Origin of the sequence: Pseudomonas serbica, from assembly GCF_028823535.1 — a bacterium.
Lineage (GTDB): Bacteria > Pseudomonadota > Gammaproteobacteria > Pseudomonadales > Pseudomonadaceae > Aquipseudomonas > Aquipseudomonas serbica.
In genome coordinates, this window is record NZ_JAQIYM010000009.1 from 288,358 (window position 1) to 343,025 (window position 54,668).

Here is a 54,668-nt window from a genome sequence, read left to right on the forward strand (position 1 = left end):
GCGAGTCTGCAACATAAGAATCCCTTTTCTGACTACTCGGTCGTGGCTGTTGAGTAAGCACTGTAGTGCCCCTGATCGCCAGCCAAATCAGCCAAAGGGATGATTTGCAGTGCCGCACGAATATCGGCATTGCGCCAGCATTCGTGGGTCATTATGGCCTGTTACAGTCAATGCATTTCGGTAAACGCGAGTTTCACGCCAATGGCGATCAACACTGCGCCCATGGTTCGGTCGAACCAATGCCCCATGCGGGCGAAACCGGCGCGCACACGTTGCTGGCTGAACAGCATGGCCACCAGGCAGAACCAGATCGCCGTTGCCACTGCCAGGTAAACGCCGTAACCGGCCTGCACCGCCAGCGGTGTATGCGGATTGATCACCACAGTGAATAGCGAAAGGAAAAACAGCGTGGCCTTCGGATTCAGCCCGTTGGTCACGAACCCCGACGTGAAGGCGCCGCGCGCGGTGCGCTCGCCGGCTTCCTTGTGCAGATCGTCCGTCACGGCCTTGGCCGGTTGCGCCCGTAGCGCCTTGAAGCCGATGTACAGCAGATAAGCGGCGGCAGCCCACTTCAAGGCGTTGAACAGCACGATCGACTGGGACACGATCAGGCCGATGCCCAGCAACGAGTAGCCAACGTGGAGGAAAATCGCCGTACCGACGCCAAGGGCTGTCCAGGTGCCGGCGCGACGACCATGGGTCACGCTTTCCCGCACCACCACGGCAAAGTCCGGGCCGGGGCTGGCCACGGCCAGCAGGTGAATCAGCGCAACGGTCAAGAACTCGGTCCAGTACATTGGGGCTCCTTAAGGTCAAGCGTAACTATTTATTTCATCTGGTAGGCTCGGCAGATTACGCCTTCAGTTCAATGCACAAAAGGTACAGTTGATGACGAACATTCACCGCGCCGTTTTCCTCGACCACCCCTCCCTGGACCTGGGCGATCTCGACCTCAGCCCGCTGCGCGATTGTTTCAGCGAACTGCAGCTGTTCGCCCAGACCCTGCCCGGCCAGGTGATCGAACACCTCAAGGGCGCCACCGTCGCCATCACCAATAAAATCCAGATCGACGCGGCCGCCATCGCTGCCAGTCCCGAGCTGAAACTGATCCTGATCACCGCCACCGGTACCAACAATGTCGATATCGCGGCCGCCCGCGCCCATGGAATTACCGTGTGCAACTGCCAGGGTTACGGCACGCCATCGGTAGCGCAGCACACGATCATGCTGCTGCTCAACCTGGCAACGCGCCTGGCCGATTATCAGAAAGCTGTCGGTCAAGGCCGCTGGCAACAGGCCAAGCAGTTCTGCCTGCTGGATTACCCAATCGTCGAACTGCAGGGCAAAACCCTGGGCCTGCTCGGCCACGGCGAATTGGGCAGCGCGGTCGCGCGCCTGGCCGAAGCGTTTGGCATGCGCGTGCTGCTGGGCCAGATTCCGGGGCGCCCGGCCCGGCCAGACCGCTTGCCGCTGGAACAACTGCTGCCGCAAATCGACGCACTGACCCTGCACTGCCCGCTCAACGAACACACGCGCCACTTCATCGGCGCTCGTGAACTGGCCTCGATGAAACCCGGCGCCTTCGTGGTCAATACCGCCCGTGGCGGCCTGATCGACGAGCAGGCCTTGGCCGATGCCCTGCGCAATGGTCACCTGGGCGGTGCCGCCACCGACGTGCTGAGCGTGGAGCCTCCAGTCAACGGCAATCCGCTGCTGGCCCAGGACATCCCACGCCTGATCGTCACCCCGCACAACGCCTGGGGCAGTCGCGAAGCGCGGCAACGAATTGTTGGCCAAGTGACCGAAAACGCCCAGGGATACTTCAGCGGTAAGGCGCTGCGGGTCGTCAGTTGATAAACTGCGGCACTTTTTTTCACAGGAGCAGTTATGGATCCGCGCAGTGAAGTACTGCTTCGTCAGGCTGAGTTATTCCAGGGCTCGGTATTGTTGGCCGGATTGCCCGCCGATGACCTGTTGGGTCGCCTGCCCCACGCCCATGGCTGGAGCTGGCACGCCGGCGATCAGGCGGCGCTGGATGCACGCTTCGCCGAGCGCAGCCATTTTGGCGTGGACGCGCCTGAGCGCGCGTTCGATAGCGCCGTGGTGTTTCTGCCCAAATCCAAGGACCTGACCGATTACATCCTCAACGCCCTCGCCTCTCGGCTGGCCGGCCGCGAGTTGTACCTGGTCGGTGAGAAAAAAAGCGGCATCGAAGGCGCCGCCAAGCAGCTGAACCCATTCGGCAAACCGCGCAAGCTCGACAGTGCGCGGCATTGCCAGTTGTGGCTGGTCACCGTGGCCAACGCGCCCGCGGCAAAACCTCTGGAAACCCTGGCCCAGACGTATGAATTGCCGCTGGCCGAAGGCCCGTTGAAGGTCATCAGCCTGCCCGGCGTATTCAGCCACGGTCGACTGGATCGCGGCAGTGCGCTGTTGCTGGAACACCTGGACAAATTGCCAAGCGGCCACTTGCTGGACTTTGGTTGCGGTGCAGGTGTATTGGGCGCGGCGGTGAAACGTCGTTATCCGCACAACCAGGTCACCTTGCTGGATGTCGACGCCTTCGCCGCTGCCAGCAGTCGCCTGACCCTGGCGGCCAATGGCCTGGAAGCCGATGTCATTACCGGTGACGGAATCGACGCAGCTCCGATGGGATTGAGCGCCATCCTGAGCAACCCGCCCTTCCATGTCGGCGTGCATACCGATTACTACGCCACGGAAAACCTGCTGCGAAAAGCAGCCAAACATCTGAAAAACGGCGGCGAACTTCGGCTGGTAGCCAATAGCTTCCTGAAGTACCAACCGCTGATCGAAGAGCATCTCGGGGTGTGCACCATCAAGGCCGAAGGACAGGGTTTCCGCATCTACCGCGCCAAACGCGGATAGAAATTTGTACTTGCCGAATGGATTTTGCCTAGGCAGAATCCGCTCCGTCCTAGGGGAGTAGTCTCCCACGAGCGCCATGCTCGTCCGGCATGCGTCAACATACTTGGTCAACAGGCCATGGCGCATGCGACCCCAGCCTCCGCATCAGACGGAACGCAGGGTTTGACAAGACCTATGACACGAACACCTTACCCGGGGCGGGAAGGCTGTACGTGTCATAGCCGTGTCGACCCGCCCCTTAGGAAAACCCCTGATGCTGGATTCACTACTGGTACCCACCGCAATCGTTGCCTTGGCCGAAATCGGCGACAAGACGCAACTGCTCGCGCTAATTCTCGCCGCCCGCTTTCGCAAACCCTGGCCAATCATCGCCGGCATCATCGCCGCAACCCTGGCCAACCACGCGGCAGCCGGTGCGGTAGGCGCCTGGGTGGGCAGTTTCTTCTCGGATACGATGCTGCACTGGATCCTCGCGGCGAGCTTTGCCGCCACTGCACTGTGGACCCTGGTGCCGGACAAGATGGATGACGACGAGGCCAGTACTGCCCGCAAGTTCGGCCCCTTCCTGACCACATTGATCGCGTTCTTCCTTGCGGAAATCGGCGACAAGACCCAGATCGCGACCGTGATGCTCGCCGCGCAATACCCCGAGCTGTGGCTGGTGATCATCGGCACCACCCTCGGCATGCTGATTGCCAACGTGCCCGTGGTTCTGGCAGGTAACTTTGCGGCGGACAAACTGCCATTGACGCTGATCCGTCGACTGGCGGCGTCGGCGTTCTTCATCCTGGCGATTGTCGCGGTGTACAAGGCGATGCAGAGCAGCGGGTGGGTTTGACGGCGTAGGTCGAGAGACCGCGTTATCGTTCTTCGCGAGCAGGGCTCGCTCCCACATTGGATCGAGTTCAAATGTGGGAGCGAGCCTGCTCGCGAAGGGGCCGTCAGCAGCGCCGCAGGGACATCAGTGCTTCCTGGTCTGCTCGTAAAGCGGCATGACTTTCGGAATCGCCGCCTGCAACGAAGCGATCCGGCTCGATGACGCCGGGTGAGTACTCATGAACTCCGGCGGCGAACCTTCCGACGCCTTGGCCATCTTGTTCCACAAGGTGATCGCGGCGTTCGGGTTGTAGCCGGCACGTGCGGCCAGCTCAAGCCCAATCAGGTCGGCCTCGTTTTCATTGGACCGGCTGTTTGGCAAGGTCATGCCGTAGTTGGCCACGGTATCCGCCAGCGCCAGGGTGTCCGAGCCAAGGCCGAACAAGGCACCGGCCCCCTGCTTGGCCATCTCGATGCCATAGGCCTTGGACATTGCCTCACGACCGTGCTCGCGCAGGGCGTGGGCGATTTCATGGCCGAGGATGGCGGCGATCTCGTCGTCGGTCAGCTTCAAGCTGTCCATCAGGCCGGTATAGAAAATGATCTTGCCGCCAGGCCCGCAGTTGGCGTTGAGCTCATCGCTCTTGATCAGATTGACTTCCCACTTCCACTGGGCCGAATCGGGACGAAAAACCGGCGCCTGGGCAATCAGCCGATCGGAAATCACCTGGATGCGCTTGGCATCGTTACTGGTCTTGTCCAGCACACCCTGGCCGCTCGCCTCGCCGACGGTCTTTTGATAGGACTGGGCGTACATCTGATTGACCTGATCAGTGGACAGCATGCTGAACATGTATTGTTTGCGCTCGACACCTATGGCGCCACCGCTGGTGGTGTTGACCGACTGACAGCCGGCGAGCAGCAGCGCTGCGCCCAGTGCACCTACAACCCAAATCTTGCTCATCGAACAACTCCGTGAAAACTGCCGCCTATCCTAGGCGTGGAAATGTATCGACACCAGATACACAGGAAATAAGACGCTTTTTTCAGGCAAAGCTCTCACCGACACAGGAAAAATTAAACGATCGCAGGCTGTGATTTTTTCAACCTGGAGTAAGGCACTCCGGCCCATTGAGCTTCGGGTCATTGACCATGTTGGCCAGCACCCGCTCGCGCAACGCCGCCGGTTCGCTGGCGAGCAGGGCTTGCAGGGCATGCAGCGGCGTCTCGGGGTCAAGCCACGCGGCCTGCCCCGCCTCGTCAAGAATCAACGGTCGGCGCTGACTGGCGGCCGGTTGCGTGATCACCGCCGTGCTCAGCCACACCTGCTCCTGCACCGGATACGCCTCCCAGATGGCGGCGAAAAACAGCGATGAGCCTTCACCCGGCGTCAGCCAGTACGGCCGCTTGCGTGTGGTGCCGCGCCATTCGTAGAAACCGTTGGCCGGCAGCAGGCAGCGGCGCTGACGCAGGGCCTCGCGAAACATCGGCTGTTCGGCAACGGTTTCGGCCCGGGCATGGGCCGGGGTGCGGGACAGATCGGTCAGCCACGGCGGTGTCAGCCCCCAGCGGGCACGGGCCAGTTCACGCTGGCCGTCCTGGCCTGCGCGCAGCATCAGCACCGAATCGTTGGGGGAAATGTTCCACTGGGCCTGTTGATCGGCCGGAAAACCTGGCAGGGTCGCGAAGTCGCGATTCCAGCGAAACAGGGCATAACGTCCACACATGGGGCAGCACGACTCTTGATCAAACGAACGCCAGCCTAACAGACCAGCGTGCCGGGAAAGCTTTCCGGTTCATCGCCGGACAGCGGCAGCGCAGCATTGTACGCGGTGATCAGCTCCCGGGCGTATTCGGCCTGGTCATTGTCCACCGCCAGGCCCAGCAGGCCGTAGATCGGCAATTCTCCCGTGGCGCCCACCAAGTCGCGGCCCACCAGATGCGCCTCGACGCCTTCGCTGGCGAGCATGCCTTGCAGCAACTCGCCTTCCATCAGGTTTTCCGGTTCGTAGATGCGCTGCATGGGTGCCCCTCACTCATTTTCGCTGAAGACTTCCAGAAACCAGTCCTCTCCATGAACCTGCAACACGAATGTGATCGGCCGACAACACACCTGACAGTCTTCGATATAGGTCTGATCGCCGCCGGACAAGTCCACCGTCGTTTCGACTGTTTCACCACAATACGGGCATTCATAAAGCGCAGTTTCCAGCATCGCGGTCTCCCAGGTGACTTGTGCGTATAATCGCCGGTCTATTTGCAGGGCTATTTTTGCCTGACTACTTTTTCAGACCGTGCCCTGCTGGTTTTCGATCAAAACCTTTACTTACCCTAGCCGTTTCTAACAAGAGAGCATGATGGGCGAATTCGATGCCATCCGACCTTACGACGATAGCGAAGTCCCAGCGGTGCTGGCGCGACTGCTCGGCGACAAGGCGTTTCTAGATATCCTCACCCACTTCCGCTTCCCGCGTTTTGCCGGCGCCTTGGGCTGGGCGCTCAAACCCCTTATAGCTCATCGACTGCGCCGCGAGTTCGCCGGCATCACATCGGTGGCCACCTTGCAGGACAAAGTCGAGTACTACGTCGACCACACCATCGAACGCGCCACGGACGGAGTGACATACACCGGTGTGGAGCAGTTCAAGACCGGCAGCGCCTATCTGTTCATCGCCAACCACCGTGACATCGTGATGGACCCGGCCTTCGTCAATTACGCCGTGTACCACGCCGGCCTGCCGACCCCGCGCATCGCCATCGGTGACAATCTGCTGCAGAAGCCTTTTGTCAGTGACCTCATGCGCCTGAACAAGAGCTTCATCGTGCACCGTTCGATCACCGGTCGGCGCGAGAAGATGGCGGCGTACCAATTGCTGTCGGCGTACATCAACCATTCGATCCGCAACGATTGCGCCTCGATCTGGATCGCCCAGGCCGAAGGCCGGGCCAAGGACGGCGACGACCGTACCGAGTCGGCGATCCTCAAGATGTTCCACATGAGCCGCAAGGACGAGCCGTTCGGTGAAGTCATCCGTTCGCTCAACCTGACCCCCGTGTCGATCAGCTACGAGTACGATCCGTGCGACCAGGCCAAGGCCCGCGAACTCTACATCCGCGCCACCACCGGCAGCTACACCAAGGCCCCCGGCGAGGATGACGTGAGCATCGCCAAGGGCATCACCGGCTACAAGGGTCGGGTGCACGTGAACTTTGCGGCGCCCATCACCGAGCTGTTCGAAGACACCAAGCAATTGGCGATCGAGATGGACAAGCAGATCCTCGGCGGTTATCGCCTGTTCCCGGTGCACTACCTGGCCTACGCCCAATGGCAGAATGCCGACCCGCAACTGCAGGTACCGCGCGCCAGCGAGATTTTCCCGGCCGACGAACTGGCCAAGGCCCAGGACCAATGGCAGCAACGCCTGGATGCCTGCCCCGAGGAACATCGTCCGTTCCTGGTGCTGCAATACGCCACCCCGGTGCGCAATCAGTACCGGGTCAAGGCTGGATTGCCGCTTTAACCGCGGATACGACAACGGCGCCCTCGGGCGCCGTTTTTATTGGTTTGACCTGTAGGCGCTGCCGCAGGCTGCGATCTTTTGCTTCTAGACCTGGGTGCTGATCCACGACACCAGCAACGCCAGCGCCATGCAGGCAAAGCCAAAGCGGTAGAAAAACCGATTCATGCGCAGGGTTGCCCAATCCAGCGTCGGCTCCTGGCTTGGGCTGCTCTGGCGTTGCGATTGCAGACTGGCCATTGCGCGCTGTTCGCGGCGACGGGTGGCGTGCAGCAACCAACCGCCCGGGAAGGCCAGCAGCAGGGCCAGCAGATTGATCAATTTGGCGGGATGGGCGGTAAACAGCGTCATCAAATGCAGCGACATCACAAACCTCAAACGAAACCGGGGGCGGCAGGCACCTCACCGGTGACCGCGGGCGAATTCTACCGAAAGCCTGCGTCCCTGCCCTGCCTTTCCGACAATTAACGATTCAAATGACCAGTGGCCATGAAAAAAGCCCGGGGCCATTGCTGGCGCCGGGCTTGGGGGCATCTGGCGAATGTTTTACTCGCCGAGAACCTGACCCACGGTCGGGTCCTTGAACAAGCGGGTCAACGCATCGCTCAACACGTCGCTGACCAGCTTGGTGTTGGTTTCCTGATTCGGCGCCATGCCGAAACGCTGGTCCAGGGACGCGCCATAACGACCGCTGTAGCGACGGTTGGCATTCTGCACATCGGAGCGGAAGGTCGCGCCAATGGTTGCCTCGGTCACGTACATGCCCTCTTTGGGCGACTGGTACTTCAATTCGGCCAGCGTCACGGTGATCTGCGGCGCGTTCGCCGCATTGGCCGTCGGGGTGAAGCCCAGCAACCGCACGGCCGCTTCGGCCTGCGCCTGCAGTTTCGGCAAGATCTGCGCGCCCTGCACGGTAATCGCGCTGGTCTCCGGGTACAGGCCGCCACGGGTGCCCAGGGTTGGCGACGGACGACCGTCGACCACGCGCACCACCACCGGCTGGCCGCGGCCGACCGGCGCCAGTTGGGCCGTCAGCTTGGGTTCCGGGTTCAGTTGTTGCGGGCTGTGGGCGCAGCCGACCAACGTCAAGCTGGTCACAGTGATCAAACCGAACAACAGGCGTTGCAACATACTCTTCTCTCCAGAATCAGGCACTAACAGGCTCGCAGTATAGCGGTGCGCCGCTGCAGCGAACCAGCGCAACAATTGAGGAAAGTTCTGACAAATCTTTCAGAATCCGCTGCCTGTCACGCACCTGTCATCACCCATACACTTGTGCGTCACGGCTCGCTGGCACTCTTCTCAGCAGTCCCCCACAAGGTACTTCGCCATGCGCTTTCTCGTCTCGCTGTTCGCCCCACGCCCACGGCACCGCAGCTTTGCCCTGCTCGACAGCAACGGCCTTTGCCAGGCATTCAAGCAGTGCAGCCTCCAGCCCATGGGCGATGGTTGGGTCGAAATCGAAGAAATTCGCCTCAACTGGCTGCAGCAACCCCTGCCCGCCAGTGCCCGCGTGGGCCAGCATCCACCTCGTTCACAGGCTCGGCAGCTGATGGCGACCTGACCAGACGCCTAATAAAAGTCATTAAACACGACCAATTCCCTGCGTTTCTTCGCTACAATCTCCCCCCGATTATAAGGACGTCTCCTGATCGGGCCTCGCAGCATCGTCATTGCTTCGGTTTTGGCACCCCGCACCGCCCACAGAGAGCCGCCCACACAGATCGAGTGAAGCTGGCGCGCTTGCTGTTCCTCAAGCACAACACCACTTTGCGCGAATCTGCAGAGCTGTCATTACGCTCGGTCACTGAGCTGTTTGCCCGTATCGCCTGCCTGGAATTTCCTGGCGGCGGACCATTCGGGCACGGTGCCAGGCTGGGACAGCCCTTTTTTGAGGTTCACGTCTTCAAAAGAGCGTGAAAAAAACGGGTTTTCACAACTTCACAAGAGTGTGGCGAGCAAATGAATAGTTTTGCGTCTGAATATGCACCATTAGCGTCCAGTACAGCCCAACGACACAGGACCGAGTACACCTCGAATACCGGAGCCTGAAGCCTGTCCGCTACGGATTTGGTTGCACAAGCGGGTGTATCGACCATAAGTCGAATTGCCAGTCGCACGTTGAAATGAGTTCATAGGGCTCTTAGTAAACCCGGCCGGTAGCATCCGTCGAAGTTGCGAAAAATTGCGAAGATTCGGACATGGCGATACTGCCATGAGTTCGAGGGGCATCACTGACTCGCCCCGGAACGCCTGGCAGCCATGCCGACAATTTGGTGCTGCAGATTTTGGAGACGCGTTAAATGGCGCATAACGAAGCAGTCGACGTAGTACTGGTTGGGGCCGGCATCATGAGTGCCACCCTCGCAGTACTGCTCAAAGAGCTCGACCCCGCGATCAAGCTGGAAGTCGTCGAGCTGATGGATTCCGGTGCCGCGGAGAGTTCCAACCCGTGGAACAACGCCGGTACCGGTCACGCCGGCCTGTGCGAGCTGAACTACACGCCGCAGGCTGCCGATGGCACCGTCGACATCAAGAAAGCCGTGCATATCAACACCCAGTTCGAGGTGTCGAAGCAGTTCTGGTCGTACCTGACCAAGAAAGGCACGTTCGGCTCGTGCAAATCGTTTATCAGCCCGGTGCCACACCTGAGTTTCGTGCAGGGCGAAAGCGGCGTGTCCTTCCTCAAGGAACGCTTCAACGTGCTGAGCAAGCACCACGCCTTCGCCGACATGGAATACACCGAAGACAAGGCCAAGATGGCCGAGTGGATGCCGCTGATGATGCCGGGGCGCGATCCTGGCGAAACCCTGGCGGCCACTCGCGTGATCAACGGTACCGATGTCAACTTTGGCGCCCTGACCAACCAACTGCTCAAGCACCTGACCAGCGCTCCCGATGCCCAGGTCAAGTACTGCAAGCGCGTGACCGGTCTCAAGCGCAACAACGGTGGCTGGACCGTCAGCATCAAGGACGTCAACAGCGGCAACACCCGTGAAGTCGACGCCAAGTTCGTCTTCCTCGGCGCGGGCGGCGCGGCGTTGCCGCTGCTGCAGGCTTCGGGCATCGAAGAGAGCAAAGGCTTCGGCGGCTTCCCGATCAGCGGCCAATGGCTGCGTTGCGACAACCCGGAAGTGGTCAAGCACCATCAGGCCAAGGTCTACAGCCAGGCTGCCGTGGGCTCGCCACCGATGTCCGTGCCGCACCTCGATACCCGTGTCGTCGACGGCAAGAAATCCCTGCTGTTCGGACCTTACGCCGGCTTCACCACCAAGTTCCTCAAGCACGGCTCCTTCATGGACCTGCCGATGTCGGTTCGCGCCGGCAACATTGGCCCGATGCTGGCGGTGGCGAAAAACAACATGGACCTGACCAAGTACCTGGTCAGCGAAGTGATGCAGTCGATGGAGCAGCGCCTGGAATCCCTGCGTCGCTTCTACCCTGAAGCGAAAGCCGAAGACTGGCGCCTGGAAGTCGCCGGCCAACGGGTGCAGATCATCAAGAAAGACCCGAAAAAAGGCGGCGTCCTGCAATTCGGTACCGAACTGGTCGCGGCCAAGGACGGCTCCCTTGCCGCCCTGCTCGGCGCCTCGCCAGGTGCCTCGGTGACGGTTTCGATCATGCTGGAACTGATCGAAAAATGCTTCCCGGGCAAAGCCAAGGGCCAATGGGCTGCCAAACTGGCAGAGATCTTCCCGGCCCGGGAGAAAGTCCTGGAAACCGACGCTGCGCTGTATCGCAAGATCAATGTGCAGAACAACGTTGCCCTGGAACTGGTTGAAGAAAGCAGCGAGACCCCAAGCTTCGCTTGATTCGGCCGCATAAAAAACGCCCCGTCCATCAATGATGGCGGGGCGTTTTTTTATGCCGCCTGAATGATCTTAGCCGCGAGCCTTCTCGATCAACTCGATGTAATCCGGGGCATTGCGTTGATCCTTGATCAGGGCAACGAAGTCATTGCCGTGCTCGTCCTTGCCGTTCACGTCATAACCTGCCTCGACGAAGAACGTCAGGAAACGCTCGAAATCGTCGATCCGCAGGCCACGATAGGCCTTGACCAGCTTGTGCAGGGACGGGGAAGTCGCGTCGACCGGCTCGAAATCGAGGAACAACTTGATCTGCTCATCGCCGATCTCGTCACCAATCACTTGTTTCTTATCTTTACGCATTGCCGACTCCAGCTCGCAGACATTTCACGGGGCGGGCAGTTTACCCCTGCGCGGGCGCCGGGCTCAACGCGGACGAACAGCCCCGGTGTGCAGATCGGCCCAGATGTGGCCGTTGGCGTAGCTGAGGAACTGGCAATACACCGTATCGTTGCGCAACAAGTCGATAATCACCCGATATTGAGCCAGCGGGTAATAAAGCGTCAGGGTTTTGCTCTTGTCGTCGTAGAGCGGCTTTTTCAGGCTTTTGCTTTCGCCATCGAAATTGACCAGCACCTGACTGATGGTGGCGCCCTTGTTCAAGGATTTGCCCTTGAGGCGAATCATCAGCGGCGAAGTAATGGGGATCGGCTGCTGGCTGGACTGGCGCTGATTGCCGACCACCACCGAATATTCGGTGACTTGCAGCAGCTGTTGTTGCTCGGGTTCGGCATCACGCAGGGTCAGGTCGTCCGGCGGCAGGAACTGTGCGTGCATGGGGGCCGGGGCGGCGGCCAGGGGCAGGCTGAGGGTCAGCAACAGGGCGGCACAGCTGCGGATCAGAAAGCTCATGACAGGCTCCGGAATCGGGGCTGAGCACTCTAGCATGGGATCTGTGAACACGATCCATTGTGGAAGCGAGCCTGCTCGCGAAAGCATCGGCACATTCAGCATGAATGTGTCAGTGAAACCGCTATCGCGAGCAGGCTCGCTCCCACAGGAAGAACATCACTCGAACTGCGCGCGCATCCAGGCTTGATACTCGGCAACACCAGGTTCGCCTTCACGCGGCGCCCAGTGCGCCAGCTCGCCTTCGCCCACCGGACGATACGGACCCGCCTTGCACTCGAACATCAGGCTGTCGGCTTCGAGCACAACCAGGCCATGGAACACACCGGTCGGCAAGTCCACGCCGACACAATCGCCGCCAGCCTGCAGCACCTGCTTTTTCACCACCGCGCCGGTCTCGTCGAAAATCAACAGCCCGAGCCGGCCCTTAAGGACCAGCAAGGTCTCGGCCTTGTTGTCACCCAGGTGGCGGTGCGGCGGTATATAGGTGTTCGGTTGCAGCCCTACCGCCATCCGGTGGCAGGCATCTTCCATCTGGTGGAAGTTATGATGCTGGCGTCCACGGGGATTGGTCACGGCTTTCTCGGCCAATTCAGTGAACAGCGTTTGATCAAGAAAGCTCGGTGTGGCCATTGCTTACATTCCTTTAACGGCAAAAATCCCGTTGGCGTTACGCCAGTAGCCTTTGTAGTCCATGCCGTAGCCAAAGATGTAACGATCGATGCACGGCAAACCGACGAAATCGGCCTTCAGGTCCGGGCGAGCCTTGCGGTCGTGGTCCTTGTCGATCAGCACGGCGGTGTGCACTTTACGCGCGCCGGCGTGCTTGCAGAAGTCGATGATAGCGCCGAGGGTATGACCTTCGTCGAGGATGTCGTCGATGATCAGCACGTCACGGTCGATGAACGACACTTCCGGCTTGGCTTTCCAGAACAGCTCGCCGCCGCTGGTTTCGTTGCGATAACGGGTGGCGTGCAGGTAGGACGCTTCCAGCGGAAATTGCAAGTGGGTGAGCAGTTTGCCGGCGAAAATCAGGCCGCCGTTCATCACGCAGAAAACTACCGGGTTGCTGTCCGCCAGTTGATCGTTGATGTGCGCACCGACGCGGGCGATGGCCGCCTCGACTTCAGCTTCGGTGTACAGGCAGTCAGCCTCTCGCATGATTTGACGGATATGCTCGAGATCAGCGGACATGGCGCTCTCCTGGGAGGGGTGGCAGTTTCGGAAAAGCGGGCAAAGGTACGCATCAAGTGAGGCCAGATCAAGCGTTTGTGGACTAACGTACTCTATGTCTATAGGACATCACCCTCGGATAGATTAATCTAGGCCGTTTTTTTTGCCCGCCGCCGGAGCCTTTCCCATGCCCATCCTCGAGATCCGCCACCCGCTGATCCGTCATAAACTTGGCCTGATGCGCCGCGCAGACATCAGCACCAAGAATTTCCGTGAACTCGCTCAGGAAGTCGGCGCACTGCTGACCTATGAAGCCACCAAAGACCTGCCGCTGGAAACCTACGATATCGAAGGTTGGTGCGGCACCGTGTCGGTGGAGAAAATCGCCGGCAAGAAAATTACCGTAGTACCGATCCTGCGCGCCGGTATCGGCATGCTCGAAGGCGTACTCAGCCTGATCCCGGGTGCCAAGGTCAGCGCCGTGGGCGTGGCCCGCAACGAGGAAACCCTCGAAGCCCACACCTACCTCGAGAAACTGGTACCGGAAATCGACGAACGCCTGGCCATGATCATCGACCCGATGCTCGCCACCGGCGGCTCGATGGTTGCCACCATCGACCTGCTGAAAAAAGCCGGCTGCAAGGACATCCGCGCCATGGTGCTGGTCGCTGCACCCGAAGGTATCGCCGTGGTCGAGAAAGCTCACCCGGACGTGATCATCTACACCGCTTCCATCGACCAGAAACTCAACGAACACGGTTACATCATCCCGGGCCTGGGCGATGCTGGCGACAAGATCTTCGGCACCAAGCAGAAGGACGCGTGAGCATGCAGCAAGAGTTCAACGATCCGCTCTGGCGCACGGTGCTGTCTGGCGCCCAGATGCTGTTCGTGGCCTTCGGTGCCCTGGTGTTGATGCCGCTGATCACGGGTCTGGACCCGAACGTGGCACTGTTCACCGCAGGCCTGGGGACAATTCTGTTCCAGGTCGTTACCGGGCGTCAGGTGCCGGTGTTCCTGGCGTCGAGCTTCGCCTTCATCACCCCGATCATTCTCGCCAAGGGCCAGTTCGGCCTTGCCGCGACCATGGGCGGGGTGATGGCGGCCGGTTTTGTCTACACCTTCCTCGGCCTGGCGGTGAAAATCAAAGGCACCGGCTTCATTGATCGCCTGCTGCCGCCGGTGGTGATCGGCCCTGTGATCATCTCCATTGGCCTGGCCATGGCGCCGATCGCCGCCAACATGGCGATGGGCAAGGCCGGTGACGGCAGTGAGCTGATTCATTACCAGACGGCGATGCTGATCTCGATGCCAGCACTGCTGACCACCCTGATCGTCGCGGTGTTCGGCAAAGGCATTTTCCGCCTGGTGCCGATCATTTCCGGCGTGCTGGTGGGGTTTGCCATGGCGTTCTACTTTGGCGTAGTCGATACCGCGAAGATTGCCGCCGCCCCCTGGTTCGCCATTCCGCACTTCACTGCGCCGGAATTCAACTGGCAGGCGATTCTGTTCATCGTTCCGGTGGCCCTGGCCCCGGCCATCGAGCACATCGGCGGCGTGATTGCCGTAGGTAGCGTGACCGGTCGCGATTACCTGAAGAAGCCTGGGTTGCATCGCACCCTGCTCGGCGATGGCATTGCCACCACCGCCGCCGGCCTGTTCGGCGGTCCACCCAACACCACGTACGCCGAAGTCACCGGCGCGGTGATGCTGACCAAGAACTACAACCCGAAAATCATGACCTGGGCAGCGATCTTCGCCATCAGCCTGGCGTTCATCGGCAAGTTCGGTGCGCTGCTGCAAAGCATTCCGGTGCCAGTGATGGGCGGGATTCTCTGCCTGTTGTTCGGCTCGATTGCGGCCGTGGGGATGAACACGCTGATTCGCCACAAGATCGACCTGGGCGAAGCACGCAACCTGGTGATCGTCTCGGTGACCCTGGTGTTCGGCATTGGTGGCGTGCTGGTCGGTACCGGCACAGGCCCGGACGACTTCGGCCTCAAAGGCATCGCGCTGTGCGCGGTGGTGGCGATTGCGCTGAACCTGATCCTGCCGGGCAATGACAGCTGGAAGCACAAGAAGACTGAAGAGCCGCTGATCTAAGCCAGCCTTGAGGACGCCTTCGCGGGCAAGCCCGCTCCCACAGGGTCAGTGCAAAACCTGTGGGAGCGGGCTTGCTCGCGAAGGCGTTCCGACGATGCTTTTAGAGCACCAACGGTGCCCTTTCGCACAACGCACTCAACGCCTTCGCCCACTGCGGGTCATCGTTGAGGCACGGCACCAGCACCAACTCCTCCCCCCCCGCTTCGCGGAACTGCTCCAGCCCGCGATCGCCTATTTCTTCCAGCGTCTCGATGCAATCGGCGACGAAGGCCGGGCACATCACCAGCAATCTCTTGACCCCACTCTTGCCGAGTTCATCAAGGCGCGCCTCGGTGTAGGGCTCGATCCATTTTGCGCGACCCAAACGCGACTGGAACGACACCGACCACTTGTCCTCCGGCAGCCCCAGGCGCTTGGCAAACTCGGATGCCGTGCGCAGGCATTGGGCGCGGTAGCAGGTCGCCAATACTTCTGGCGAGGCGTTCAGACAGCAATTATCGCTTTTGAAGCAATGGTGGCCGGTAGGGTCGATCTTGGTCAGGTGCCGCTCCGGCAAACCGTGGAAGCTCAACAACAGGTGATCGTAATCCTGCTGCAGATACGACTTGGCGCTGGCAACCAGCGCGTCGAGATACTCCGGTTGATCGTAGAATGGCTGGAGAATCGAAAACTGCACATCCAGCCGTTTTTCGCGCACCACCCGTTTGGCTTCCTCGATCACCGTGGTCACGGTGCTGTCGGCGAACTGCGGATAGAGCGGTGCGAGAGTGACCTTCTTGTGCCCCTGGGCCGCCAGTCGTACCAGCATCGACTCAATCGATGGCTCGCCATAACGCATCGCCAGCTCCACCGGACCGTGGGTCCACCGGGCAGCCATGGCGTGTTGCAGCCGGCGACTGAGCACCACCAACGGCGAGCCCTCCTCCCACCAGATCGACGCGTAGGCGTGAGCTGACTGTTCCGGGCGCTTGAACAGAATCAGAGACACCAGCATGCGTCGCACCGGCCACGGCAAATCGATCACATACGGGTCCATCAAAAATTGATTGAGGTAACTGCGCACATCCGCCACCGAAGTGGAGGCAGGTGAGCCCAGGTTGACCAGAAGCAACGCGTGATCGGTCATGCAACGTCCTATTTCAAAGGCGGCTGGACAAGTCGTCCAGGGCCGCGCGCAAATCAGTGAACTGGAAAGTGAAACCCGCTTCCAGCAAGCGAGCCGGCACGGCCTTCTGGCCGCCCAGCAACAGCAAAGACAACTCACCCAGGCACACCTTCAAGACCAGGGTCGGCACGGGCATGAACGACGGGCGATTCAGTACGCTGCCCAGCGTCTTGGCAAACTCTCGGTTGCGCACCGGGCTGGGCGCGCACGCATTATAAGGACCACTGGCACTTTCCCGATGCAGAAGAAAATCAATCAGGGCGATTTGATCCTTGATATGAATCCACGGCATCCACTGCCGGCCACTGCCGATAGGCCCGCCCAGCCCCAGTTTGAAGGGCAGCAACAGGCGCGACAAAAAGCCGCCCTCTGCCGACAACACCAGGCCGGTGCGAATGAAGATCACACGAATGCCCAAGGCTTCGGCACGCTGGGCGGTTTCCTCCCAGGCGATGCATAACTGGCTGGCGAAATCATCGATGACCGGTGGCGAATCCTCGGTCAGTTCACGCTCACCACCATCGCCGTACCAGCCGACCGCGGACCCCGAAATCATTACCTGCGGTTTCTGTTCTCGGCTTTCAAGCCAGGCCAGCAGGGTTTCGGTCAGGGTGATACGGCTGCTCCACAACAGCGCCTTGCGCTTGTGGGTCCACGGGCGATCGGCAATCGGCGCGCCGGCCAGATTGACGATGGCGTCCACCTGGTCTTGCCCGAGCTCGTCAAGTCGCGCGATACCACGCACCTGGGCACCGCAGATTTTCGCGACTTTTGCAGGCGTCCGGCTCCAGACTGTAAGGCGATGCCCCTGGCTCAACCAGTGCCGGCAGAGCTGACGTCCTATCAAACCAGTACCGCCGGTCAGCAATATGTGCATGACTTCTTCCTCGCGTGGCGTTTTACCCTGATCACTAGTCTATTTTTATAAGCAAGGGATCTTTTGGTATCGGGCAGGCTCTGTGTTTAACAATAGGCCAAGCTGTCAGAACGAGAACGCTGAAAGTTATACCAAAAAACAATATTGTACAGGTTTCAACCCCGGCGTAGTCTGTACAGACAGGTAAACGAGGCCCTTATGACTGTACCTATCGCAATCATCGGCACCGGCATTGCCGGACTCTCAGCCGCACAAGCCCTGACCGAGTTGGGGCATGTCGTGCATCTTTTCGATAAAAGCCGCGGCAGCGGCGGACGCATGTCGAGCAAGCGCAGCGATGCGGGTGCCCTGGACATGGGCGCGCAATATTTCACTGCCCGCGACCGGCGCTTTGTCACCGAAGTCCAGCGTTGGCAAACCAATGGCTGGGTCGCGGAGTGGACGCCACAGCTGTATACCTACCATGGCGGCCGGCTCGATCTGTCGCCGGACGAACAGACGCGCTGGGTCGGCACCCCGCGAATGAGCGCGATCACCCGTGCCCTGCTTGGCGACCTGGAAGTGCACTTCGCCTGCCGGATCACCGAGGTGTATCGCGGCGAAGAACACTGGCATCTGCAGGATGCCGAAGGCTTCACCCACGGTCCGTTCAGTCATGTGGTCATCGCCACCCCGGCCCCCCAGGCGACCGCGCTGCTGGCCTCCGCGCCGAAGCTCGCTGGCGCTGCCGCCGGCGTCAAGATGGACCCCACCTGGGCCGTTGCGCTGGCCTTCGATACCCCCCTGGAAACGCCCATCGAGGGCTGCTTCGTGCAGGACAGTCCGCTGGACTGGCTGGCTCGCAACCGCAGCAAACCGGGGCGCGACAATACTCTCGACACGTGGGTATTGCACGCCACCAGCGCCTGGAGCCGCCAGCATATCGACCTGCCGAAAGAAGCGGTGATCGAACAGTTGCACGGCGCGTTTGCCGAGCTGTTGCACGATGCCATGCCTGCGCCCAGCTTCAGCCTGGCCCACCGCTGGCTCTACGCGCGCCCCGCCAGCAGCCATGAATGGGGGACTTTGGCCGATGCAGACCTGGGCCTGTATGCGTGTGGCGACTGGTGCCTGTCCGGACGCGTCGAAGGTGCCTGGCTCAGCGGCCAGGAAGCCGCCCGCCGTCTGCATGCACACTTGCAGTAAACGCAATATCGCGACACTGGCTTGCCAGCGATGAACGATACGGGGTGGAAACACCACGGTGTCTGGATCGCTGGCAACATCGCCCAGGCGAATCGTCCTCCACTAAAAAACTTATACAAGAAATTTGACTTGTACACCTTTGAATCTATGATGAAGCTATGTTGTACAGACTTACGGGGCTGTACAGGTTTTGATTCCGAGGTGCTCGATGCCCATATCCCCTGCCAAGCCAAAAATCGCCATCAGCGCCTGTCTATTGGGATTTGATGTGCGCTTCAACGGCGGCCACAAAGCTTCGCAGCTGTGCCGCCAAGTCCTCAGCGATTACTTCGAGTTTGTCCCGGTCTGCCCGGAAGTCGCCATCGGCCTCGGCGTTCCGCGCCAACCTATCCGGCTGGTGGGGGACGCGGACACTCCCCAGGCCCTCGGCACGGTCGACCGCGACCTCAATGTCACCCAGCCGCTGGCGGACTATGGCCGCCACATGGCGGCGGAGCTTGGCGATATCTGCGGTTACATTTTCATGCAGCAATCCCCTTCCTGCGGCCTGGAGCGGGTCAAGGTCTACCACGCCAACGGCGCACCGGTGATGGGCGGTGGCCGGGGCATCTACGCCGGTGCGTTCTGTGCCCAGCAAACGGACTTGCCGGTAGAAGAAGACGGCCGGCTCAACGACCCGGTGCTGCGGGAAAACTTTCTTGTCCGTGTATTTGCCTACAGCGCCTGGCAACAGTTGCTGCAGGAAGGCCTGAGCCGTCGCGGCCTGACAGCGTTCCACTCGCGCTACAAGTACCTGCTGATGGCTCACAACCCGATGCAATATAAAATCCTCGGCAACTTGCTTGGCAACATGGGCCAGACAGACCCGCAAGAACTCGGACCGCGCTACTTCACCCAGTTGATGGCCGCCCTGAAGAAATGTGCAACCCGCCGCACCCACAGCAATGTATTGCAGCACCTGAGCGGTTACCTGAAAAAGACCATCAGCGCCGAGGACAAGCAGGAAATGCAACGCCTCATCGGCCAATACCGCCAAGGCATTGTGCCGCTGGTGGTGCCGCTGACGTTGCTCAAGCACCACTTTCGGCAACATCCGGACCCCTACATCGATCAGCAGGTGTACCTGCAACCCCATCCGGAAAATCTCAGCCTGCGAAACGCAATCTGATGAAAGCCCTAGCCGACAGCAGCGCCAGCGAAGACCTCGGTGCCGACTTCAAGAAGGCGCTGGACGAAGGCTGGCTGCCGATCCGCGAAGTCGCCCGGCAAACCGGGGTGAATGCCGTGACGCTGAGGGCCTGGGAACGCCGTTATGGCCTGATCGTGCCGCAACGCACCCCCAAGGGTCACCGGCTGTTCTCGGCTGAACACGTACAACGTATCTTATCGATCCTCACCTGGATCAACCGCGGCGTGGCCGTCAGCCAGGTCAAGCAACTGCTCGACACCCCGCAAGCCTTCAGCGAGCTCGTTGAAAACGACTGGCAGGTGTTGCGCCACAAGTCACTGCAAGCCGTCACGCAGTTGTCCGAACGCGCCCTCGACGACACCGTCAACCAGGCCATGGCGCTCTACCCGCCGCGCACCTTGTGCGAGCAGCTACTCCTGCCCCTGCTGGCGGAGCTTGAACAACGCTGGCAAGGCCAGTTCGGCACGCAGATGGAACGGGTATTTTTTTATTCCTGGCTACGCAGCAAGTTTGGCGCGCGCATCTACCATGACAATCGTCAGTTGCACAGCGCGCCACTGCTATTGATCAACCACTCGGACCTGCCCCTTGAACCTCACCTGTGGCTCACCGCGTGGTTGATCAGCAGCGTCGATTGCCCGGTGCAAGTGTTTGACTGGCCACTCCCGGCCAGCGAACTGGCATTGGCGGTCGAACTACTGAAACCACGGGGCGTCTTGCTGTATTCCAGCAAAGCCCTAAACCTTTCACAGCTGACGAAACTTTTGAACGGCGTCAGTTGCCCAAAAATGATCGTCGGGCCAACGGTGTGCATTCACCACACCGAGTTGTCCGCAATAACGTCAGAGATCGCTGATCTGTACCTGGCCGATAACCCGTTGGCGGCGCATCAGGTACTGGTTCAACGCGGGCTCATTTAATGGCACTTCAATGAATGATGCGAACGTCCACATGCAATTGATCTGGCTGCGCAGCGACCTGCGCCTGCTCGACAATACCGCCCTTTCGGCCGCGGCAGCGCGGGGCCCGACCGTGGCGGTGTTTCTACTAAGCCCGCAGCAATGGCGCGAACATGACGACGCCCCCTGCAAAGTGGACTTCTGGCTGCGCAACCTGGAGGTTTTAAGTCGGGCGCTGAGCCAATTGAACATTCCCCTGCTGATCCGCAACGCCCCCCACTGGGATGACGCACCGGCCGTGCTGCTCGAGCTGTGCCGGCAATTGCAGGTCGACACGGTGCATCTCAACGAGGAATACGGCATCCATGAAACCCGCCGCGATGCAGCGGTGGCCCGGACCCTCAAGGCCGAAGGCATCGAAGTACGTCGCTATCTCGATCAATTGCTGTTCAAGCCCGGCAGTGTGCTGACCAAGACCGGTACGTACTTTCAGGTCTTCAGCCAGTTCCGCAAGGTCTGTTATGAACGACTGCATCATTCGCTGCCCGGTCTGGTACGCACACCGGCGCCGCAAGCGCCGTTGAACATCGCCAGCGACGCCATCGCGACGCAGGTCGAAGGCTTCGAGGTGCCTCCTCAAAGCCTGCGCGACCTGTGGCCGGCTGGTGAAGAGGAAGCCCGGCGCCGTCTCGACAGCTTCACCGACGTGCAGATCGACTACTACCAGAGCGAGCGCGACTTCCCGGCAAAACCCGGCACCAGCCAACTCTCGGCCTATCTGGCCGCCGGGGTGATTTCTCCTCGCCAGTGCCTGCACGCCGCCCTGCAATGTAACCAGGGTGAGTTCGAAAGCGGCAAGATTGGCGCCGTGACCTGGATCAATGAATTGCTGTGGCGAGAGTTCTATAAACACATTCTGGTGGGCTACCCGCGGGTTTCCCGTCACCGTGCCTTTCGTCCGGAAACCGAAGCCCTGGCGTGGCGCAACGCACCCGAAGAACTCGCCGCCTGGCAGCAAGGCCGTACCGGCTTGCCGATCATCGACGCGGCCATGCGCCAATTGCTCGAAACCGGCTGGATGCACAACCGGCTGCGCATGGTAGTGGCGATGTTCCTGACCAAGAACCTGTTGATCGACTGGCGCGAGGGCGAACGTTTTTTCATGCGCCACTTGATCGATGGCGACCTGGCCGCGAACAACGGCGGCTGGCAGTGGAGTTCGTCCACCGGCACCGACTCGGCGCCTTACTTCAGGATTTTCAACCCGCTGAGCCAGTCGGTAAAATTCGACGCCGATGGCCTGTTCATCAAGCACTGGCTGCCACAACTGTCTGGACTTGATAAAAAGGCTGTGCACGACCCGGCACATCTTGGCGGTCTGTTCGGCGTGGCAGATTATCCGGCACCGATTGTCGACCTGAACACGTCCCGCGCCCGCGCCTTGGCCGCATTCAAGAATCTGCCGCCGCGGCAAACTGCCGGGAGCCACCATGAATAGCAAAATGCTGCGTCTACATGAATATCTAACGGCATTGGGCCAGGCATGTGCCTGGCAGCGAAGGAGAACGCAATGGGCCTGATACCTCCACGACGGTATTGGTTAACCGGTGCAAGCAGCGGCATTGGCGCCGCACTGGCCGAAGAAATACTCAAGACTGGCGCCCAGCTGGCCGTCAGCTCCCGTTCGCTGGCGCCACTGAGAGTCCTGTCCCTGCGCTATCCCGGGCAGGTACTGGTGTTGGCAGGGGACTTGACCAACAGCCAGACAGTACGTGAAATCGGCGAACAGATTGCCCGGGAATGGGGTTCCCTGGACACTGTGATCCTCAATGCCGGCACCTGCGAATTTGTGGATGCCAAGCAGTTCGATGCCTCGATCATCGAGCATGTGGTGCGCACCAATCTGCTCGCCAGCAGCTACTGCATCGAAGCCGCATTGCCACTGCTGCGCTCTGGCACGGCGCCACACCTGGTGGGCCTGGCCAGTTCGGCAACCTACCTGCCACTGCCCCGCGCCGAAGCCTATGGTGCCTCGAAAGCCGGGATGCGCTACCTGTTCGAATCCCTGCGCAATGACGTGGCACCGGAAGGGATCGCCGTCACGGTGGTCAGCCCTGGGTTCGTCGAGACGCCAGTGACCGCGAAAAACGATGCCCCAATACCACGCGCCTCGCCGGCAGGAAAAGCCGCGCAGCACATTTTCCACCAATTGAGTAACCAGCCAGTGGATATCGCTTTGCCGGGGATGTTGATGGCAACCCTGTGGCCACTGTCGAAACTGCCTGACCGGACCCGGCTGGCGATTGGCAAGCGCATGGTTCGCAGCAGCCCGCCGATCCTGGATCAGTTGTGATGAACAGACGTGCCAGCGACTGAGCGTCCGTCCGAGCTTTCACACTGTAACGGCTGACTGCCTTACACTGCGCGCCATGAAAACCATCCCTCACACGCAAATCGCCACACCGGCGGTGACCTGCTCGACCTGTGCAGCCTGCTGCTGTCAGCTCGAAGTCATGCTGATCACCGATACCGGCGTGCCCGAGCGATTCATCGATACTGACGACTGGGGTGGGGAGGTCATGCTGCGCCTGGATGACGGCTGGTGCGCCGCGCTGGATCGCAACACGATGATGTGCACCATCTACGAGAAACGCCCGCTGATCTGCCGGGAGTTCGAGATGGGTGCGCCAGAGTGCATTGAAGAACGCCAGGGAATTTCGACGGCGTATCGCTGAAACTCAATGCGAGAGCCAGCAGGCTGACTCCCACAGGGTATGTTGCTAAAGCAGTAATCCTTACAACAGCATCGTGTAATGCAACGCGTAACTTTCTACACCGTCGTTGGGAGTGGTGATCCCGGCATTGGAATAGTGCGTCGCGCGAATTCCCACTTCATGCCCGCCGTTAAAGCGCAGGCCGGCACCAAAGCGGTCCTCGAACTGGAACGCGCTGCCCAGGTCGTTGTTTTCAACTTCGGTACTGGCGAACACCGCCACGCCAAACCCGAGTTCGACGTAGGGTTTGATGTTCTGGCCGGAAAACTCATAAACAAACACGGGCGAGAATGAAAGGCTGTGGTTGCTGGATTTCTCGTCACCCTCCCAGTAGGTGTAGGCGCCGCTCCAGTAACCGGTCAAGCGACCCACATCGCTCTGCCACCAACTCTTGTCCCAATCGAATTGCATGCCCAATCGATAAGTCATGGTCGATTCGCCGGTCTGGCCGACCCCGAACTCCACGCCCGCCGCCTGTGCAGTGAAACTATGCCCCATCAATGCAGCCGCAATCGCGGCCAAGCAAAATAGTCGCTTCATAGAAACATCCTTTTCCGAACGATTACGTCTGGTTTTTTTTGCTCTAACTACACAGCTATAGAAGTCGACGGTTATTCAGAAGTTCACCCAAATTGTGCCCCTGTGCCACAACTTGTTTACCCTTCAAAGCTTCGCACAACCCCGGCGTTATTCCACAGTATCGGCAATATATTTGTGAAATGAACCGGATCGGCACTCGTCCAGAACTGCGCGGCACGCGCAGGCCCGGCGGCGAGTAATTCGCGCTCGGCCAGCAGTCGCTGAAGCTGGCGCGCGACCGCCGCACCGGTGTCGATCAGACTGATGTCATCGGGGATCATTTGCTTGAGCAGCGGCTTGAGAAACGGGTAATGGGTGCAGCCCAGGATGATGGTGTCGGCGCCTGCGGCAAGCAGCGGCGCGACGTACCCCTGCAGCAACTGACGCAGGGCAGGACTGTGCAGATCGCCTTGTTCGATCAAATCGACCAACCCGGGGCAGGGTTGGGTGATCACTCGAACATCGGTGGCGAATCGGTCGAGCAGCGCGGCGAACTTGGCGCTTTGCAGAGTGCCCGTGGTGGCCAGCACGCCAACCACACCACTGCGGGTAGCGGCGGCGGCCGGCTTGACCGCGGGCTCCATGCCGACGATGGGCCATTGCGGATAATCGCGACGCAGGTCGGCAACCCCCGCGACCGTAGCGGTGTTGCAGGCCAATACCAGAGCCTTGGCGCCTTGGCCTTGAAAAAACTCGGCCATGACGCTGCAACGCTGGCGGATGAATTCCGGGGTTTTCTCGCCGTAGGGAATGTTCCCGCAATCGCCGAAATACAAGAGAGATTCGTCTGGCAACAAACGCTGGATCTCGGCCAGGACCGAAAGCCCACCGACGCCGGAGTCGAACACGCCGATCGGCGCTTCACGCATGCTTGGGCCCACAGACGCTGCAACCCGGATCACGCTTGACCCGCAACTCACGGAAGCGCGTGCCCAAGGCGTCGATCAGCAACAGGCGCCCCACCAACGGCTCGCCAAAACCGGCCAGCAACTTCAGCGCTTCGAGGGCTTGCAGGCTGCCGACCAGCCCCACCAGCGGACCGACCACCCCGGCTTCGCTGCAGGTCAATTCGGCTTCACTGCCGTGCCCATACAAACAGTGGTAGCACGGGCTTTCCGGGCGACGCGGGTCGAACACCGACAATTGCCCTTCCAGGCGAATTGCCGCACCGCTGACCAGCGGCTTGCCGGCGTTCACGCACGCTGCGTTGACCGCTTCACGAGTGGAGAAATTATCAGAGCAGTCGAGGACCAGATCCACCCCGGCCACGACAGCAGCCAGCGAGTCTTCATCCAGCGCCGCGCGATGGGCGACCAGCCGGATTTGCGGGTTGATTGCCGTCAGGCGCTTGATCGCCGAGTCGACCTTGCTCATGCCGACGCTGTCGGTGTCGTGAATGATCTGGCGTTGCAGGTTGGTCAAGTCGACCGTATCGAAGTCCGCCAGGTGCAACTCACCCACGCCCGCCGCTGCCAGGTACAGCGCCACCGGCGCGCCAAGCCCGCCGAGGCCAACGATCAGCACACGGCTGTCCTTGAGTCGCAACTGACCGTCGATATCAATGTGCTGCAACAGAATCTGCCGGCTGTAACGCAGCAATTCCTGATCATTCAGCATGGCAGGCACCCCAGGCTGATGCGTTGATGACCGCCCAGGTCGGTACGGCTGTGAATCTGTTCAAAACCACGGGTCAGCAGCAAATCGCGCACCGCCTTGGCCTGATCGTAACCGTGCTCGAGCATCAGCCAGCCGCCCGCGTCGAGATGGTCCGGCGCCTGGTCAATGATCAAGCGCAAATCGTCAAGGCCATCGACCCCGGCGACCAAGGCGCTGGCTGGTTCGAAACGCACGTCGCCTTCCACCAGGTGGGGATCGGCGGACGCGATATAGGGCGGATTGCTGATGATCAACTGAAAACGCTGACCTTCCAGGGCGCTGAACCAATGACTGCTCAGCACCGTGGCATTGTTCAGGTGCAAGCGCTGGCGATTGCGTTCGGCCAGGGCCACGGCTTCCCGCACGCGATCCACGGCAGTGACTTGCCATGCCGGCCGCTCGCTGGCCAGGGCCAGGGCAATCGCGCCGCTGCCAGTGCCCAGGTCGAGGACCTTGGCGGGAGTGGCTGGCAACAGCTCCAGCGCAGCTTCCACCAGCAACTCGGTGTCCGGGCGCGGGATCAGCGTGTGCGGTGCGACTTCCAGGTCGAGCTTCCAGAAACCTTGCTGGCCAAGGATGTAAGCCACTGGCTCACCACTTCGGCGGCGCTGCAAATATTCGGTGAAGGTCAACACCGCTTCGCTCGGCACAATACGTTCCGGCCAGGTGTGCAGGAAGCTGCGGGACTTGCCCAACGCGGCCGCCAGCAACAACTCGGCATCCAGGCGCGCCGTGGGCGAGTCGGGCAGCTCGGCGGCGCGCAACAAACTGGCAATGATCGTCATTTATTCACCTATCGCTGCCAGTTGATCGGCCTGGTACTCGGCCAGCAACGGCTCGATCACCGCATCGACACCCCCGGCGAGGATTTCGTCGAGCGAGTACAGCGTCAGGTTGACCCGGTGGTCGGTGACCCGGCCCTGGGCAAAGTTGTAGGTACGGATACGTTCGGAGCGATCCCCCGAGCCCACCAGCAATTTACGCTCACTGGCGATGGCATTGGCCGCGGCACTGGTTTGCTGGTCGTTGAGCTTGGCCGACAGCCAGGACATGGCCCGGGCGCGGTTCTTGTGCTGCGAACGCTCTTCCTGGCACTCGACCACGATGCCAGACGGCAAGTGCGTGATGCGGATCGCCGAATCGGTCTTGTTCACGTGCTGACCACCCGCACCGGAAGAACGATAGGTATCGATGCGCAAGTCTGCCGGATTGATCTCGATCGCTTCCTGTTCGTCCGGCTCGGGCAGTACTGCCACGGTGCAGGCCGACGTGTGGATGCGGCCCTGGGACTCGGTCGCGGGCACACGTTGCACGCGGTGAGCACCGGACTCGAACTTCAGCTTGCCGTAGACGTTGTCGCCCTCGACTCGCGCGATGACTTCCTTGTAGCCGCCGTGCTCACCCTCGTTTTCCGAAAGGATCTCCACCCGCCAGCCGCGCCGCTCGGCATAACGCGAATACATGCGGAACAGGTCGCCGGAGAAAATCGCCGCTTCGTCGCCGCCGGTGCCCGCGCGGATTTCGAGGAACACGTTGCGCCCGTCGTTCGGGTCCTTGGGCAGCAACATGCGTTGCAGACTGGCTTCCAGTTCGACCAGGCGTTCCTTGGCTTCGCGGACTTCTTCCACGGCCATTTCGCGCATGTCCGGGTCGCTGTCCTTGAGCAAGGCCTGGGCGCCTTCGAGGTCTCCCTGCACTTTAAGCAGCTGTTTATAGGTTTCGACGATCGGCTCGACTTCCGCGTACTCCTTGGAATAGGCGCGGAATTTGTTCTGATCGGAAATGACCTCGCCATCGCCAAGCAAGGCGGTCAATTCCTCGAAACGGTCCTGGAGGATGTCCAGCTTATTGAGCAGTGACGCTTTCATTGCGGTTTCTTATCCGAAAAGCTATCCGATGAGCCCTCACCGAGGGCAAAGAGTTCCTGGGCCATCGCCAGCGCATCGAGGCGACCTTCGGCAGAGAGCTTTTTCAACTGCACGCTCGGTGCGTGCAAGAGTTTATTGGTCAGGCCACGCGCCAATTGCACCAGCACCTCTTCGGCGCTGCTACCGTTGGCCAACATGCGCTGGGCTTTTTGCAATTCTTCGTCGCGCAAGCGTTCGCTCTGTTGACGATAGGCCTTGAGCACATCCACCGCCGCCAGTTCGCGAAGGCGCACCATGAAATCTTCAGCGCCGATCGAGACCATCTCTTCCGCCGCCTGGGCTGCCCCCTGGCGACTCTTGAGGTTCTCGGCGACCACTTCGTGGAGATCGTCGACGCTGTACAGGTAGACGTCGTCCAACTCGCCGACTTCTGGCTCGATATCACGCGGGACGGCGATATCGACCATGAAGATCGGTTTGTGCTTGCGCAGTTTCAGAGCGCTTTCAACAGCACCCTTGCCAAGGATCGGCAACTGGCTGGCGGTGGAGCTGATGACGATGTCGCTGCGCACCAGCTCCGCCGGAATGTCCGACAGCAGCACGGCATGGGCGCCGAACTGCTCGGCCAGGATGCTCGCGCGCTCCAGCGTGCGGTTGGCGACCACGATACGCTTCACGCCCAGGTCATGCAGGTGGCGGGCGACCAGGGTAATGGTTTCGCCAGCGCCGATCAGCAACGCCTGACTGCGTTGCAGGTCACTGAAAATCTGTTTGGCCAGGCTCACTGCGGCAAAGGCCACCGACACCGGGTTCTCGCCAATGGCGGTGTCGGTGCGCACTTGCTTGGCAGAATTGAATGTCGCCTGGAACAGCCTGCCGAGCAGCGGACCGATGGTGCCGGCTTCGCGAGCCACGGCATAGGCCGATTTCATCTGGCCGAGGATCTGCGGTTCGCCCAACACCAGCGAATCGAGCCCGGAGGCGACTCGCATCATGTGACGAACTGCCGCATCGTCTTCGTGCACATAAGCACTCGCGCGCAGCTCATCGAAGCTCAAATGATGATATTCGGCCAGCCAGCGCAGCACGGTATCCGCCGACAGGTGATCCTGTTCTATATAGAGTTCACTGCGATTGCAGGTGGAGAGGATCGCAGCTTCGCGGCTGTCGGTGAGTCGGCAGAGCTGCTGCAAGGCCTCAACCAGCTGCTCAGGGGTAAAGGCCACGCGCTCGCGGACGTCTACTGAAGCAGTCTTGTGGTTAATACCGAGTGCAAGGAAGGCCATTCAAGGTCGCTGGTGGTGACGTGAAGCCGGCAATTGTCCTACTTCGACACATCGAGGACAACTACTCGATATCTATTGACCTGGTAGGTGATGTCGCGGATTGCGAGCGATTCTCGTTTAGTGCAGGAACTGGCTTGCCAGCGAAGGCGTCCTGACGCCTTGCGTTGGCCTTCAGGGCGTCTTCGCTGGCAAGCCAGCGCCTACAACGACCTGCGTCCACGGGAAAATGCCTGCCCGGTTATGTTTGGCCGAACGCTTGTGTCATGATGATCCGACCGCAGGTTAGTCGTCCTTTTCCTATATGAATAGATCTTCCGCGTTGCTCCTCGCCCTTGTCTTTCTCAGCGGCTGCCAGGCCCTGGGCCCCGCTTCGACGGACGACCCGTCGCCGGTCGAAGACACCACTGCGGCCCCTGAAAAGCCCAAGGTCTACAGCTCATTCAGCGAAGACACCGTCTTCAGCCTGCTGAGTGCGGAACTGGCTGGCCAGCGCAATCGTTTCGATATCGCCCTGGACAACTACGTGACCCAGGCCATCAACACCCAGGATCCGGGCATTTCCGAGCGGGCATTCCGCATTGCCGAGTACCTGGGCGCCGACCAGGCCGCCCTGGATACGGCACTGATCTGGGCCAGGAACGCTCCGGACGACCTTGAGGCCCAGCGGGCCGCCGCCGTGCAACTGGCGCGCGCCGGGCGCTATGACGACTCCATGGTCTATATGGAAAAAGTGCTGCAAGGCAAGGGCGATACCCATTTCGACTTCCTCGCACTGTCTGCGGCCGATACCGACCAGGACACGCGCAACGGCCTGATGAAAAGTTTCGACCGCCTGTTGCAGCGCCACCCGAACAACGGCCAGCTGATTTTTGGCAAGGCCTTGCTGCTGCAGCAAGATGGCGACACCAAAGGTGCGCTGACCCTGTTGGAAGACAATCCGCCGGACGACGGCGAAATCGCCCCGATCCTGCTGCGCGCGCGCCTGCTGCAATCGCTGGATCGCGGTGACGAAGCCTTGCCGCTGCTGCAAAAAAGCATCCGCAAATACCCGGAAGACAAGCGCCTGCGCCTGACCTATGCGCGCATGCTGGTCGAACAGGACCGCATGGACGACGCCAAGGCCGAGTTCTCAAGCCTGGTGCAGCAATACCCGGAAGACGACGACCTGCGATATTCACTGGCGCTCGTCTGCCTGGAGGCCAAGGCCTGGGACGAGGCCAAGGGTTACCTCGAAGACCTGATCGCCCGTGACAGCCACGTCGACTCGGCCCACCTGAACCTGGGGCGCATCGCCGAAGAACGCAACGATCCACAAGGCGCGCTGATCGAGTACGCCAAGGTCGGGCCGGGCAACGATTACCTGCCGGCGCAACTGCGCCAGGCCGATATCCTGATGAGCAACGGCAGGACCGCCGAAGCGCAAAAACGACTCGCGGCCCAACGCGACGAGCAGCCGGACTACGTGATCCAGTTGTACCTGATCGAAGCCGAAACCCTGTCTGCCAACAAACAGGGGGACAAGGCCTGGAAAGTCCTGGAGCAAGCACTGCAACAATACCCGGACGATCTGAACCTGCTGTACACCCGCGCCATGCAGGCAGAAAAACGCAACGACCTTGCCCAGATGGAAAAAGACCTGCGCTTGATCATCAAGCGCGACCCGGACAATGCCATGGCACTGAACGCCCTCGGCTATACCCTGTCTGACAGGACGACGCGTTACGCCGAAGCCAAGGCCCTGATCGAGCAAGCGCACCAAATCAGTCCGGAAGACCCGGCGGTTCTCGACAGCCTCGGCTGGGTGAATTACCGCATGGGCAATCTCGACGAAGCCGAGCGCCTGCTGCGCCAGGCCCTGGAGCGCTTCCCCGACCAGGAAGTCGCCGCTCATCTAGGCGAAGTCCTGTGGGCCAATGGCAAGCAAAGCGAAGCTCGGCAAATCTGGGGCAAATTCCTCAAGGAACAACCCGACAGCCCAACCCTGCGCGGCACCATCAAGCGCCTGACCGGATCAGAGACTCTTTAAGATTATGTTTTTGCGCCACCTTATCATTTTCAGTTTCATCACCCTGCTCGCCGGCTGCGCGGGCTTCGGTGCCCGCGAATCGGTCGAGGGCCACGGAGATCCGACCCAATGGCGCGAGCACAAACAGCAGCTCGCGAGCCTTGATGGCTGGCAGATCGACGGCAAGATCGGTATCCGTGCGCCAAAAGATTCCGGCAGCGGCACGCTGTTCTGGCTGCAACGTCAGGATTACTACGACATTCGCCTTTCCGGTCCCTTGGGTCGCGGCGCGGCTCGCCTGACCGGGCGCCCGGGCAAGGTTTCCCTGGAGGTCGCCAACCAGGGTCGCTACGAAGCGACCTCCCCGGATGCCCTGCTCGAAGAGCAGCTTGGCTGGAAGCTGCCGGTTTCTAACCTGGCCTGGTGGGTCCGCGGACTCCCGGCTCCAGACAGCAAAAGCCGTTTGACCCTCGATGGCGACAGTCGCCTGGCCAGCCTCGAACAGGACGGCTGGCAGGTCCAATACACGGCCTACACCGAGCAAAACGGCTACTGGCTACCAGAGCGGATCAAACTGCACGGCACCGACCTGGATGTCACGCTGGTCATCAAGGCCTGGCAACCGCGAAAGTTGGGACAGTGACATGCCAGCCAATCGCCTGACCCTGCCTTCGCCGGCCAAACTCAATTTGATGCTGCACATTCTGGGTCGCCGTGAAGACGGCTACCACGAGTTGCAGACGCTGTTTCAGTTTCTCGACTACGGAGACGAAATCACCTTCGCCGTGCGCGACGACGGCGTCATTTGCCTGCACACCGAGTTCGACGGCGTCCCCCACGACAGCAACCTGATCGTCAAGGCCGCGAAAAAACTTCAGGAGCAATCCGGCTGTTCGCTCGGTATTGATATCTGGATCGACAAAGTCCTGCCCATGGGCGGCGGCATTGGCGGCGGCAGTTCGAATGCCGCCACCACCCTGCTCGGCCTCAACCACCTCTGGCAACTGGGTTGGGATGAGGATCGGCTGGCCGCGCTGGGCCTGTCACTGGGAGCCGACGTTCCGGTTTTCGTGCGCGGGCATGCGGCTTTCGCCGAGGGCGTGGGGGAAAAACTGACCCCTGTCGACCCTGAAGAACCCTGGTATCTGGTGCTGGTGCCGCAAGTCTCTGTAAGTACGGCAGAAATTTTTTCTGATCCGTTGTTGACACGTAACACGCCGCCCATTAAAGTGCGCCCCGTTCCCAAGGGAAACAGTCGAAATGACTGCTTGCCGGTGGTAGCAAGGCGTTATCCAGAGGTACGTAACGCATTGAATTTGTTAGGTAAATTTACCGAAGCAAAACTCACCGGAACTGGAAGTTGTGTGTTTGGGGGCTTCCCAAGCAAAGCTGAAGCTGATAAAGTCTCGGCCCTTCTTACAGAGACCCTTACAGGGTTTGTAGCAAAAGGAAGCAACATTTCGATGTTGCATCGCAAGCTGCAAAGTCTGCTCTAAAGGAACCGATTACTGGGTAATCGTTGCAACAGATACAGGGGCGTCGCCAAGCGGTAAGGCAGCAGGTTTTGATCCTGCCATGCGTTGGTTCGAATCCAGCCGCCCCTGCCATTTTCTATACTCATCCAGGTTACCCTCAGCCTCTAGGTACTGCGCGTGTCCAAGATGATGGTCTTTACGGGGAATGCTAACCCCGATCTGGCTCGGCGTGTCGTACGTCAGCTGCATATCCCTCTCGGTGACATCTCTGTCGGTAAATTCTCCGACGGCGAAATTACAGCCGAGATCAATGAAAACGTCCGCGGTAAAGATGTCTTCATTATTCAGCCGACTTGCGCCCCGACCAACGATAACCTGATGGAACTGGTAGTGATGGCTGATGCCTTCCGCCGCTCCTCGGCTACTCGTATCACTGCTGTTATTCCTTACTTTGGTTATGCCCGTCAGGATCGCCGTCCGCGTTCCGCACGTGTGGCTATCAGCGCGAAAGTCGTCGCTGACATGCTTACCGTAGTCGGCATCGACCGTGTTCTCACGGTTGATCTGCATGCTGACCAAATCCAGGGTTTCTTCGATATTCCGGTAGATAACATCTACGGCTCCCCGGTTCTGGTGGATGACATTGAAGATCAGCGCTTCGAAAACCTGATGATCGTGTCCCCGGACATTGGTGGCGTCGTGCGTGCACGTGCCGTTGCCAAATCCCTGGGCGTGGACCTCGGGATCATCGACAAACGCCGTGAGAAAGCCAATCACTCTGAAGTGATGCATATCATCGGTGATGTCGAAGGGCGTACCTGTATTCTGGTCGATGACATGGTCGATACCGCCGGCACCCTGTGCCACGCGGCCAAGGCCTTGAAAGAGCATGGCGCTGCCAAGGTTTTCGCCTACTGCACGCACCCTGTGCTGTCGGGTCGGGCGATCGAAAACATTGAAAATTCCGTGCTGGACGAGCTGGTGGTGACCAACACCATCCCGCTGTCCGCTGCAGCACAAGCCTGTGCGCGTATCCGTCAACTGGATATCGCACCGGTTGTTGCCGAGGCGGTCCGCCGCATCAGCAATGAAGAATCGATCAGCGCGATGTTCCGCTAAGGGCCCTGCCCTTCTCGAAATGTCTCGTTGACGAAAAGCGCCCCGCCCCGGCATTCCTGTCGGGGCGGGGCTTTTTTGCCCATATCGCCTTTAGCGCTGGTCGCAAACGCTGGGGCGAGTGTGGTTATTTTGGAGATACAACATGAACGATTTTACTCTGAATGCTGAAGTGCGTTCCGACCTGGGGAAAGGTGCGAGCCGCCGCCTGCGTCGTCTCGCAAGCCTGGTTCCAGCTGTAGTTTACGGTGGTGACAAAGCCCCTGAATCCATCAGCATGCTGGCCAAAGAAGTTGCCAAACTGCTCGAAAACGAAGCGGCTTACAGCCACATCATCGAGCTGAACGTTGGTGGCACCAAGCAGAACGTCGTGATCAAAGCCCTGCAGCGTCACCCGGCCAAAGGCCACGTGATGCACGCTGACTTCGTACGCGTAGTAGCTGGCCAGAAACTGACCGCTATCGTTCCAGTGCACTTCATCAACGAAGAAGCACCGACCAAGAAAGGCGGCGAAATCTCGCACGTTGTTGCCGAGATCGAAGTTTCCTGCCTGCCAAAAGATCTGCCTGAGTTCATCGAAGTCGACCTGGCTAACGCTGAAATCGGCACCATCGTTCACCTGTCGGACCTCAAAGCTCCTAAAGGTGTCGAGTTCGTAGCCCTGGCACACGGCGATGACAAGGCTGTTGCCAACGTCCACGCTCCACGTGTTGCTCCAGAAGCTACCGAAGAAGGCGCAGCAGAGTAATCACTCTGTGAAGCCGGAGTGATCAAGTAACATCGCGGACTGGAACGTAGCGAGAAAGCGGGCGAGAACGCGGAGTTTACATCATGGTAAATGAGCAATTTTCGTCCACTTTCGCCGCTTTCCCTGATTGCGGCGATGTTATCCACCACTCCAAGGAAGGGCCCCTATCGTGACTGCCATTAAACTGATCGTTGGCCTGGGTAATCCAGGCGCTGAATACGAACAGACCCGGCATAACGCAGGGGCCCTTTTTGTTGAGCGCATCGCGAACGCACAAGGTGTGAACCTTGTGGCGGACCGCAAATATTTCGGCCTGACCGGGCGCTTCTCGCACCAGGGTCAGGATGTTCGTCTGCTGATTCCCACCACGTACATGAACCGCAGCGGCCAGGCCGTAGCGGCCCTTGCCGGTTTCTTCCGTATCAAGCCTGAAGAAATCCTCGTGGCGCATGACGAACTCGACCTGCCACCCGGCGTTGCCAAGCTCAAGCAGGGCGGCGGCCATGGCGGTCACAACGGGTTGCGCGACATCATTGCGCAACTGGGTAATCAGAATACTTTCTACCGCCTGCGGCTTGGCATCGGCCACCCGGGCGTCGCCAGTATGGTTTCAAATTTCGTCCTGGGTCGTGCGCCACGCGCCGAACAGGAAAAACTCGATGCCAGCATCGACTTTGCCCTCGGCGTGCTGCCGGATATCCTCGCCGGTGAATGGAACCGCGCGATGAAAAACCTGCACAGCCAGAAGGCCTGACTTTTACCCGAGGGGAAACACCATGGGATTCAATTGCGGCATCGTCGGCCTGCCTAACGTCGGCAAGTCCACCCTGTTCAACGCCCTGACCAAATCCGGTATCGCGGCCGAGAACTTCCCCTTCTGCACCATCGAACCCAACAGCGGTATCGTGCCGATGCCGGATCCGCGCCTGCAAGCCCTGGCGGAAATCGTCAACCCAAAGCGCATCCTGCCGACCACCATGGAATTCGTCGACATCGCGGGCCTCGTGGCCGGTGCTTCGAAAGGTGAAGGCCTGGGCAACAAGTTTTTGGCCAACATCCGTGAAACCGATGCCATCGCCCACGTGGTCCGCTGCTTCGAAGACGAGAACGTGATCCACGTCTCCAACAGCGTCGACCCGAAACGCGACATCGAGATCATCGACCTGGAACTGATCTTCGCCGACCTCGACAGCTGCGAGAAACAACTGCAGAAAGTCGCGCGTAACGCCAAGGGTGGAGACAAGGACGCCGTCGTCCAGAAAGGCCTGCTGGAGCAACTGATCGCCCACTTCACCGAAGGCAAGCCAGCGCGCAGCCTGATGAAGAACATGGGTACCGACGAAAAAGCGGTGATCAAGGGCTTCCACCTGCTGACCACCAAGCCGGTGATGTACATCGCCAACGTCGCTGAAGACGGTTTCGAGAACAACCCGCACCTGGACGTGGTCAGGGCCATCGCCGAAGAAGAAGGTGCCATGGTTGTTCCGGTCTGCAACAAGATCGAAGCGGAAATCGCCGAGCTCGATGACGGCGAAGAGAAAGACATGTTCCTCGAAGCCTTAGGACTCGAAGAGCCTGGCCTGAACCGCGTGATCCGCGCCGGCTACGAAATGCTGCACCTGCAGACCTACTTCACCGCCGGTGTCGAAGAAGTCCGCGCCTGGACCGTGCGCGTCGGTGCCACCGCACCACAAGCCGCTGGCGTGATCCACACCGACTTCGAAAAAGGCTTCATCCGCGCCGAAGTAATCGCCTACAACGACTTCATCCAGTACAAGGGCGAAGCCGGTACCAAGGAAGCCGGTAAATGGCGCCTGGAAGGCAAGGACTACATCGTCAAGGACGGCGACGTGATGCACTTCCGTTTCAACGTCTGACGCTCAAGGCCTTCAACAAAAAAAGCACCCTCGCGGGTGCTTTTTTTGTGGCCGCTATATAACCGCTTACCTGGCCACTTTCGCGCGGGCCGAGTGCAGTTTCTTGTAGCTGTCGATCAGGCGCAGGTGCCGGTCGAGCCCTTCCAGCTTCATGCTGGTTGGCGTCAAGCCGAAGAAGCGCACGCTGCCGTTCACGGAGCCGATCGCGGCGTCCATGCGCTCGCTGCCAAACATCCGGCGGAAGTTGGCCTCGTAATCGACCAGTTCCAGGTCCTCGTCCAGCTGCATTTCCAGCACCACGTTCACGGCCTGGTAGAACAAGCCGCGCTCGACGGTGTTGTCGTTGTACTGCAGGAACATTTCCACCAGCTCTTTCGCCTCTTCAAACTTCTGCAAGGCGAGATTGATCAGCAACTTCAACTCCAGGATCGTCAACTGACCCCAGGCGGTGTTGTCGTCGAATTCGATGCCGATCAAGGTGGTGATGTCGGTGTAGTCGTCCAGTTCGCTGTCTTCCAGACGCTTGACCAGCGACTTCAGGCCGGCCTTGTCGAGGCTGTGCAGGTTGAGGATGTCCTCGCGGAAAAACAGCGCCTTGTTGGTGTTGTCCCAGATCAGGTCGTCCACCGGATAAATTTCCGAGTAGTCCGGTACCAGGATGCGGCAGGCCGTTGCACCGATGTGCTCGTACACCGCCATATACACTTCCTTGCCCATGCCTTCGAGAATGCCGAACAAGGTCGCGGCTTCCTCGGCATTGGAGTCTTCACCCTGGCCGGAGAAGTCCCACTCGACGAATTCGTAGTCCGACTGGGCACTGAAGAAGCGCCACGACACCACGCCGCTCGAATCGATAAAGTGCTCGACGAAGTTATTCGGCTCGGTCACCGCATGACCTTCAAAGGTCGGCAGCGGCAGGTCATTGAGGCCTTCGAAGCTGCGGCCCTGCAACAATTCCGTCAGGCTGCGCTCCAGCGCCACCTCCAGGCTCGGGTGCGCGCCGAACGAGGCGAAAACACCACCGGTACGCGGGTTCATCAAGGTGACGCACATCACCGGGAATTCGCCGCCCAGGGATGCATCCTTGACCAGCACAGGGAAGCCCTGCTCTTCCAGCGCCTGGATACCCGCGAGAATTCCGGGGTACTTCGCCAGCACCTCGGCCGGTACATCCGGCAGGGCAAATTCGCCCTCGATGATTTCGCGCTTGACCGCGCGCTCGAAGATTTCCGACAGGCACTGCACCTGCGCTTCGGCCAGGGTATTGCCGGCACTCATGCCGTTGCTCAGGTACAGGTTTTCGATCAGGTTGGATGGGAAATACACCACCTCGCCGTCCGACTGGCGCACGTACGGCAGCGAGCAGATGCCGCGTTCTTCATTGCCCGAGTTGGTGTCGAACAGATGCGAGCCACGCAGTTCGCCATCGCGATTGAAGACTCGCAGGCAATACTCGTCGAGAATCTCCGCCGGCAGTTCATCCTTGGGACCAGGCTGGAACCAGCGCTCGTTCGGGTAATGCACAAACGCCGCATTGGCGATGTCTTCTCCCCAGAACTGATCGTTGTAGAAAAAGTTACAGTTCAGCCGCTCGATAAACTCGCCCAGCGCCGATGCCAGCGCGCCTTCCTTGGTGGCGCCCTTGCCATTGGTGAAACACATCGGCGAGTGCGCATCGCGGATATGCAGCGACCACACGTTGGGCACGATATTGCGCCACGAGGCGATTTCAATCTTCATACCCAGGCCGGCCAGGATGCCCGACATGTTGGCGATGGTCTGTTCCAGCGGCAGGTCCTTGCCGACGATGTAGGTGCCCGCTTCTGAACCTGACGTGGAAGCTGGCATCAGCAATGCCTGGGCATCGGCATCGAGGTTTTCCACCTCCTCAATCACAAACTCAGGCCCGGCCTGCACCACTTTTTTCACGGTGCAGCGGTCGATGGAACGCAAGATGCCCTGGCGGTCCTTGTCGGAGATATCGGCCGGCAACTCAACCTGAATCTTGAAAATCTGGTTGTAGCGATTTTCCGGGTCGACAATGTTGTTCTGCGACAGGCGGATGTTATCGGTGGGAATGTTGCGGGTGTCGCAGTACAACTTCACGAAATACGCCGCACACAACGCCGACGAAGCCAGGAAGTAGTCGAACGGACCGGGGGCCGAACCATCGCCCTTGTAGCGGATAGGTTGATCGGCCACCACGGTGAAGTCATCGAACTTGGCTTCAAGTCGAAGGTTGTCGAGAAAATTGACCTTGATTTCCATGCGGGGTACCAGAATAACGAGCAAACGAATGGCCGCCATTATCCGGCTTTTCAGCCGGAAGTCTTGTCCAAGCTCACCCTTGCGGCTACGCGGGATGTAATCAGGCCTTTTTGGTACGCGGCAGGAAAATCGCCAATACGCCCAGCAACGGCAGGAACGAACAGAGGAAGTACACGTATTCGATGCCGTGGATGTCCGCCAGGTGCCCCAGCAGGGCCGCGCCAATCCCGCCGAAACCGAACATCAGGCCGAAGAACACCCCGGCAATCATCCCGACGTTACCCGGCACCAGCTCCTGGGCGTACACCACGATGGCCGAGAAGGCCGAGGCGAGGATGAAGCCGATGACCACGCTGAGGACAGTGGTCCAGAACAGGTCCACATGGGGCAGTAGCAAGGTGAAGGGTGCAACCCCGAGGATCGAGAACCAGATCACCGCCTTACGCCCGATCTTGTCGCCGATGGGCCCGCCAAAGAATGTCCCTGCGGCCACCGCACCGAGAAACAGGAACAGGTGCAGTTGCGAGCTGGCCACCGACAGGTCGAACTTCTCGATCAGGTAGAACGTGAAGTAACTGGTGAGGCTGGACATGTAGAAGTACTTGGAGAACACCAGCAGCCCGAGCACCACCAGTGCGCTGGTCACCCGCCCCTTGGACAGGCCGTGGGTCGCAGCCTGGCCCTGCTTGAGCTTGAACAGGTTCAAGTGGTTGGCGTACCAGCGGCTGATCCGGTACAACACGAACAGTGCAAACACCGCGAACAAACCGAACCAGGCGACGTTACCCTGGCCGTAGGGGATGATGATCGCTGCCGCCAGTAACGGACCAAAAGCCGAGCCCGCGTTACCGCCGACCTGAAAGGTCGATTGCGCCAGGCCAAATCGCCCACCCGAGGCCAGTCGGGCCACACGGGAAGCTTCCGGATGGAAGGTCGAGGAGCCAATGCCGATCAAGCCCGCCGCCAGCAGGATCAGCGGGAAGCTGCCGACCACCGACATCATCACGATGCCGATCAAGGTGCAGACCGTACCAGCCGGCAACAGCCAGGGCTTGGGATGGCGGTCGGTGTGGTAGCCGACCCAGGGTTGCAGCAGCGAAGCGGTGAGCTGGAAGGTCAGGGTGATCAGGCCGACCTGTGTGAACGTCAGGCCATAGTTGGCCTTGAGCATCGGGTAGATCGACGGCAGCACCGATTGGATCAAGTCGTTGATCAGGTGCGCCAGTGCCACTGCGCCAATGATGCGCATGACCAGAGGGCTTCCTTGCGAGGTCGCGGGCGCCGCCGCAGTGGCGGACTGAACGTTGCTGATTGCCATGAAAATTCCGAAAAACAAAGAGGTGCACAGGGGCAGATGCACCAATGTGCCATTTTTCGCTGCGGCAGCGCCATCCCCTTAGCCTGCTAACGACCTCGGTATTCGGAAGATTTCAGGTCGATCAATGCCCTCCTCCGCCCCGACTTTTCGGCTCGGGAAGATAAGCGGTTGAAAGTGTAGAGAAATATTTTAAATTTACGCTTGACGCATCTCCGATACCGGTGAATAATGCGCGCCATCTTGGCTACATAGCTCAGTTGGTTAGAGCATAGCATTCATAATGCTGGGGTCCGGGGTTCAAGTCCCTGTGTAGCCACCAAGTGCTAAAAACGGCTTACCGAAAGGTAGGCCGTTTTTTTTATGCCTCAAGAAAATGCACTGCGGTCGAGCCCTTCCCTCAACCGCATCGCCTCAGGCCGCCAGCGTCGGCAAGGCGTTCAACGCCCGCTCCCAGATTTGCCAGGTGCGCAACCAGACCATGGCCTGCCAATCGCTGTCGGCGGGATAGAACTGTTCAAGCAGGTTCAACTTGATCTCTCGCCCTACGCCATCGTGGACATCACCGTGCAGATGCAGCCAATGGTCATCGCGCAAATGCCGATGCACGTCCGGTCCCGGATAAGTCCCGCACTCGATGACAAAGGGCATCAACCGTACCTGCGGCAGCGCATCGATCAAGGCTTGCGAGGTGTAGCCGGTGGCCGTCGCCGCCACGCCGGTTTCGCTCAGGGTATCGGCACCGGTGTGCAGGGTGTAGAGCCACGGGCCATAGATCGCCTGGGCATCGGCCAACGCCGGGTACGGCGCCCGGGTGATCGTCAGCAACATCGGATGACCGTACTCCCCGGCACCGGTGTGCAAGTCGAAACACAGCGCGACGTCCGCATGGGCCACGTGTCTTTGCACAATCTGCTGCAAGGTGCGGTTCGACCAGCTGGGGCCCACTCCGCCGTAGAACAATCCATCCGCATGCGCATGCTGGCCACCTTCGACAACCGACATGACCGCGGGCCAGCCATGCAGGCGGATCTGCTCGTCGAGCAAGGCATCGACGCGGTCACGCTCGGGCCCGCGCAACTGGCTGCAGGCATAGATCTCATGCAGCGCGTCATAAGCCTGGTTGTCCGGTAATGCACCGGCGAAATCCAGGTGATTGCGATTGAGGTCGATGTTGTCTTCGTTGACCCGGCGCAGCCACGCCATGCCCCAGGGATTGATCGCATGAATCATCACCACCGCGACATCGGCCGGCAACGAGCGCTTGCCGAGTTCCTGCAGCCACTTTATCTGGCAACCCGAGCCATAGAAGCCCTCTACCCCGTGAGTGCCACTCAGCGCGATCAGCAGGCGTTTGGCGCCGGGCTCACCAAGCACCGCCACATCGGTGGCCAGGGCTTCGCCTGAGGGTCCCTTGAGTGGATGGAGGTACTCGCTCAGCGTCGCGCCGGCCGCGGTTGCCGCCGCCAGGAATTGTTCGCGCTGGGAACGGTAGCTCGGCTGGGTTGGAAACTCGCTCTGCATGTCTGCCTCTTGTAGGTCTTCTGGCCTGATCGCTGGCAACGACCCTACCGAAATTCCGTCGATTGATGAAGGGCAACCGCGCCTTCTTGTTTGCGTCACTACAAGGTCGCCGATACAGTCGCCGGTACATTTATCCAACGGACGGAGTGCCCCATGTTCTCAGCCTCCCACACGAGTCGCATTCGCCTGCCAGCCCTCGCGCTGATCTTTACCGCGCTGACCCTTGGCGCCTGCCACAACGCGTCGGCACCGACGCTGCCGGCCGCACCGGAAAGCGCCTCCGGATATCGCACCGACCTGCAGACCCGACACGCCTCCAGGCACATGGCGGCCGCCGCCAACCCCTTGGCGGCCGAAGCCGGTCGGGAGATGCTGCGACGGGGCGGTTCGGCCATCGATGCCGCAATTGCGATGCAAGCGGTACTGACGCTCGTCGAGCCGCAGTCTTCAGGCATTGGTGGCGGCGCGTTGATCGTGCTCTGGGATGGCCAGTCGGTGCGCACTTACGACGGGCGTGAAACCGCCCCGGCCGGCGCCACCGAGAGGCTATTCCTGCAGGCCGATGGCCAACCGATGACGTTTACCCAGGCAGTGATTGGCGGTCGCTCAGTGGGGACCCCGGGGGTATTGCGAGCCCTGGAACTGGCCCATCAAAAACACGGTCGCCTGCCGTGGGCGCAGCTCTTCGAACCCGCCATCGAGCTCGCGGAAAAAGGCTTTGTCATCTCGCCCCGCCTGCATCGGCTGATCGCCGCGGATTCGTCACTGAGGCGCTCTGCTGAGATGTCAGCATATTTCCTCAATGCCGATGGCAGCCCGAAAGCCAGCGGCACGCTGTTGAAAAATCCGCCCCTGGCCGCGGTGTTGCGACGCATTGCCAGGGAAGGACCGGATGCCTTGTACAAAGGGCCCGTTGCGCAAGAGATCGTGGCCAAGGTCCAGGGCCACGCCAACCCTGGCAGCCTGTCGCTGAGCGACCTGGCCAACTACAGCGCCAAGGAACGCGCGCCCTTGTGTACCGACTACAAGCGCTGGCAAGTCTGTGGCATGCCGCCACCGTCGTCGGGCGGGATCGCCATGGCGCAGATCCTCGGCACCCTGCAAGCGCTGGAGACGCGCGATCAGCGCTGGGCCCTGGCGCCGATGCAACCGGTGAAAACCGGCACCACTGCCGGCTTCGAACCGACCGCCGAGGCCGTGCACCTGATCAGCGAGGCCGAGCGCCTGGCCTATGCCGATCGTGCGCAGTACGTGGCCGACTCGGACTTCGTCCCGGTGCCCGTCAAGGGCCTGGTTGACCCGGCCTACCTGGCCAGCCGGGCTGCGCTGGTCGGCGAGCGCAGCATGGGCACGGCGAAACCCGGCACGCCACCGGGCATCCAGGTCGCCTACGCGCCAGACCGCTCGCCCCTGCGAATTTCCACCTCACAAGTGGTGGCGGTCGATGACGAAGGCGGTGCGGTGTCCATGACCACCACCATCGAATCAGCGTTCGGCTCGCACCTGATGGTCCAGGGTTTCCTGCTCAACAACGAGATGACCGACTTCTCGTTCATTCCCGAAGAGAACGGACGGAAAGTCGCCAACCGCGTCGAACCCGGCAAGCGTCCGCGCTCCTCCATGGCCCCCACGCTGATCTTCGATCGCCACAGCGGTGAATTCCTCGCCAGCATCGGATCGCCCGGTGGTTCGCAGATCATCGAGTACGTAGCCAAATCCACCATCGGCCTGCTCGACTGGCAACTCGATCCGCAGGCGGCGATCAACCTGCCCAACTTCGGCAGTCGAAATGGCCCGACCGAACTGGAAACCGGGCAGTTCAGCGCGACGCTGATCCAGGCACTCAAGGACAAGGGCCACACCGTCAATGAAATCGACATGACCAGCGGCACCCAGGCGATCGTCCGGGTCAAGGATGCACAGGGGAAGGCGTCGCTGGCCGGTGGCGCCGATCCTCGGCGTGAAGGGGAAGCCTTGGGGGATTGAGTCGCCTGCTGCGGGAAAGGGCCTGCCTGGGTGCAGGCAGGCCCTGCCCACTCAACGACTGATTTTCAACGCCTGCCGAGCCTGGTGTTTCGCCAGGGCCAGGTCTATCAGGCGCGTGACCAGTTCGCTGTAGCTCATGCCGGCGGCCTGCCACAGCTTCGGGTACATGCTGATCCGGGTGAACCCCGGCAGCGAATTGATCTCGTTGATCAGCACTTCGCCGCTCTCGGTCAAGAACACATCGACCCGCGCCAGTCCGGAGCAGCCCAGCACCTGGAACGCCTCAACGGCCATGGCGCGAATGCGCTCGCTGGCTTCGACGCTGATCTGGGCCGGAACCACCACCTGCGCGGCCTTTTCGTCGATGTACTTGCTGTCGTAAGAGTAAAATCCGCTGTGCACCACGATCTCGCCACAACCGCTGGCGATGGCCTCTTCGTTGCCCAGTACCGCGCATTCGATCTCACGTCCCTTGACCGCCGACTCGATCAGCACCTTTTCATCGAAGCCCAATGCCAGCTCGACCGCCGCCACGTATTCGGCTTCGTCGGTCACCTTGCTCACACCGACGGATGAACCCTGGTTGGCTGGCTTGACGAACAGCGGCAGGCCGAGCTTGCCGCTGACCTCGGCGAAACCCGTGCGCGCGGCGCTGGCGCGGGTCAGGGTGACGAACGGCGTGACGGCCAGGCCGGCATCGCGCAACAGGCGCTTGCTGATGTCCTTGTCCATGCAGACCGCCGAACCGAGCACATCGGAACCGACAAACGGCAAGTCGGCCATGCGCAGCAGGCCCTGCAGGCAACCGTCTTCGCCCAGGGTGCCGTGCACGATCGGGAAAATCACATCGACATGGCCCAGCAGCTCGGGCCCGGTGGTTTCCACCAGTTGCTGGCGGGCCTTGCCCGGAACCACGGCCAATTCGCGATTGGATTGATTAAGCGCGATCAGGGCCGGGTTCTCCTGGTTCAGCAGGAAATTCGAGGGATCGTTGAGGTGCCAGTGGCCTTGCTTGTCGATGCCGATCAGTACTGGCTCGAAGCGTGAGCGATCCAGTGCATCGACAATGTTCTTTGCCGACTGCAGCGACACCTCGTGCTCGGCCGAACGACCGCCAAAAATAACGCCCACACGCAGTTTACTCATTGCCTGACCTCATGATGGATGTGCATGCAACCCGGATAGCCGCCACGTTACGGCTGCAAGGTCTTGCCGTCCAGCGGCTCGCCAATGGTCAGGAAATGCCCACCAGCGACGTGGTGCAAGGTGCGCAACGCGTCCTGGCCCTCGAAATGCCAGCGACCGTCGCTGAACACGCGCTCGTCGGCCTGGGCGGCAATCACTTCGGCCAGGAACAGATCGTATTGCTGATGATTGTCGGGTTCCGGCAACAGCCGGCATTCCAGCCAGGCGACACAGCCGTCGAGCATCGGTGCATCGATCAACTCAGCGTCGAAGGTTGGCAGGCCATAGACCTGGAACTTGTCGCGCCCCTGATCCCGGGTCAGTTCCAGGCCGGAGGTCGAGCCGACGGTCTGCACGATATCGGCCTGGGCTGCACAGGGAACGTTCAGCACGAAGGTGGCCGAGGCTTCCAGCAGCTGACGGGTCCAGGTGGACTTGTCCAGGACCACGGCGATTTTTGGCGGCTCGAAATCCAGCGGCATCGCCCAGGCTGCCGCCATGATATTGCGCTGTCCGCCATGGGCCGCGCTGACCAGTACGGTCGGGCCGTGATTGAGCAGGCGATAGGCCTTGGGCAACGGGACCGGACGGCGATGGGAAGCACTCATGGGTGTCTGCTCCTGGGGAAAAGAGCCGATTGTAGCCGGATAGAAATCCCTACAGTCAGGTTGCCAACTGATTGGCAAACTGCCCCACTGCATTGACCACTTTCTGCGCCCCGTCCTGGATCTCGACGATCACCGAGCCCGCTTCCGCCGCCAGCGCCAGGCCTTGTTCCGCCTGGAGCTTGCCGTCGGCCATCAGGGCCACGGCGTTACGGGCCATGTCCTGGTTTTGCCGCACCACCAGGACAATTTCGTCGGTGGCCTGGCTGGTGCGCGAAGCCAGTTGCCGAACCTCGTCCGCCACCACCGCGAACCCCCTGCCCTGCTCACCGGCACGGGCCGCTTCGATCGCCGCGTTGAGCGCCAGCAGGTTGGTTTGTTCGGCAATCCCGCTGATCGTCTTGACGATGCTGCCGATCACCAGCGATTGCTCATTCAAGGCCTCGATGCCATCGCCAGCGGTTTGCATGTGTCTGGCCAGGTCGCGCATCACATCCACCGCCTGAGTCACCACGGCGTTGCCGCGCTGGGCGCTTTGATCGGTTTGCTGCGAGGTGCTGTAGGCAATGTTGGCCGCTTCCGACACCGCCTGCTCCTGATTGACCTGATCGGTGATCACCGTGGCGAATTTCACCACTTTGTAGAGTTTGTTGTTGGCATCGGTCACGGGGTTGTAGGACGCCTCCAGCCAGACTGTACGACCATGGCTGTCGACGCGCTTGAAACGGTCGGCCACGTACTCGCCTGCGTTCAGACGGCGCCAGAAGTTCTGGTACTCGGCGCTGTTGTACTCCTCCGGCAAGCAAAAGGTGCGGTGATGTTTGCCTTTGATCTGCGCCAGGCTGTAGCCCATGCCGCTGAGAAAGCGGTCGTTGGCGGCCAGCACGTTGCCGCTCAGGTCGAATTCGATCACCGCCGTCGAGCGCACCAGCGCACCAATCAGGTTTTCATGTTCGCGGGAGGCCTCGATGGTGCGGGTCAGGTCGCTGGAAAACATCGAGATATGTTTGATCCGGCCGTCTGCCGTGCGCACGGGCTGCACGATCGAACGTAACCAGGCTTCCTGGCCAGTGCCGCGCAACAGGCGCACGGCCCCGGCAAAGTGCTCGCCACGGCTGAGCGCGGCCTTGAAACGCAGCTGGAATTCGTCGTTTTTCAGGTGATCCGGAACGATCTCCTCGATGTGCCGGCCGATCAGCTCGTTGCTCTTGTAATGCATCTCGCTGAGGAAGTTCTGGTTGACCGATTGCACCCGCCCATTGATATCGAGGGTCAGCACCAGCATCTCGCTTTCCAGGCTTTCCTTGACTTGCTGAAGGCTGGAGAGTTCTTCGCGAAGAGCCGACAGCTCTTGCTTCAAGCGTTTATTGAACATGAGGGTGCACCGATGGGCTGGGTTAGAAAGCGACTTGCAGCCTAGCCATCGGCCTTGCGGGAGTTTTCTGAAGAGCGCGCGAGGATTGTCCTACAAAAATAAACTCGCCGCGCCCACCCCCTGCCTGTCACGCCGCACCGGCAGCCGGGCAATTGGCGATTCTCGGCATCCGCGTGCCGAAATACGCCGCACTGCCCACGCCCACCGCGCCCATCACCGCGCTGAAGATCACACAGATCCAAGGGCTCCACGGTATCAGGCCGATCAACAGCAAGGGCGTGATGCTCGCCCAGGCGGCGTAGGCAATGTTGTAGGTGAAGGAAATACCCGAGACGCGAATCCGTGCCGGGAACAGGCTGACCATCACCGACGGCACGGCGCCCACCACCCCGCAACTCAGCCCCGCCACCGCGTAAGCCAGGCCGACCCAGCTGCCGCCGCTGATCAGGCAGGCATAGAGCACGCCGATGCCCAGCGGCAGCAACAGGCTGTAGAGCATGACGGTGCGCCAGGCACCAATGCGGTCGACCAGCAAACCGGCGAGCACGCAGCCGATGTTCAGGAACACGATGCCCAGTGCGCTCAGGGCGAAGGTGTGGCTGGCGGTCATGCCGAAGGTTTTCTGCATCATGGTCGGGGTGATGACCACGAACACCACCACCGCCGACGTCAGCACGCAGGTGAGAATCATCGCTGGCAGCAGGGCCAGGCGATGTTCGCGCAGGACCGCCCGCAGCGGCATCTCGACGGCCGCCTCGCGCCGCGCCTGCATGGCCATGAACACCGGGGTTTCGCTGAGCCAGCGCCGCAGCCAGACGCCAATCACGCCAAACACCCCGCCCAGCAGGAACGGATAACGCCAGGCGTAATCGAGGATTTCGGCCGGGGTGAAGGCCTGCGCCAGGAACGTTGCCGTCAGGGCACCGAGTAAATAACCGAAGGTCAGCCCCGCCTGCAGGAAGCCCAGGGCGTAGCCGCGATGGCCAACCGGCGCGTGCTCGGCCACGAACACCCAGGCACTCGGCACTTCGCCACCCACCGCCGCGCCCTGGAGCACGCGCAGGGCCAACAGCAGCAGCGGCGCGAAATAGCCGATCTGCGCGTAGGTCGGCATGATCCCGATCAGCAGGCACGGCAGCGCCATCATCAGGATGCTCAGGCTGAACACCTTCTTGCGGCCCAGGCTGTCGGCGAAATGCGCCATCAGGATCCCACCCAGGGGCCGAGCCAGGTACCCGGTGACGAAGATGCCGAAGCTTTGCAGCAGCCGCAGCCACTCGGGCATTTCCGGCGGAAAAAACAGCTGGCTCAGGGTCAGGGCGAAAAATACGAAGATGATGAAGTCGTAGATTTCCAGCGCGCCGCCGAGGGCCGCGAGCCCCAGGGTCTTGTAGTCCGAGCGGCTGAACGGCAGCGGACGTGGATCGGTATTGGCAGTCATGAAAAGAACTCTGGCACAGGCAAAAACCAAGGCGCTCATGGTCTACGCAAACGCGCCTTCGGACAACCCGTTAGACCAAAGTCCCATAGGCGCAAAAACTGCGCCGCAAAATACATGCGCATGAATTAATGTTGGCGTCTGTCCAGAAGGGCCCCTGTTGCCCCGAAGACCACAACAAACATAAAAATCCGAGGTAGTCCCGTGGCCGCTGATATCGAAGATACCCGCTCCGCCCGCTTTGCCCTGCGCTGTTCAAGTTTTGCCGAACGCTGGTTCCCCGACTCCTGGGTATTTGCCGCCCTGGCGGTAATCATCGTCACCGTGGCCACCCTGTTCATGGGCGCCAAGCCGACCGACGCGGCCATGGCCTTTGGGGACGGCTTCTGGAGCCTGATCCCGTTCACCATGCAAATGGCGTTCGTGGTGATCGGCGGTTATGTGGTGGCCAGTTCGCCACCGGCGGTAAAGCTGATCGACCGCCTGGCGAAGCTGCCGAAAAACGGTCGCTCCGCCGTGGCCTGGGTAGCGTTGATCTCCATGGTCGCGTCGCTGCTCAACTGGGGTCTGTCGCTGGTGTTCGGCGGTCTGCTGGTGCGTGCGCTTGCCCGCCGTACAGACCTGAAGATGGACTACCGCGCCGCAGGGGCGGCGGCGTATCTGGGACTGGGCGCGGTGTGGGCCCTGGGCCTGTCTTCGTCTGCTGCGCAGTTGCAGGCCAACCCGGCCAGCCTGCCGCCGTCGATCCTGTCGATTACCGGGGTGATTCCTTTCACTCAAACGATCTTTCTCTGGCAATCGGGCGTCATGTTGCTGGCCTTGATCGTCATCTCGCTGATCATCGCCTACGCCACCGCGCCCGGCCCGAACACGGCGCGAGACGCCAAGGCCTGTGGCGTCGACCCGAGCTTCAACCTGCCACCACTGCAGCCGCGTACACGTCCCGGCGAATGGCTGGAACACAGCCCGTTGCTGACGATTCTGCTGGTGCTGCTGGCGGCTGGATGGTTGTTCCATGAGTTTTCCACCAAGCCTGCGATCAGTGCGATCTCTGGCCTGAACACCTACAACTTCCTGTTCATCATGCTCGGCGCGCTCCTGCACTGGCGCCCACGCAGCTTCCTCGACGCGGTGTCCCGTGCGGTACCGACCACCACCGGCGTGCTGATCCAGTTCCCGCTGTACGGCTCGATCGCCGCACTGATGACCACGGTCAAGGGCGCCGACGCACAGACCCTGGCCCACCACATCTCGACCTTCTTCGTCAGCATTGCCTCCCACGACACCTATGCCCTGCTGATGGGCGTGTACTCGGCGATCCTGGGGTTCTTCATTCCGTCCGGCGGCGGCAAGTGGATCATCGAAGCGCCGTATGTGATGCAAGTGGCCAACGACCTGAACTACCACCTGGGCTGGGCCGTGCAGATCTACAACGCCGCCGAAGCCCTGCCCAACCTGATCAACCCGTTCTACATGCTGCCACTGCTGGGCGTGCTGGGATTGAAAGCGCGGGACCTGATTGGATTCTCCTTCGTGCAACTGCTGGTGCACACACCGCTGGTGCTGCTGTTGCTGTGGGCATTGGGGACGACGCTGGCGTACACGCCGCCGGTGATGCCGTAACACTTGAATGACTGCACCTGCAGCAAGGCAGGTGCAGTCAGGATTGGCCGGCGGGTAGAGCTTTCAGCAAATCAGGTAATGCTGCTTGCACGGTTTCCCGCACCACCTCAAGGTTGATATCAAAATAACCATGGGCTATTCGGTTGCGCATAGCTCGCATACTGGGCCATGGCACTTGCGGATTTGACAGGGTGAATTGCGCGTAGCGATCCATGATGTTGGTTGCCCCTTGTTGGGGACCCGGGGGTTGGACGTCCTGAAGCGGCCTACAGCCTCCCGAACGGCCGCTCGTTGCAAATCAAGCGCGGCAGAGGGCTTCATGATTCACCTTTGAGGAGTGCAATATTGGCCGGTCTAGCAGTGCCCGGGAGTGACAAACACTGCGTGACTGACGCTACGTTTGCTACACCGTATGTATGGCCCGTCCAAGGCCCCAACGCTGAAAAGGATCTGAGCATGCTGAAACTCGCAGGCCTAACCCTCGCGGCCCTCACCCTGAGTACCGCTGCCTACGCCGATGTCGCCCTGAAACTGGGCAGTACCGAACGCGTTACCCGCCTCTTCGCCTACCCCAACAACTGCAACGTGATCTGCTTTCGCAACTGGACACTGGAGCAGACCGTCGAGCATTACCTGAGCCAAAGCGTGCAGCGCGATGGCTATGGCGAGGCGAAGGTGCTGGTGAAAACCGATAACGGTCAACTGCATGCCGAAATCACGGGCGTTCCCAATGGCTATGAAAAGCCCTTGGCAGCACTGCTCGACGCCGGCGACCTGGCGTACAACGGCGCCAGCAAACTGAACGCCGACGGCAAGTGGGGCTATAGCTGGCATTTTTTCCTGCCATTGGGCATGGCGCTGGAGAACCGCAGAAGCGTCGAACTGCTGCACTTCCCGCCTGACTATTCGCTGACCCAAGCCCAGGACTACCTGAAATCGGCCACCTCGGATCGCTGGGCCACGCTGCTGACCGTCAATGGCATCCCGGCCGAGCAGACGCCGGGCTACCAGACGATCATCGATATCGCCCCGATTGCCGCGCCGTCGAACGCCGGCAAGGACCTGGCGGGCGTCTACGACTACTTCACGGACTACCAGACCGCCATGGTCAAACAGGTCACCCGGCACGCCAGCGGCATGGCCTTGCCCATGGTTGCCTTCGGGGTACCGGTGCGTAACTGGGTCAAGCAGCAATACGGGCCCACCATCAACGTCTTGAGCCTGGTGACGATCAGCCCGGTCGATGGGGTAAAGGTGCCGGTGTTGGGCGCCAACCATCCGAGCTACATCTGGCACGTCGCCGATCCGGCCAGCTACATAGGTAAAGATGCCCAGGCCCAGGCCGATACCGCGGGCCTGAAAACCATGGCCCAGGATTTGAGTGTCGCGTGCTGGCAGGCCGCCATGGGCCGTGAACCGGACAGCAATCCTGACGTCGAGCTGAAAAGCTGCACCCAGACCTGGCAAGTGGCCCAGGCCGATAAAACCTGTGAGCTGTTCTACTCCTCGATCCGCAAGCTGACGTCCGCACAAGCCGTGGGCAAATGTGCAAGCGCATCGATCAAGCCCCAGCTCAAACTGCTCAAGGCGCCAGCGCCAGCCCCGGCGATACCCGCGCCGCCGCTGTAAACCGATGAACGGCGGTCGCCGACGCCGGTGTTTTGCAACACCGGCGTCGGCGCAGGGCTTTATTTTGTCTCGACCGGACGCAACCGGTACTGCGGCGGCAATTGCTCGAAACCGCTGATGGTGGTGTTCAGGCTCTTCCAGCGACCGTCCTTGATGCCATAGATGCAGCCGTGGATCGACAGGCTCTGCCCGCGATGCCAGGCATTTTGCACAATGCTGGTATGGGCGACGTTGGCCACCTGCTGGATCACGTTGAGCTCACAGAGGCGGTCGACCTGCTCCTCTTCGGTAGCCAGCTTGGCCAGCTCTTCACGTTTCTCGTAATAGAGATCGCGAATCGAACGCAGCCAACCGTCGATCAGGCCGAACTGGCGATCCTGCATCGAGGCGCGCACACCGCCACAACCATAGTGACCGGTCACGAGGATGTGCTTGACCTTGAGCACGTCCACCGCGTACTGGATCACCGACAGGCAGTTGAGGTCTGTGTGCAGCACCACGTTGGCCACGTTACGGTGCACGAACAGGTCGCCCGGCAGCATGCCGACGATCTCGTTGGCCGGCACCCGCGCATCGGAACAGCCGATCCACAGGTACTCCGGGGTTTGTTGACGAGCCAGCTTGGCGAAGAAGTCAGGATCTTCTTTGGTGATCGCGTCGGCCCAGCGCTCGTTGTTATCAATCAGATCTTGTAATTCGTTCATGCAATGAAGCCTCGGTAATGGTGCGCTGCTTTGACAGACAACCGCCCGTCGAGGTCACGCGCGTTATGCAGTTGCCACGCTGATACCGCCTTTGGCGCTCCATGCCGGTTGAATTCTCTGCAACCCAGTGGGTCCACCCTAGTAAGGCTAACAGTATGAGGAATTGCCATGACTGATTCACGACGTCCGTACGATGCGGTGCAACCGGAACCCATCGATGATAACGAAGACCGCATGGGCTCGGTACATGAACTGGATTTTGATGCGGACGAACCCAGCGCAAAAATCGGCGATGAATTGCCGCAAAGGGAACGCGAGAAGCTGATGCCTGACGAGCGCGTGCGTGAGGCCGGCATGACGGGCGCATCGACCGATGACCATGAGCCCACCGACGACGACATGAGCCCGGAAACGCTGATTCGTGAAGACGGTGCCCGGGATGCCCAGGAAGCTGGTGACGGTGATCAGGCCGATTGGGACTTGAGCATTGTCGATGAAGACGACATTGGCGGTGGCAATGGACTGGATGAAGCGGAGATGGCGCAGCGTGATCCGCTGGATAAAAAGCGTTGATCTCCAGCGCCTGGAATCCTGGAATATTGCCTTCGCGAGCAGGCTCGCTCCCACAATGGAGGAGTAAGCCAGCTCGCGATGTTCAATCGACCAGGGTGCAGGCCATGACGACCGCGTCTTCGCGCCCGCCCACTGCCGGGTAGTAATCCCGTCGCCGGCCGATCTCATTGAAGCCATAACGCTCATACAACTTGAACGCCGCGGTATTACTGTCGCGCACTTCCAGGAAGCATTCCCGGGCGTCGGCCTTATAGGCAATCGACATCAAATGCTCAAGCAACGTCAAACCCAGGCCTCGGCCCTGGTTTTCCGGCTTGACGGTGATGTTGAGCAGATGCGCCTCGTCAAGAATGATCTGCACCACCCCATGGCCCACCTGCTGCTGACCTTCGAACATCAGCCAGATCTGGTACTTGCCCAGGCCATCGAGAAAGATCCCGCGGGTCCAAGGGTGGCTGTAGGCCGCGTATTCGATCTTCAGAACAGTTTCCAGGTCCGCCTCGGTCATCGGGCGGAACGATACAGCGTCACTCATTCGATTCATTCCAGCGCGCCATCAGCCGACGCATGGCTTGCCACACGGCGGCCTTGCGCTGTGGCTCTTCCATTAACAATTCCAGGCCCGGTATTGCCCAGGCCGAGCCCAGACCTTCGATCTGCAGTTCGCGGTTGAACGCATCGGCGTCAGCCTCACCGGCAAATCGCACGGCGGGCAGGCCGATCAGCCAGAGGCAGGCGCATGGCGCCTCTTCCATACGTACCGAAAGGAAACCTTGCACGAAATCACGGGCCGCATCCGGTCCCTGGTCCATGGTCCCGCGCACCAGCAGCGGCCAGCGTACCGGCTCACCGACGATCTGTGGGCTGTCCGGCAGACCGGCGGCACGCAGCATGTCCTTGAGCAGCAGATAAGCGGGGTCGCGGGCCTGGAACGATTCACCTGTGGGTAACTCCACCAGCAGCAGGCAGCGGCCGGCGCGCAGCAGTTGCAGGGCAAAGCGCGGTGGCGGCACCGGCGCGACCCTGGCGACGACCGGCACCTCCTCGGCCGCCGGTGTAGCGCCGTTGCGCGTGCTCGCCAGCGATGGCCGCGGCACCTCGATTTTCACCCGTTCGGCTGGCTTCACCGCAGGCGTAGCGGGCGTGGTGGGCGCTTCGACCACCGGCACCGGTGCCACGGACGCAACGACCAGCGCCTCGGGCGGCTCCAGCAGCTCGGGCCGCGAAGGAGCGGCAAAGGGCAATTCGGTGCGCGGCAGCCAATTGACCACCTGCATGGCGTTCAAATAAGCGCGACGACGGGACTCGATAAGCAAAGGTCGGCCACTTGTGGATAACTAAAGTGCGCCGATTCTACCGCCCTTCGCTGAAGATCGCCCGCTTTGATCAATTGACTTCACCGATAGTCTTTCCACCTATGAAAAAAGGTAACAGCCCGTCCCGCAAGTGATTCGATACGCCCTCGATGCAGTACAATCGCCGCTTTTAATCGCCAACCAGCTGGCCATTCCGATGATCGAACCCAAGCGCGTCTTGCGCGCCCTCGCTGAACACTGGGCACTTCTGGAGCCTCTGTGTGAGCATTTCGACCAAGGCACACTGAGCCTCAACGAATTGCGCACGCAACTGGCCGCCCAGCAACTCGACAGTACGCCGCAGGACATCACCAGCCTGCTGGATGTGTGGATTCGCCTCGATATCCTGGTTCCTGTGGCGAAAAGCCCGAACCGATTCGAGCTCAACGCGCAAATTCACGACTTCCTCGCCTACCTGCGCCGTGAACACCGTTTGGGCCTGTGCCTGGAAATCGAAGCCTACCTGCGCCATCTCGAGCGCCTGGCAGGCTATATCCAGGACGCCTTCGACATCCGCGACGGCAACGACCTGGCCCGCCAGCTACGCCTGCTCGACATGCGGGTTCGCGATGTACTGAAAAAACTCGATAACGACGAACAGGCACTGGTGGCCGTCGCCGAAAGGGCGAAAACCAGCGACCGACAGATTCCCTTGCGCCAGCGTTACGCCGAGGTGCTGGCGACCTGGGACGAATACGTCGAGCCGATGATCGATCTGGTGAACGCCGACGGCGCCTTCGAGCAAGGCGTGCGCAAGGTCGAAACGGTACTGTTGAAGATGCTCTCCGAGCAGCAACGCCTCGGCCATCTGGTCGACGACGACATGCTGCTGCGCACCCACGCGCGCATCCTCGAAATGCAGACCAGCGCGCAGTTGACCCTGCGTCACGCGCGCGAACTGCTGTTGCCGCTGCGCGAAGAAGCCCGTCGCCACAACGCCGTCACCCGTGGCGCGGCACTGGCGTTGGCGGCCATCCGTCGCAAAGGCATCGATGCCGTACCCCAGGCGGCGATGCCTTTGTTCACGCGGCCGCAGAGCACCTTCCTCGGCAGCGCCAGTCAGGTCGAGGCCTACGTCTATGCCCTGGCCCGCTTCGAACCGAAACCGGCGCGCTTCCCCAAGGCCCACAAGACTCAGAAGGGCGAAGCGCCGCGCGCGCCCCGCACGGTTCGCGAAA

At 60.6% G+C, this 54,668-nt stretch carries 57 protein-coding genes, 2 tRNA genes, 1 pseudogene and 1 riboswitch (2 of these 61 only partly in view); of the genes and pseudogenes, 28 read left to right on the forward strand and 32 right to left on the reverse strand.

Translation table 11 applies throughout. The features are described from left to right. Window positions 1-15, reverse strand: partial view of a fatty acid--CoA ligase gene (locus tag NQL71_RS16950; protein WP_046818987.1) — the beginning only. 1,668 nt of this gene lie to the left of the window's left edge; 15 of the gene's 1,683 nt are visible here — the first part of the coding sequence; its start codon is at window positions 13-15; the stop codon falls past the left edge of the window. A 152-nt stretch (window positions 16-167) separates the two neighbouring features. Next, window positions 168-797 carry a LysE family translocator gene (locus NQL71_RS16955; RefSeq protein ID WP_008060238.1) on the reverse strand — a complete coding sequence of 210 codons (630 nt, stop codon included), beginning with the start codon at window positions 795-797 and terminating at the stop codon, window positions 168-170. A gap of 91 nt (window positions 798-888) precedes the next feature. Here NQL71_RS16955 and NQL71_RS16960 point away from each other — a divergent pair, with 91 nt between their 5' ends. The 3 genes from NQL71_RS16960 (at window position 889) to NQL71_RS16970 (ending at window position 3,724) form a co-directional block, all read left to right on the forward strand. After that, the gene (locus tag NQL71_RS16960; protein WP_077185195.1) at window positions 889-1,854 is read left to right on the forward strand and encodes a 2-hydroxyacid dehydrogenase; all 966 of its coding nucleotides are present in this window, start codon (window positions 889-891) and stop codon (window positions 1,852-1,854) included. Between the two features lie 33 nt (window positions 1,855-1,887). After that, window positions 1,888-2,886: a methyltransferase gene (locus tag NQL71_RS16965; protein ID WP_046818985.1), complete on the forward strand. Its 999-nt coding sequence runs from the start codon at window positions 1,888-1,890 to the stop codon at window positions 2,884-2,886. Between the two features lie 39 nt (window positions 2,887-2,925). Continuing rightward, window positions 2,926-3,050, forward strand: a riboswitch (yybP-ykoY riboswitch). A gap of 89 nt (window positions 3,051-3,139) precedes the next feature. Further along, entirely contained in the window at window positions 3,140-3,724 is a 585-nt protein-coding gene (locus NQL71_RS16970; protein ID WP_046818984.1) for a TMEM165/GDT1 family protein, read from the forward strand. A gap of 123 nt (window positions 3,725-3,847) precedes the next feature. On the opposite strand, the gene NQL71_RS16975 is transcribed toward NQL71_RS16970, so the two are convergent. The 4 genes from NQL71_RS16975 to NQL71_RS16990 form a co-directional block, all read right to left on the reverse strand. Beyond that, entirely contained in the window at window positions 3,848-4,666 is an 819-nt protein-coding gene (locus NQL71_RS16975; RefSeq protein ID WP_046818983.1) for a M48 family metallopeptidase, read from the reverse strand. Between the two features lie 139 nt (window positions 4,667-4,805). Then, window positions 4,806-5,429, reverse strand: a complete 624-nt coding sequence (locus tag NQL71_RS16980; RefSeq protein WP_046818982.1) for an SOS response-associated peptidase — start codon at window positions 5,427-5,429, stop codon at window positions 4,806-4,808. A 35-nt stretch (window positions 5,430-5,464) separates the two neighbouring features. Continuing rightward, entirely contained in the window at window positions 5,465-5,725 is a 261-nt protein-coding gene (locus NQL71_RS16985) for a putative signal transducing protein (RefSeq protein ID WP_046818981.1), read from the reverse strand. A 9-nt stretch (window positions 5,726-5,734) separates the two neighbouring features. Further along, window positions 5,735-5,917, reverse strand: coding sequence for a CPXCG motif-containing cysteine-rich protein (locus NQL71_RS16990; RefSeq protein WP_046818980.1), 183 nt, complete (start codon window positions 5,915-5,917; stop codon window positions 5,735-5,737). 139 nt (window positions 5,918-6,056) lie between these two features. On the opposite strand from NQL71_RS16990, the gene NQL71_RS16995 reads away from it, so the two are divergent. Then, on the forward strand, window positions 6,057-7,223 hold the full coding sequence (locus NQL71_RS16995) for a 1-acyl-sn-glycerol-3-phosphate acyltransferase (protein WP_274643044.1): 1,167 nt from the start codon (window positions 6,057-6,059) through the stop codon (window positions 7,221-7,223). Window positions 7,224-7,307: 84 nt separating this feature from the next. Here the strand turns inward: NQL71_RS16995 and NQL71_RS17000 are convergent, their stop codons facing one another. Together NQL71_RS17000 and NQL71_RS17005 are read right to left on the reverse strand one after the other, a co-directional pair. Next, window positions 7,308-7,586 (reverse strand): hypothetical protein, encoded by a 279-nt coding sequence (locus tag NQL71_RS17000; protein ID WP_046818978.1) that lies wholly within the window; start codon window positions 7,584-7,586, stop codon window positions 7,308-7,310. Window positions 7,587-7,766: 180 nt separating this feature from the next. Then, window positions 7,767-8,351, reverse strand: coding sequence for a YajG family lipoprotein (locus NQL71_RS17005; protein WP_046818977.1), 585 nt, complete (start codon window positions 8,349-8,351; stop codon window positions 7,767-7,769). Between the two features lie 199 nt (window positions 8,352-8,550). Here NQL71_RS17005 and NQL71_RS17010 point away from each other — a divergent pair, with 199 nt between their 5' ends. Together NQL71_RS17010 and mqo are read left to right on the forward strand one after the other, a co-directional pair. Beyond that, window positions 8,551-8,784, forward strand: a complete 234-nt coding sequence (locus tag NQL71_RS17010; protein WP_046818976.1) for a hypothetical protein — start codon at window positions 8,551-8,553, stop codon at window positions 8,782-8,784. A 739-nt stretch (window positions 8,785-9,523) separates the two neighbouring features. Then, the gene (gene mqo / locus NQL71_RS17015) at window positions 9,524-11,032 is read left to right on the forward strand and encodes a malate dehydrogenase (quinone) (protein ID WP_046818975.1); all 1,509 of its coding nucleotides are present in this window, start codon (window positions 9,524-9,526) and stop codon (window positions 11,030-11,032) included. A 69-nt stretch (window positions 11,033-11,101) separates the two neighbouring features. Here the strand turns inward: mqo and NQL71_RS17020 are convergent, their stop codons facing one another. From NQL71_RS17020 to NQL71_RS17035, 4 genes are all read right to left on the reverse strand, one after another. Further along, complete coding sequence (locus tag NQL71_RS17020) at window positions 11,102-11,389, reverse strand: PA4642 family protein (RefSeq protein WP_015096805.1); 288 nt, start codon at window positions 11,387-11,389, stop codon at window positions 11,102-11,104. A 63-nt stretch (window positions 11,390-11,452) separates the two neighbouring features. Continuing rightward, window positions 11,453-11,938: a hypothetical protein gene (locus NQL71_RS17025; RefSeq protein WP_046818974.1), complete on the reverse strand. Its 486-nt coding sequence runs from the start codon at window positions 11,936-11,938 to the stop codon at window positions 11,453-11,455. Window positions 11,939-12,094: 156 nt separating this feature from the next. Next, the gene (locus tag NQL71_RS17030) at window positions 12,095-12,568 is read right to left on the reverse strand and encodes a WbuC family cupin fold metalloprotein (protein WP_274643045.1); all 474 of its coding nucleotides are present in this window, start codon (window positions 12,566-12,568) and stop codon (window positions 12,095-12,097) included. A gap of 3 nt (window positions 12,569-12,571) precedes the next feature. Next, window positions 12,572-13,129: a hypoxanthine-guanine phosphoribosyltransferase gene (locus NQL71_RS17035; protein WP_046818972.1), complete on the reverse strand. Its 558-nt coding sequence runs from the start codon at window positions 13,127-13,129 to the stop codon at window positions 12,572-12,574. 166 nt (window positions 13,130-13,295) lie between these two features. On the opposite strand from NQL71_RS17035, the gene upp reads away from it, so the two are divergent. After that, window positions 13,296-13,934 carry a uracil phosphoribosyltransferase gene (gene upp / locus NQL71_RS17040; protein ID WP_008060213.1) on the forward strand — a complete coding sequence of 213 codons (639 nt, stop codon included), beginning with the start codon at window positions 13,296-13,298 and terminating at the stop codon, window positions 13,932-13,934. A gap of 2 nt (window positions 13,935-13,936) precedes the next feature. Beyond that, window positions 13,937-15,211 carry a uracil-xanthine permease family protein gene (locus NQL71_RS17045; RefSeq protein WP_274643046.1) on the forward strand — a complete coding sequence of 425 codons (1,275 nt, stop codon included), beginning with the start codon at window positions 13,937-13,939 and terminating at the stop codon, window positions 15,209-15,211. A gap of 100 nt (window positions 15,212-15,311) precedes the next feature. On the opposite strand, the gene hemH is transcribed toward NQL71_RS17045, so the two are convergent. Both hemH and NQL71_RS17055 read right to left on the reverse strand, forming a co-directional pair. Continuing rightward, window positions 15,312-16,337, reverse strand: coding sequence for a ferrochelatase (gene hemH, locus NQL71_RS17050; RefSeq protein WP_274643047.1), 1,026 nt, complete (start codon window positions 16,335-16,337; stop codon window positions 15,312-15,314). A gap of 13 nt (window positions 16,338-16,350) precedes the next feature. Then, window positions 16,351-17,253, reverse strand: a complete 903-nt coding sequence (locus NQL71_RS17055) for a TIGR01777 family oxidoreductase (protein ID WP_046818969.1) — start codon at window positions 17,251-17,253, stop codon at window positions 16,351-16,353. Between the two features lie 198 nt (window positions 17,254-17,451). Between NQL71_RS17055 and NQL71_RS17060 the strand changes: the two genes are divergently transcribed. From NQL71_RS17060 to NQL71_RS17085, 6 genes are all read left to right on the forward strand, one after another. Next, the gene (locus NQL71_RS17060; RefSeq protein WP_046818968.1) at window positions 17,452-18,438 is read left to right on the forward strand and encodes an NAD(P)/FAD-dependent oxidoreductase; all 987 of its coding nucleotides are present in this window, start codon (window positions 17,452-17,454) and stop codon (window positions 18,436-18,438) included. A 208-nt stretch (window positions 18,439-18,646) separates the two neighbouring features. Further along, entirely contained in the window at window positions 18,647-19,606 is a 960-nt protein-coding gene (locus tag NQL71_RS17065) for a YbgA family protein (protein ID WP_046818967.1), read from the forward strand. Continuing rightward, the gene (locus NQL71_RS17070) at window positions 19,606-20,547 is read left to right on the forward strand and encodes a MerR family transcriptional regulator (protein ID WP_046818966.1); all 942 of its coding nucleotides are present in this window, start codon (window positions 19,606-19,608) and stop codon (window positions 20,545-20,547) included. Before NQL71_RS17065 ends, NQL71_RS17070 begins: the two co-directional genes overlap by 1 nt. A gap of 31 nt (window positions 20,548-20,578) precedes the next feature. Further along, window positions 20,579-22,024: a deoxyribodipyrimidine photo-lyase gene (gene phrB / locus NQL71_RS17075; protein WP_248687472.1), complete on the forward strand. Its 1,446-nt coding sequence runs from the start codon at window positions 20,579-20,581 to the stop codon at window positions 22,022-22,024. 72 nt (window positions 22,025-22,096) lie between these two features. Beyond that, on the forward strand, window positions 22,097-22,879 hold the full coding sequence (locus NQL71_RS17080) for an SDR family NAD(P)-dependent oxidoreductase (protein ID WP_046818965.1): 783 nt from the start codon (window positions 22,097-22,099) through the stop codon (window positions 22,877-22,879). 76 nt (window positions 22,880-22,955) lie between these two features. Further along, window positions 22,956-23,261 carry a YkgJ family cysteine cluster protein gene (locus NQL71_RS17085; protein WP_034149582.1) on the forward strand — a complete coding sequence of 102 codons (306 nt, stop codon included), beginning with the start codon at window positions 22,956-22,958 and terminating at the stop codon, window positions 23,259-23,261. A 60-nt stretch (window positions 23,262-23,321) separates the two neighbouring features. On the opposite strand, the gene NQL71_RS17090 is transcribed toward NQL71_RS17085, so the two are convergent. The 6 genes from NQL71_RS17090 to hemA form a co-directional block, all read right to left on the reverse strand. Beyond that, a complete protein-coding gene (locus NQL71_RS17090) occupies window positions 23,322-23,840 on the reverse strand; it encodes an acyloxyacyl hydrolase (protein WP_046818964.1) in 519 nt (172 codons plus the stop codon). Between the two features lie 116 nt (window positions 23,841-23,956). Further along, the gene (gene murI, locus NQL71_RS17095) at window positions 23,957-24,748 is read right to left on the reverse strand and encodes a glutamate racemase (protein WP_077185188.1); all 792 of its coding nucleotides are present in this window, start codon (window positions 24,746-24,748) and stop codon (window positions 23,957-23,959) included. Further along, window positions 24,741-25,496, reverse strand: coding sequence for a molybdopterin-synthase adenylyltransferase MoeB (locus NQL71_RS17100; protein ID WP_046818962.1), 756 nt, complete (start codon window positions 25,494-25,496; stop codon window positions 24,741-24,743). The genes murI and NQL71_RS17100 overlap by 8 nt, the downstream gene beginning before the upstream one ends. Then, window positions 25,490-26,320 (reverse strand): peptide chain release factor N(5)-glutamine methyltransferase, encoded by an 831-nt coding sequence (gene prmC, locus NQL71_RS17105; protein ID WP_274643048.1) that lies wholly within the window; start codon window positions 26,318-26,320, stop codon window positions 25,490-25,492. The genes NQL71_RS17100 and prmC overlap by 7 nt, the downstream gene beginning before the upstream one ends. Further along, the gene (gene prfA, locus NQL71_RS17110; RefSeq protein WP_046818960.1) at window positions 26,321-27,403 is read right to left on the reverse strand and encodes a peptide chain release factor 1; all 1,083 of its coding nucleotides are present in this window, start codon (window positions 27,401-27,403) and stop codon (window positions 26,321-26,323) included. After that, window positions 27,400-28,689, reverse strand: a complete 1,290-nt coding sequence (hemA, locus tag NQL71_RS17115) for a glutamyl-tRNA reductase (RefSeq protein ID WP_046818959.1) — start codon at window positions 28,687-28,689, stop codon at window positions 27,400-27,402. Before hemA ends, prfA begins: the two co-directional genes overlap by 4 nt. A gap of 301 nt (window positions 28,690-28,990) precedes the next feature. Here hemA and NQL71_RS17120 point away from each other — a divergent pair, with 301 nt between their 5' ends. From NQL71_RS17120 to ychF, 8 genes are all read left to right on the forward strand, one after another. Then, window positions 28,991-30,715 (forward strand): tetratricopeptide repeat protein, encoded by a 1,725-nt coding sequence (locus tag NQL71_RS17120; protein ID WP_046818958.1) that lies wholly within the window; start codon window positions 28,991-28,993, stop codon window positions 30,713-30,715. 4 nt (window positions 30,716-30,719) lie between these two features. Next, window positions 30,720-31,337: a lipoprotein insertase outer membrane protein LolB gene (gene lolB / locus NQL71_RS17125; protein WP_248687454.1), complete on the forward strand. Its 618-nt coding sequence runs from the start codon at window positions 30,720-30,722 to the stop codon at window positions 31,335-31,337. 1 nt (window position 31,338) lies between these two features. Then, window positions 31,339-32,190 (forward strand): 4-(cytidine 5'-diphospho)-2-C-methyl-D-erythritol kinase, encoded by an 852-nt coding sequence (ispE, locus tag NQL71_RS17130; protein ID WP_046818956.1) that lies wholly within the window; start codon window positions 31,339-31,341, stop codon window positions 32,188-32,190. A 36-nt stretch (window positions 32,191-32,226) separates the two neighbouring features. After that, a tRNA-Gln gene (locus NQL71_RS17135) sits at window positions 32,227-32,301 on the forward strand. A 45-nt stretch (window positions 32,302-32,346) separates the two neighbouring features. Next, entirely contained in the window at window positions 32,347-33,288 is a 942-nt protein-coding gene (locus NQL71_RS17140) for a ribose-phosphate pyrophosphokinase (protein WP_003171603.1), read from the forward strand. A gap of 142 nt (window positions 33,289-33,430) precedes the next feature. Next, window positions 33,431-34,033 carry a 50S ribosomal protein L25/general stress protein Ctc gene (locus NQL71_RS17145; protein WP_046818955.1) on the forward strand — a complete coding sequence of 201 codons (603 nt, stop codon included), beginning with the start codon at window positions 33,431-33,433 and terminating at the stop codon, window positions 34,031-34,033. Between the two features lie 169 nt (window positions 34,034-34,202). Continuing rightward, a complete protein-coding gene (gene pth, locus NQL71_RS17150; protein WP_046818954.1) occupies window positions 34,203-34,787 on the forward strand; it encodes an aminoacyl-tRNA hydrolase in 585 nt (194 codons plus the stop codon). A 22-nt stretch (window positions 34,788-34,809) separates the two neighbouring features. Beyond that, window positions 34,810-35,910, forward strand: a complete 1,101-nt coding sequence (gene ychF / locus NQL71_RS17155; protein ID WP_046818953.1) for a redox-regulated ATPase YchF — start codon at window positions 34,810-34,812, stop codon at window positions 35,908-35,910. A 66-nt stretch (window positions 35,911-35,976) separates the two neighbouring features. On the opposite strand, the gene NQL71_RS17160 is transcribed toward ychF, so the two are convergent. After that, window positions 35,977-38,178, reverse strand: a complete 2,202-nt coding sequence (locus tag NQL71_RS17160; RefSeq protein ID WP_274643049.1) for an OsmC domain/YcaO domain-containing protein — start codon at window positions 38,176-38,178, stop codon at window positions 35,977-35,979. A gap of 100 nt (window positions 38,179-38,278) precedes the next feature. Further along, on the reverse strand, window positions 38,279-39,496 hold the full coding sequence (locus NQL71_RS17165) for an MFS transporter (RefSeq protein WP_046818951.1): 1,218 nt from the start codon (window positions 39,494-39,496) through the stop codon (window positions 38,279-38,281). A gap of 242 nt (window positions 39,497-39,738) precedes the next feature. Here NQL71_RS17165 and NQL71_RS17170 point away from each other — a divergent pair. Continuing rightward, a tRNA-Met gene (locus NQL71_RS17170) sits at window positions 39,739-39,815 on the forward strand. A gap of 92 nt (window positions 39,816-39,907) precedes the next feature. Here the strand turns inward: NQL71_RS17170 and NQL71_RS17175 are convergent. After that, window positions 39,908-41,017, reverse strand: a complete 1,110-nt coding sequence (locus tag NQL71_RS17175) for a DUF2817 domain-containing protein (protein ID WP_274643050.1) — start codon at window positions 41,015-41,017, stop codon at window positions 39,908-39,910. 153 nt (window positions 41,018-41,170) lie between these two features. On the opposite strand from NQL71_RS17175, the gene ggt reads away from it, so the two are divergent. Further along, complete coding sequence (gene ggt, locus NQL71_RS17180; RefSeq protein WP_166620099.1) at window positions 41,171-43,003, forward strand: gamma-glutamyltransferase; 1,833 nt, start codon at window positions 41,171-41,173, stop codon at window positions 43,001-43,003. A gap of 51 nt (window positions 43,004-43,054) precedes the next feature. Here the strand turns inward: ggt and ddlA are convergent, their stop codons facing one another. The 5 genes and pseudogenes from ddlA to NQL71_RS17200 all read right to left on the reverse strand — a co-directional run bounded on the left by ddlA (window position 43,055) and on the right by NQL71_RS17200 (window position 47,609). Then, on the reverse strand, window positions 43,055-44,149 hold the full coding sequence (ddlA, locus tag NQL71_RS17185; RefSeq protein ID WP_046818948.1) for a D-alanine--D-alanine ligase: 1,095 nt from the start codon (window positions 44,147-44,149) through the stop codon (window positions 43,055-43,057). Between the two features lie 47 nt (window positions 44,150-44,196). Further along, window positions 44,197-44,796: a flavin reductase family protein gene (locus NQL71_RS17190; RefSeq protein ID WP_077185174.1), complete on the reverse strand. Its 600-nt coding sequence runs from the start codon at window positions 44,794-44,796 to the stop codon at window positions 44,197-44,199. Window positions 44,797-44,851: 55 nt separating this feature from the next. Further along, on the reverse strand, window positions 44,852-45,460 hold the full coding sequence (locus tag NQL71_RS36830) for a methyl-accepting chemotaxis protein (RefSeq protein WP_425520688.1): 609 nt from the start codon (window positions 45,458-45,460) through the stop codon (window positions 44,852-44,854). Beyond that, window positions 45,440-46,168, reverse strand: a pseudogene (locus NQL71_RS36835) (PAS domain-containing protein); the annotation flags it as partial. The pseudogene NQL71_RS36835 and the gene NQL71_RS36830, both read right to left, overlap by 21 nt. A gap of 127 nt (window positions 46,169-46,295) precedes the next feature. Beyond that, window positions 46,296-47,609 (reverse strand): MFS transporter, encoded by a 1,314-nt coding sequence (locus tag NQL71_RS17200; RefSeq protein WP_274643052.1) that lies wholly within the window; start codon window positions 47,607-47,609, stop codon window positions 46,296-46,298. A 201-nt stretch (window positions 47,610-47,810) separates the two neighbouring features. On the opposite strand from NQL71_RS17200, the gene NQL71_RS17205 reads away from it, so the two are divergent. Beyond that, window positions 47,811-49,229 carry a short-chain fatty acid transporter gene (locus tag NQL71_RS17205; RefSeq protein WP_046818944.1) on the forward strand — a complete coding sequence of 473 codons (1,419 nt, stop codon included), beginning with the start codon at window positions 47,811-47,813 and terminating at the stop codon, window positions 49,227-49,229. 37 nt (window positions 49,230-49,266) lie between these two features. On the opposite strand, the gene NQL71_RS17210 is transcribed toward NQL71_RS17205, so the two are convergent. Next, window positions 49,267-49,443, reverse strand: a complete 177-nt coding sequence (locus NQL71_RS17210) for a HepT-like ribonuclease domain-containing protein (RefSeq protein ID WP_080957064.1) — start codon at window positions 49,441-49,443, stop codon at window positions 49,267-49,269. 242 nt (window positions 49,444-49,685) lie between these two features. On the opposite strand from NQL71_RS17210, the gene NQL71_RS17220 reads away from it, so the two are divergent. After that, window positions 49,686-50,858 carry a hypothetical protein gene (locus NQL71_RS17220; RefSeq protein ID WP_274643053.1) on the forward strand — a complete coding sequence of 391 codons (1,173 nt, stop codon included), beginning with the start codon at window positions 49,686-49,688 and terminating at the stop codon, window positions 50,856-50,858. A gap of 59 nt (window positions 50,859-50,917) precedes the next feature. On the opposite strand, the gene can is transcribed toward NQL71_RS17220, so the two are convergent. Further along, the gene (can, locus tag NQL71_RS17225; protein WP_046818942.1) at window positions 50,918-51,562 is read right to left on the reverse strand and encodes a carbonate dehydratase; all 645 of its coding nucleotides are present in this window, start codon (window positions 51,560-51,562) and stop codon (window positions 50,918-50,920) included. 168 nt (window positions 51,563-51,730) lie between these two features. On the opposite strand from can, the gene NQL71_RS17230 reads away from it, so the two are divergent. Further along, window positions 51,731-52,135 (forward strand): serine kinase/phosphatase, encoded by a 405-nt coding sequence (locus NQL71_RS17230; RefSeq protein ID WP_077185163.1) that lies wholly within the window; start codon window positions 51,731-51,733, stop codon window positions 52,133-52,135. Window positions 52,136-52,217: 82 nt separating this feature from the next. Here the strand turns inward: NQL71_RS17230 and rimI are convergent, their stop codons facing one another. Continuing rightward, window positions 52,218-52,670, reverse strand: coding sequence for a ribosomal protein S18-alanine N-acetyltransferase (gene rimI / locus NQL71_RS17235; RefSeq protein WP_007978046.1), 453 nt, complete (start codon window positions 52,668-52,670; stop codon window positions 52,218-52,220). Further along, complete coding sequence (locus tag NQL71_RS17240; RefSeq protein WP_046818940.1) at window positions 52,663-53,412, reverse strand: hypothetical protein; 750 nt, start codon at window positions 53,410-53,412, stop codon at window positions 52,663-52,665. The genes rimI and NQL71_RS17240 overlap by 8 nt, the downstream gene beginning before the upstream one ends. Before the next feature lie 235 nt (window positions 53,413-53,647). On the opposite strand from NQL71_RS17240, the gene mksB reads away from it, so the two are divergent. Next, on the forward strand, window positions 53,648-54,668 hold the 5' portion of the coding sequence (mksB, locus tag NQL71_RS17245) for an Mks condensin complex protein MksB (protein ID WP_162488919.1). 257 nt of this gene lie beyond the right edge of the window; 1,021 of the gene's 1,278 nt are visible here — the first part of the coding sequence; it begins with the start codon at window positions 53,648-53,650; the stop codon falls past the right edge of the window.

Excerpts from the sequence above, each read along its gene's own strand:
- NQL71_RS16955 (WP_008060238.1), bottom strand. The coding sequence starts at position 797 with ATGTACTGGACCGAGTTCTTGACCGTTGCGCTGATTCACCTGCTGGCC.
- NQL71_RS16960 (WP_077185195.1), top strand. The coding sequence starts at position 889 with ATGACGAACATTCACCGCGCCGTTTTCCTCGACCACCCCTCCCTGGAC.
- NQL71_RS16965 (WP_046818985.1), top strand. The coding sequence starts at position 1,888 with ATGGATCCGCGCAGTGAAGTACTGCTTCGTCAGGCTGAGTTATTCCAG.
- NQL71_RS16970 (WP_046818984.1), top strand. The coding sequence starts at position 3,140 with ATGCTGGATTCACTACTGGTACCCACCGCAATCGTTGCCTTGGCCGAA.
- NQL71_RS16975 (WP_046818983.1), bottom strand. The coding sequence starts at position 4,666 with ATGAGCAAGATTTGGGTTGTAGGTGCACTGGGCGCAGCGCTGCTGCTC.
- NQL71_RS16980 (WP_046818982.1), bottom strand. The coding sequence starts at position 5,429 with ATGTGTGGACGTTATGCCCTGTTTCGCTGGAATCGCGACTTCGCGACC.
- NQL71_RS16985 (WP_046818981.1), bottom strand. The coding sequence starts at position 5,725 with ATGCAGCGCATCTACGAACCGGAAAACCTGATGGAAGGCGAGTTGCTG.
- NQL71_RS16990 (WP_046818980.1), bottom strand. The coding sequence starts at position 5,917 with ATGCTGGAAACTGCGCTTTATGAATGCCCGTATTGTGGTGAAACAGTC.
- NQL71_RS16995 (WP_274643044.1), top strand. The coding sequence starts at position 6,057 with ATGATGGGCGAATTCGATGCCATCCGACCTTACGACGATAGCGAAGTC.
- NQL71_RS17000 (WP_046818978.1), bottom strand. The coding sequence starts at position 7,586 with ATGTCGCTGCATTTGATGACGCTGTTTACCGCCCATCCCGCCAAATTG.
- NQL71_RS17005 (WP_046818977.1), bottom strand. The coding sequence starts at position 8,351 with ATGTTGCAACGCCTGTTGTTCGGTTTGATCACTGTGACCAGCTTGACG.
- NQL71_RS17010 (WP_046818976.1), top strand. The coding sequence starts at position 8,551 with ATGCGCTTTCTCGTCTCGCTGTTCGCCCCACGCCCACGGCACCGCAGC.
- mqo (WP_046818975.1), top strand. The coding sequence starts at position 9,524 with ATGGCGCATAACGAAGCAGTCGACGTAGTACTGGTTGGGGCCGGCATC.
- NQL71_RS17020 (WP_015096805.1), bottom strand. The coding sequence starts at position 11,389 with ATGCGTAAAGATAAGAAACAAGTGATTGGTGACGAGATCGGCGATGAG.
- NQL71_RS17025 (WP_046818974.1), bottom strand. The coding sequence starts at position 11,938 with ATGAGCTTTCTGATCCGCAGCTGTGCCGCCCTGTTGCTGACCCTCAGC.
- NQL71_RS17030 (WP_274643045.1), bottom strand. The coding sequence starts at position 12,568 with ATGGCCACACCGAGCTTTCTTGATCAAACGCTGTTCACTGAATTGGCC.
- NQL71_RS17035 (WP_046818972.1), bottom strand. The coding sequence starts at position 13,129 with ATGTCCGCTGATCTCGAGCATATCCGTCAAATCATGCGAGAGGCTGAC.
- upp (WP_008060213.1), top strand. The coding sequence starts at position 13,296 with ATGCCCATCCTCGAGATCCGCCACCCGCTGATCCGTCATAAACTTGGC.
- NQL71_RS17045 (WP_274643046.1), top strand. The coding sequence starts at position 13,937 with ATGCAGCAAGAGTTCAACGATCCGCTCTGGCGCACGGTGCTGTCTGGC.
- hemH (WP_274643047.1), bottom strand. The coding sequence starts at position 16,337 with ATGACCGATCACGCGTTGCTTCTGGTCAACCTGGGCTCACCTGCCTCC.
- NQL71_RS17055 (WP_046818969.1), bottom strand. The coding sequence starts at position 17,253 with ATGCACATATTGCTGACCGGCGGTACTGGTTTGATAGGACGTCAGCTC.
- NQL71_RS17060 (WP_046818968.1), top strand. The coding sequence starts at position 17,452 with ATGACTGTACCTATCGCAATCATCGGCACCGGCATTGCCGGACTCTCA.
- NQL71_RS17065 (WP_046818967.1), top strand. The coding sequence starts at position 18,647 with ATGCCCATATCCCCTGCCAAGCCAAAAATCGCCATCAGCGCCTGTCTA.
- NQL71_RS17070 (WP_046818966.1), top strand. The coding sequence starts at position 19,606 with ATGAAAGCCCTAGCCGACAGCAGCGCCAGCGAAGACCTCGGTGCCGAC.
- phrB (WP_248687472.1), top strand. The coding sequence starts at position 20,579 with ATGCAATTGATCTGGCTGCGCAGCGACCTGCGCCTGCTCGACAATACC.
- NQL71_RS17080 (WP_046818965.1), top strand. The coding sequence starts at position 22,097 with ATGGGCCTGATACCTCCACGACGGTATTGGTTAACCGGTGCAAGCAGC.
- NQL71_RS17085 (WP_034149582.1), top strand. The coding sequence starts at position 22,956 with ATGAAAACCATCCCTCACACGCAAATCGCCACACCGGCGGTGACCTGC.
- NQL71_RS17090 (WP_046818964.1), bottom strand. The coding sequence starts at position 23,840 with ATGAAGCGACTATTTTGCTTGGCCGCGATTGCGGCTGCATTGATGGGG.
- murI (WP_077185188.1), bottom strand. The coding sequence starts at position 24,748 with ATGCGTGAAGCGCCGATCGGCGTGTTCGACTCCGGCGTCGGTGGGCTT.
- NQL71_RS17100 (WP_046818962.1), bottom strand. The coding sequence starts at position 25,496 with ATGCTGAATGATCAGGAATTGCTGCGTTACAGCCGGCAGATTCTGTTG.
- prmC (WP_274643048.1), bottom strand. The coding sequence starts at position 26,320 with ATGACGATCATTGCCAGTTTGTTGCGCGCCGCCGAGCTGCCCGACTCG.
- prfA (WP_046818960.1), bottom strand. The coding sequence starts at position 27,403 with ATGAAAGCGTCACTGCTCAATAAGCTGGACATCCTCCAGGACCGTTTC.
- hemA (WP_046818959.1), bottom strand. The coding sequence starts at position 28,689 with ATGGCCTTCCTTGCACTCGGTATTAACCACAAGACTGCTTCAGTAGAC.
- NQL71_RS17120 (WP_046818958.1), top strand. The coding sequence starts at position 28,991 with ATGAATAGATCTTCCGCGTTGCTCCTCGCCCTTGTCTTTCTCAGCGGC.
- lolB (WP_248687454.1), top strand. The coding sequence starts at position 30,720 with ATGTTTTTGCGCCACCTTATCATTTTCAGTTTCATCACCCTGCTCGCC.
- ispE (WP_046818956.1), top strand. The coding sequence starts at position 31,339 with ATGCCAGCCAATCGCCTGACCCTGCCTTCGCCGGCCAAACTCAATTTG.
- NQL71_RS17145 (WP_046818955.1), top strand. The coding sequence starts at position 33,431 with ATGAACGATTTTACTCTGAATGCTGAAGTGCGTTCCGACCTGGGGAAA.
- ychF (WP_046818953.1), top strand. The coding sequence starts at position 34,810 with ATGGGATTCAATTGCGGCATCGTCGGCCTGCCTAACGTCGGCAAGTCC.
- NQL71_RS17160 (WP_274643049.1), bottom strand. The coding sequence starts at position 38,178 with ATGGAAATCAAGGTCAATTTTCTCGACAACCTTCGACTTGAAGCCAAG.
- NQL71_RS17165 (WP_046818951.1), bottom strand. The coding sequence starts at position 39,496 with ATGGCAATCAGCAACGTTCAGTCCGCCACTGCGGCGGCGCCCGCGACC.
- NQL71_RS17175 (WP_274643050.1), bottom strand. The coding sequence starts at position 41,017 with ATGCAGAGCGAGTTTCCAACCCAGCCGAGCTACCGTTCCCAGCGCGAA.
- ggt (WP_166620099.1), top strand. The coding sequence starts at position 41,171 with ATGTTCTCAGCCTCCCACACGAGTCGCATTCGCCTGCCAGCCCTCGCG.
- ddlA (WP_046818948.1), bottom strand. The coding sequence starts at position 44,149 with ATGAGTAAACTGCGTGTGGGCGTTATTTTTGGCGGTCGTTCGGCCGAG.
- NQL71_RS17190 (WP_077185174.1), bottom strand. The coding sequence starts at position 44,796 with ATGAGTGCTTCCCATCGCCGTCCGGTCCCGTTGCCCAAGGCCTATCGC.
- NQL71_RS17200 (WP_274643052.1), bottom strand. The coding sequence starts at position 47,609 with ATGACTGCCAATACCGATCCACGTCCGCTGCCGTTCAGCCGCTCGGAC.
- NQL71_RS17210 (WP_080957064.1), bottom strand. The coding sequence starts at position 49,443 with ATGGATCGCTACGCGCAATTCACCCTGTCAAATCCGCAAGTGCCATGG.
- NQL71_RS17220 (WP_274643053.1), top strand. The coding sequence starts at position 49,686 with ATGCTGAAACTCGCAGGCCTAACCCTCGCGGCCCTCACCCTGAGTACC.
- can (WP_046818942.1), bottom strand. The coding sequence starts at position 51,562 with ATGAACGAATTACAAGATCTGATTGATAACAACGAGCGCTGGGCCGAC.
- NQL71_RS17230 (WP_077185163.1), top strand. The coding sequence starts at position 51,731 with ATGACTGATTCACGACGTCCGTACGATGCGGTGCAACCGGAACCCATC.
- rimI (WP_007978046.1), bottom strand. The coding sequence starts at position 52,670 with ATGAGTGACGCTGTATCGTTCCGCCCGATGACCGAGGCGGACCTGGAA.
- NQL71_RS17240 (WP_046818940.1), bottom strand. The coding sequence starts at position 53,412 with ATGCAGGTGGTCAATTGGCTGCCGCGCACCGAATTGCCCTTTGCCGCT.